40 protein-coding genes, 1 pseudogene and 1 riboswitch (1 of these 42 only partly in view) are annotated in these 57,671 nt (G+C 40.5%); of the genes and pseudogenes, 25 read left to right on the top strand and 16 right to left on the bottom strand.

The genetic code is table 11. The features are described 5' to 3' along the window. The first annotated feature begins 36 nt into the window (after positions 1-36). Entirely contained in the window at positions 37-2,874 is a 2,838-nt protein-coding gene (locus CSC79_RS06985; RefSeq protein WP_099295124.1) for a hypothetical protein, read from the top strand. An 87-nt stretch (positions 2,875-2,961) separates the two neighbouring features. Here the strand turns inward: CSC79_RS06985 and CSC79_RS06990 are convergent, their stop codons facing one another. Continuing rightward, positions 2,962-4,119, bottom strand: coding sequence for a hypothetical protein (locus CSC79_RS06990; RefSeq protein WP_099295125.1), 1,158 nt, complete (start codon positions 4,117-4,119; stop codon positions 2,962-2,964). A gap of 305 nt (positions 4,120-4,424) precedes the next feature. Between CSC79_RS06990 and CSC79_RS06995 the strand changes: the two genes are divergently transcribed. Both CSC79_RS06995 and CSC79_RS07000 read left to right on the top strand, forming a co-directional pair. Further along, on the top strand, positions 4,425-5,039 hold the full coding sequence (locus tag CSC79_RS06995; RefSeq protein WP_099295126.1) for a PQ-loop repeat-containing protein: 615 nt from the start codon (positions 4,425-4,427) through the stop codon (positions 5,037-5,039). An 87-nt stretch (positions 5,040-5,126) separates the two neighbouring features. After that, positions 5,127-5,915 (top strand): annotated as a pseudogene (locus CSC79_RS07000) (PhzF family phenazine biosynthesis protein). On the opposite strand, the gene CSC79_RS07005 reads toward CSC79_RS07000, so the two are convergent. The 6 genes from CSC79_RS07005 to CSC79_RS07030 all read right to left on the bottom strand — a co-directional run bounded on the left by CSC79_RS07005 (position 5,906) and on the right by CSC79_RS07030 (position 15,681). After that, positions 5,906-7,159 carry a HAMP domain-containing sensor histidine kinase gene (locus tag CSC79_RS07005; protein ID WP_099295127.1) on the bottom strand — a complete coding sequence of 418 codons (1,254 nt, stop codon included), beginning with the start codon at positions 7,157-7,159 and terminating at the stop codon, positions 5,906-5,908. The pseudogene CSC79_RS07000 and the gene CSC79_RS07005 overlap by 10 nt on opposite strands. Further along, positions 7,152-8,501, bottom strand: coding sequence for a sigma-54 dependent transcriptional regulator (locus CSC79_RS07010; RefSeq protein ID WP_237113979.1), 1,350 nt, complete (start codon positions 8,499-8,501; stop codon positions 7,152-7,154). Before CSC79_RS07010 ends, CSC79_RS07005 begins: the two co-directional genes overlap by 8 nt. Positions 8,502-8,513: 12 nt before the next feature. Next, positions 8,514-11,009: an ABC transporter permease gene (locus CSC79_RS07015; protein WP_099295128.1), complete on the bottom strand. Its 2,496-nt coding sequence runs from the start codon at positions 11,007-11,009 to the stop codon at positions 8,514-8,516. Next, positions 11,006-11,698 (bottom strand): ABC transporter ATP-binding protein, encoded by a 693-nt coding sequence (locus CSC79_RS07020; protein WP_099295129.1) that lies wholly within the window; start codon positions 11,696-11,698, stop codon positions 11,006-11,008. The genes CSC79_RS07015 and CSC79_RS07020 overlap by 4 nt, the downstream gene beginning before the upstream one ends. Positions 11,699-11,708: 10 nt before the next feature. Then, a complete protein-coding gene (locus CSC79_RS07025) occupies positions 11,709-12,965 on the bottom strand; it encodes an HlyD family efflux transporter periplasmic adaptor subunit (RefSeq protein ID WP_099295130.1) in 1,257 nt (418 codons plus the stop codon). A gap of 199 nt (positions 12,966-13,164) precedes the next feature. Then, positions 13,165-15,681 carry a zinc-dependent metalloprotease gene (locus tag CSC79_RS07030; RefSeq protein WP_099295276.1) on the bottom strand — a complete coding sequence of 839 codons (2,517 nt, stop codon included), beginning with the start codon at positions 15,679-15,681 and terminating at the stop codon, positions 13,165-13,167. 252 nt (positions 15,682-15,933) lie between these two features. Between CSC79_RS07030 and CSC79_RS07035 the strand changes: the two genes are divergently transcribed. The 5 genes from CSC79_RS07035 to CSC79_RS07055 all read left to right on the top strand — a co-directional run bounded on the left by CSC79_RS07035 (position 15,934) and on the right by CSC79_RS07055 (position 23,992). Beyond that, complete coding sequence (locus CSC79_RS07035; RefSeq protein WP_099295131.1) at positions 15,934-17,112, top strand: efflux RND transporter periplasmic adaptor subunit; 1,179 nt, start codon at positions 15,934-15,936, stop codon at positions 17,110-17,112. 15 nt (positions 17,113-17,127) lie between these two features. Further along, on the top strand, positions 17,128-20,298 hold the full coding sequence (locus CSC79_RS07040; RefSeq protein ID WP_099295132.1) for an efflux RND transporter permease subunit: 3,171 nt from the start codon (positions 17,128-17,130) through the stop codon (positions 20,296-20,298). 310 nt (positions 20,299-20,608) lie between these two features. Then, positions 20,609-20,693, top strand: a riboswitch (cyclic di-GMP riboswitch). A 105-nt stretch (positions 20,694-20,798) separates the two neighbouring features. Beyond that, on the top strand, positions 20,799-21,368 hold the full coding sequence (locus tag CSC79_RS07045; RefSeq protein ID WP_099295133.1) for a chitin-binding protein: 570 nt from the start codon (positions 20,799-20,801) through the stop codon (positions 21,366-21,368). 118 nt (positions 21,369-21,486) lie between these two features. After that, positions 21,487-23,565, top strand: a complete 2,079-nt coding sequence (locus CSC79_RS07050) for a S9 family peptidase (RefSeq protein WP_099295277.1) — start codon at positions 21,487-21,489, stop codon at positions 23,563-23,565. 28 nt (positions 23,566-23,593) lie between these two features. Next, complete coding sequence (locus CSC79_RS07055; protein ID WP_099295134.1) at positions 23,594-23,992, top strand: hypothetical protein; 399 nt, start codon at positions 23,594-23,596, stop codon at positions 23,990-23,992. 9 nt (positions 23,993-24,001) lie between these two features. Here the strand turns inward: CSC79_RS07055 and CSC79_RS07060 are convergent, their stop codons facing one another. Beyond that, a complete protein-coding gene (locus CSC79_RS07060) occupies positions 24,002-24,739 on the bottom strand; it encodes a LytTR family DNA-binding domain-containing protein (RefSeq protein ID WP_099295135.1) in 738 nt (245 codons plus the stop codon). A gap of 235 nt (positions 24,740-24,974) precedes the next feature. Between CSC79_RS07060 and CSC79_RS07065 the strand changes: the two genes are divergently transcribed. Continuing rightward, positions 24,975-27,839 carry a TonB-dependent receptor gene (locus CSC79_RS07065; protein ID WP_099295136.1) on the top strand — a complete coding sequence of 955 codons (2,865 nt, stop codon included), beginning with the start codon at positions 24,975-24,977 and terminating at the stop codon, positions 27,837-27,839. A 260-nt stretch (positions 27,840-28,099) separates the two neighbouring features. Here CSC79_RS07065 and CSC79_RS07070 read toward each other — a convergent pair whose 3' ends face one another. After that, a complete protein-coding gene (locus CSC79_RS07070; protein ID WP_099295137.1) occupies positions 28,100-28,573 on the bottom strand; it encodes a Dps family protein in 474 nt (157 codons plus the stop codon). Positions 28,574-28,903: 330 nt separating this feature from the next. Here CSC79_RS07070 and CSC79_RS07075 point away from each other — a divergent pair, with 330 nt between their 5' ends. Next, positions 28,904-29,113, top strand: a complete 210-nt coding sequence (locus CSC79_RS07075; protein ID WP_058561053.1) for a hypothetical protein — start codon at positions 28,904-28,906, stop codon at positions 29,111-29,113. Here CSC79_RS07075 and CSC79_RS07080 read toward each other — a convergent pair. Both CSC79_RS07080 and CSC79_RS07085 read right to left on the bottom strand, forming a co-directional pair. Continuing rightward, positions 29,110-29,706: an alpha/beta hydrolase gene (locus CSC79_RS07080; RefSeq protein WP_099295138.1), complete on the bottom strand. Its 597-nt coding sequence runs from the start codon at positions 29,704-29,706 to the stop codon at positions 29,110-29,112. The genes CSC79_RS07075 and CSC79_RS07080 overlap by 4 nt on opposite strands. A 28-nt stretch (positions 29,707-29,734) precedes the next feature. After that, a complete protein-coding gene (locus CSC79_RS07085) occupies positions 29,735-30,271 on the bottom strand; it encodes a YaeQ family protein (RefSeq protein WP_099295139.1) in 537 nt (178 codons plus the stop codon). Positions 30,272-30,575: 304 nt separating this feature from the next. Between CSC79_RS07085 and CSC79_RS07090 the strand changes: the two genes are divergently transcribed. Beyond that, the gene (locus tag CSC79_RS07090; protein ID WP_099295140.1) at positions 30,576-31,781 is read left to right on the top strand and encodes a tyrosine-type recombinase/integrase; all 1,206 of its coding nucleotides are present in this window, start codon (positions 30,576-30,578) and stop codon (positions 31,779-31,781) included. 6 nt (positions 31,782-31,787) lie between these two features. On the opposite strand, the gene CSC79_RS07095 is transcribed toward CSC79_RS07090, so the two are convergent. Beyond that, positions 31,788-32,636, bottom strand: a complete 849-nt coding sequence (locus CSC79_RS07095) for a hypothetical protein (RefSeq protein WP_099295141.1) — start codon at positions 32,634-32,636, stop codon at positions 31,788-31,790. 513 nt (positions 32,637-33,149) lie between these two features. On the opposite strand from CSC79_RS07095, the gene CSC79_RS07100 reads away from it, so the two are divergent. The 3 genes from CSC79_RS07100 (at position 33,150) to CSC79_RS07105 (ending at position 34,500) form a co-directional block, all read left to right on the top strand. Continuing rightward, positions 33,150-33,806, top strand: coding sequence for an inovirus Gp2 family protein (locus CSC79_RS07100; protein ID WP_099295142.1), 657 nt, complete (start codon positions 33,150-33,152; stop codon positions 33,804-33,806). A 216-nt stretch (positions 33,807-34,022) separates the two neighbouring features. After that, complete coding sequence (locus tag CSC79_RS20070; protein ID WP_180270400.1) at positions 34,023-34,199, top strand: hypothetical protein; 177 nt, start codon at positions 34,023-34,025, stop codon at positions 34,197-34,199. Further along, the gene (locus CSC79_RS07105; protein ID WP_099295143.1) at positions 34,192-34,500 is read left to right on the top strand and encodes a hypothetical protein; all 309 of its coding nucleotides are present in this window, start codon (positions 34,192-34,194) and stop codon (positions 34,498-34,500) included. Before CSC79_RS20070 ends, CSC79_RS07105 begins: the two co-directional genes overlap by 8 nt. Before the next feature lie 54 nt (positions 34,501-34,554). Here the strand turns inward: CSC79_RS07105 and CSC79_RS07110 are convergent, their stop codons facing one another. From CSC79_RS07110 to radC, 4 genes are read right to left on the bottom strand one after another with little or no spacing between them, the layout of a single operon-like run. Further along, positions 34,555-34,794: a hypothetical protein gene (locus tag CSC79_RS07110; RefSeq protein ID WP_099295144.1), complete on the bottom strand. Its 240-nt coding sequence runs from the start codon at positions 34,792-34,794 to the stop codon at positions 34,555-34,557. Positions 34,795-34,848: 54 nt separating this feature from the next. Next, a complete protein-coding gene (locus CSC79_RS07115; protein ID WP_008128345.1) occupies positions 34,849-35,409 on the bottom strand; it encodes a tyrosine-type recombinase/integrase in 561 nt (186 codons plus the stop codon). Positions 35,410-35,419: 10 nt separating this feature from the next. Then, the gene (locus CSC79_RS07120; RefSeq protein ID WP_099295145.1) at positions 35,420-35,839 is read right to left on the bottom strand and encodes a DUF2787 domain-containing protein; all 420 of its coding nucleotides are present in this window, start codon (positions 35,837-35,839) and stop codon (positions 35,420-35,422) included. A 12-nt stretch (positions 35,840-35,851) separates the two neighbouring features. After that, entirely contained in the window at positions 35,852-36,325 is a 474-nt protein-coding gene (radC, locus tag CSC79_RS07125) for a DNA repair protein RadC (RefSeq protein ID WP_099295146.1), read from the bottom strand. A gap of 124 nt (positions 36,326-36,449) precedes the next feature. Between radC and CSC79_RS07130 the strand changes: the two genes are divergently transcribed. The 11 genes from CSC79_RS07130 to CSC79_RS07175 form a co-directional block, all read left to right on the top strand. Continuing rightward, complete coding sequence (locus CSC79_RS07130) at positions 36,450-36,632, top strand: AlpA family transcriptional regulator (protein WP_099295147.1); 183 nt, start codon at positions 36,450-36,452, stop codon at positions 36,630-36,632. Positions 36,633-36,773: 141 nt separating this feature from the next. Further along, entirely contained in the window at positions 36,774-39,899 is a 3,126-nt protein-coding gene (locus tag CSC79_RS07135; RefSeq protein ID WP_099295148.1) for an anti-phage-associated DUF499 domain-containing protein, read from the top strand. Positions 39,900-39,949: 50 nt separating this feature from the next. Beyond that, on the top strand, positions 39,950-41,029 hold the full coding sequence (locus CSC79_RS07140) for an anti-phage-associated DUF3780 domain-containing protein (RefSeq protein WP_099295149.1): 1,080 nt from the start codon (positions 39,950-39,952) through the stop codon (positions 41,027-41,029). Between the two features lie 127 nt (positions 41,030-41,156). Further along, the gene (locus tag CSC79_RS07145; RefSeq protein ID WP_099295150.1) at positions 41,157-44,183 is read left to right on the top strand and encodes an anti-phage-associated DUF1156 domain-containing protein; all 3,027 of its coding nucleotides are present in this window, start codon (positions 41,157-41,159) and stop codon (positions 44,181-44,183) included. 57 nt (positions 44,184-44,240) lie between these two features. Further along, on the top strand, positions 44,241-46,988 hold the full coding sequence (locus tag CSC79_RS07150; RefSeq protein WP_099295151.1) for a phospholipase D-like domain-containing anti-phage protein: 2,748 nt from the start codon (positions 44,241-44,243) through the stop codon (positions 46,986-46,988). Positions 46,989-47,241: 253 nt separating this feature from the next. After that, on the top strand, positions 47,242-47,820 hold the full coding sequence (locus tag CSC79_RS07155) for a hypothetical protein (protein ID WP_099295152.1): 579 nt from the start codon (positions 47,242-47,244) through the stop codon (positions 47,818-47,820). Between the two features lie 302 nt (positions 47,821-48,122). After that, complete coding sequence (locus CSC79_RS20190) at positions 48,123-53,171, top strand: DUF1566 domain-containing protein (protein ID WP_237113980.1); 5,049 nt, start codon at positions 48,123-48,125, stop codon at positions 53,169-53,171. 143 nt (positions 53,172-53,314) lie between these two features. After that, positions 53,315-53,869 carry a DUF1566 domain-containing protein gene (locus CSC79_RS07165; protein ID WP_180270401.1) on the top strand — a complete coding sequence of 185 codons (555 nt, stop codon included), beginning with the start codon at positions 53,315-53,317 and terminating at the stop codon, positions 53,867-53,869. A gap of 445 nt (positions 53,870-54,314) precedes the next feature. Beyond that, positions 54,315-55,268: a ribosome biogenesis GTPase YlqF gene (gene ylqF, locus CSC79_RS07170; protein ID WP_099295154.1), complete on the top strand. Its 954-nt coding sequence runs from the start codon at positions 54,315-54,317 to the stop codon at positions 55,266-55,268. 147 nt (positions 55,269-55,415) lie between these two features. Further along, positions 55,416-55,550, top strand: coding sequence for a hypothetical protein (locus CSC79_RS20325; protein ID WP_272897221.1), 135 nt, complete (start codon positions 55,416-55,418; stop codon positions 55,548-55,550). A 457-nt stretch (positions 55,551-56,007) separates the two neighbouring features. Then, positions 56,008-57,671, top strand: the 5' portion of a protein-coding gene (locus CSC79_RS07175) for a PAS-domain containing protein (protein WP_099295155.1). It continues 1,786 nt past the right edge of the window; the window shows 1,664 of its 3,450 coding nt (coding positions 1-1,664); its start codon is at positions 56,008-56,010; its stop codon lies beyond the right edge, outside the window.

The raw sequence follows: 57,671 nt of genomic DNA on the forward strand, positions 1-57,671 counted from the left end.
CGCATAATATCTGAAAATAAAATATCAGGGATCGTGATGAAAAAAGTACTCGCCACTCTATTTTTACTGCTCGCAACCAACCTCTATGCGCAAGCAAACTGGCAAACTATCCACACAGAACATTTTAATGTTCATTACACGCAAGAGTCTCATGATTGGGCTCTCTCCGCTGCAAATGAATTGGAAATAGTGCGGACTAAGGTGTTAGCGCAGCAAAATCGTGCGCTAGATGAAATAATCGATGTTATCGTTTTTGACCCTCTAAACAGCGCAAATGGGTTTGCGATTCCTCCCTCAACTAATCCTATGATGGCACTTTTTACAACACCTCCTCAATCTGACACTGTCGTGTCAAATACTGCCGGTTGGCAGCAATTACTCATATTGCATGAATATGTTCACTTGGTACATTTAGCACAACCTACACGCAGTGACTGGCGCCAAGCTATCAGAGAGGTGTGGGATATATACGATTTAACATATGAGTCTATGCCGCGTTGGGCCGCTGAAGGGTATGCAACGTTATTAGAGTCTAAAATGACAGGGCGTGGGCGGCTATATGATAATTACAGTGAAGCGATTTTGACCGAGTTTGCTCAGCAAGGTTCATTTCCTAGTTATGACCAGCTGAGTGATGTTGAGGGGGGCTATATGGCAGGTTCTATGGCTTACTTGTTAGGAGCTCGCTTTTTACGTTGGTTAGAGGAGCGTCACTCAGCAGATACATTAGATGCTGTTTGGACGCGTATGCAAGGGGTTAAAAAGCGTGATTTTGATGAGGCATTTAGCGGTGTATTCGGTGATTCTGCTAAGTCACTTTACCGTCGTTTCATTGCTGAATACACCTACAAAGCCATGGCTAAAGAGCAAACAGAAATTAAACCAAAGGGCACACTTTGGCTCGATTTAGCGTATCACGCTAGTAACCCTGCTTTATCGCCAGACAAGCAAAAAGTTGCGGTTGTTGAAAGGGATAAAGATGGTAAAACAAAACTCGTCATTTACAGTACAGAGCAAAATACGCAAGCGGCAGAGGAGTTTGCACAAACTCAGCAAGAGATTTTGAAGAACGATCCACTTGATATTGTAGATTCTGCCCCTGCGGTATTTAAACGAAAACAACAAAAAGTACTGAACCAAATTAATCGTGCGGGCATTCAAAATCCTCAGTGGCTAAATGATGAGGAGATATATTTTGGTGCGTACACACGTAATGATGATATTGAGAATACCCGAGTGGCGGATATTTTTAGCTGGCATGTTAGTACGGGCGAAGTAAAGCAACTCACTGAGCTTGCTGGGCTACGCCGCTTTAGTATTGCTGACAATGGCCAGACCTTATACGCTGAGCGTTCTCGTTCAGGTTACTCTGAACTGGTTAAATACGATATTCAAACGGCCACAGCCACGCCACTATTTAATAAAAGCTTAGAAGATGTATTTGATTACCCAGTACTTAGCCCTAATAAAGCTAAATTAGCTTATTTAAGAACAACCTATAATCACAATTGGCAGTTGTATATACAAGACTTTGACACTGGAAGCAGCCATCGAGTACCTATGCCAACAGGCTACCAATACTTGTCTCAGCCAAGCTGGGGGCATAATGGCCAATCGCTGTATTTTGTGGCGGGGTTGAATGGTGCACTGGATATTTATCGCTTTGATATAGCTGAAAATACATTAGTTCAAATGACCCAAGGCCAAGAAGCGGTCGCTTATCCTCAGGTTATGAGTGATGGCACTATTTTGTATCTAGCCATTACACATGAAGGGTTAGACTTTAAACAACTTGTACCTACCTACAAAGGCGAGGTTATAACCGAGCTTGCAACAAACACTCTCGCGCCGCAATTTATAGTTGAGAAGCACCAATTACCGGCAGCACAGGTATACACTGCAGAAGCTGGTAAATCGCTGGATTATGATCCGTGGCAACAAAATGCAACGGCAGCTTTGGGAGCGCAATATAACTCGGCTTCATCATCATTACTTAATGTAAGCCTAAAAGGCAGTGACTTACTCAAACAACTTGATTGGCAAATAGGCTACAGTGCCAGCCTTGATAATGAGGCGCTTTCAGGGGGATTTGCTGAAGTAAAATATGGATTGAACCAGCTTGAATATAACGCTAAGTTTTTTATGTTTGATATGGATGGCACAAAACAAGCACGTGCAACAAATAGCCCTAAATATGCCAAACAAGGTGGCTATGTTGATGCGAAATACTTAATTAGTGTCGGCCAACTAAAAATAACCCCCTCAATTGCATACAACTACACTGATATAGATACAAATTTAGGCAGTAAACGTAATCAGCAGTGGTTAAGAGCGAGTGTTTCACAGCGCTGGAATCATGACCGTCAATCATTTTCGATTGGTCAAAATATTCTTGCTCAATGGTATGAGGGAGATAATGATGAAGATGATTGGCAAGGTTATGATTTTGCAGCCAATGTTTTTGGTAAAGTGTATGACATTCCTTTATATGTGAACTACCAACAACGGCATCGTGATAATGCCAGTTTGACGCTTGGTGGTTATAGTTCGTCATTAATTGCTAACAATACCCATGCAGATTATGTGTTTGCGAAAGAACTTCCTTTTCATGCAACAACGGCAGAGCGTTACCTGAGCTACGGCGGTGGGGCAAGTTTCACCCAAGGGATGCCGTGGCTTTATTATCAGCAGCATCAAATTGACAGTGAAGTTTTTGCGCAAAGCTATGGCATTAAATTTCAAGACTCAATAGGCTTTGGCCTTGCAAGTGCGGGTATCAACGACCTTCATGTTGATTTTGGCCTGGCAAAAGTAGAAGGCGATAGCTTTGAGGATGAGTTAAGAGGATGGTTAGGCTTTTATTATTCTCTTTAATCTTGCAAATGCCTTGATGTATTTCAAGGCATTTTAACGACGACTTCAAACCGCTTATATTCTTAGTTGAAGTCGTTTGGGTTAGGCTTATTTTGATTTAGCAAATACTGACGCCAGCTTTGCAGCATATACATTGCGCTGCGTCTCATCTCGCTCAAGCTTCATCGCTTGCTCCAACAGCCTTTTAGTAGCACCTAAATGACCTTGTTGATAGCGAATTTTTGCTAATGCAACATAGGGCTCTGATAAATAAGGGGCTTTATCAATGGCTTGATTGATATATTTTCTAGCATGCAGGTATTGTCCGCTTAATGCCTCTGTTTCACCTAACACAATTAGCTGATAAGGATCTTTCTCAGTTAGATCCAATTTTTGGTTAATCTGTTCAACCAGCATCTCGTTGCCAATATCTTCAGCCAATGCTTTGTAATTGCTTAATAAGTTTAGGCTCTCTAGATGATGGTCAAATGCACTTTGGTAAATACGCTGAGTTGTTGCTTGATCATTCACGCGCTTGTGGAGAATAGCAGCTAAATTAAACAACTCAGGATCATTAGGCGTAAACGTATTGGCTTTCGTTAATAAGCTATAAGCTAAGTTGTAGTTTTCTTGCGACAGCGCTTCGGCTGCGAGATTAGCGTAATATTTCGCAATGAGGTCATTAATGTCTGCGCTACCAGAGTAAAAACTCCCTCTTGATGGGAAGTAATCAACGATGACACCTGGGCGGATAAAAACGATTTTGCCTTCTTGCTTTTCAAGCGGTTTATACAGCTTTGTTCTAAAGTGATTTGCAATAAACACCAAATTACCTTCTTTGGCATAAACAGGTTCGCTGGTCATTTCTTGAAAGGCTGTTTCAAGCCCAATAATATTGGCATACGCTTGAGTTACAATAGCTAGACTTATACAGTTGCCTTGGGCTTTCTCGAGTGTTTGCGAAGCCGTTAAGGTATCACCATGATAAGTAAACCCGCCCAAACTACTTTCAATGTAATTATATATAATGAGTTCGTCAGACTCGCCTAGTAAGCGGTTTGCCTTTACGTAAGCAATAAATTTTTGCTGTTCTTGCTGTGGGAGTTGAAAAAGCTGCTGCTCAGAAGGCACGGATTCAAGTGTGAATAGCGAATGATTAATCAGCTGTGTTAATGAAGGAACCTCCTGAATTGAGGACGCTTTGGGTGTGGTTGTTGAGGCGCACCCTGCGAGTAAGCATATAAAAAATATAAAAGAAAACTTCATAATCCCCCCGTTTATTTTTAAGTGACGCTGAAGGACACTTTTTAATTAAGCAAGAAAGTTAAACTGGGTTGCTCATCTCTTTCTTAATCAATTTGATGCTAAATGCGTTTAAAATCTATTCATACTGTAATGTAAACTTGCCAACAAAGCTTGTCTTTTTTTTCATCAATAGTTGCGTGTTAGATTTAGATCTATACAATGCCGCGCCTTACATAAATCAAACAAAAACAGTGGTTTACATTTTTGTTTTGTTTTATTTAAAAGTCCTTAACTTATTAACTGATTTGTAACTAGCGAGGTTTGCTTTGGCGCATTATTTGCCTATATTATCATCATTTATTTTAGTGTTTAGCTTTTTACCACTACTAAATAAAATCCGCAAAAACCGAAGTGTATCGGGATTATCATTATTGATGATGACGTTTGGCGTAGCGCAAAGTACGTACTTTATTACCTATAACGTGTATTTTGAGCGTTTTTACATGGTCTTACCCTTTGTCGTAACGGGTGGTTTAAGTGGCCTTATTTTGTATTACTTTGCGCGCTACAATGCCAAGCGTGAGCAGCGGATCCAGTTAGCAGCGATGCTAGGTTTTTCATTGCTTCCTTTTTTATTGCTGTTAAATCCTCAGTTAGAGGCTGCTCAAGTACTTACGTGGCTGACGTTTGTTGGCTTGATCATGAGCTCAGTGCGAGTAATGCCACAAACCTATAAAACACTTCGCAGTGGTGATATTAGCAATTTAAGTGCTCGCTACTTTAGCTTGCAGTTTATAGCGGGCTTATGTGGCTTATTTGCCGAACTTGCCATGGCGACCCCAAGTACCTCTCACATCTTAACGTTTGTCATGATACTGCTGACGAATGCTGCACAACTTGGCTGTATTCAATATTACAAAATGCGCCCAGTCGCAGCTTAGCTTTCTAAAAGTGAAATAATTTTGATGTTCAATTAGCTCCGTGTATGGCAACTTATCCTATAAAGGTTTCCATACACTGAGCTTTTAATGCAACTAACTATCCATCAAATTGACGCGTTTACTAATGAACTGTTTAAAGGTAACTATGCTGCGGTAATCGATGTTGAAGCGTGGCTCAGTGATGAGTTGATGCTCAAAATAGGCGCTGAGAATAATGTGTCTGAAACCGCGTTTACATGCAAACAAGCCGATGGAAGCTTTGCAATACGTTGGTTTTCACCGTTAATGGAAATAGACTTTTGTGGGCATGCAACACTTGCCGCTGCCTATGTGTTGTGCGAACAGCATGATGTGTCACAGGTACGCTTTCAGGCAGCCGCTGTGGGTGAATTGATAATAAATAAAAATGCCGATGGCAGTTTTGCCATGACATTTCCAAAGTAAGCGCCAGAGGAGATACAAATTATCCCGCCAGCACTTCTCAAAGACTTGTCTATACAACCATCTAAGGTGTTGAAAAATAGGCAGGTTTACTTTTCTATCTATGACAGTGAGCAGGATGTATTAAATCTTAAAACAGACTCAGGGTTACTTAAAACATTGCATCCATTTGATGTTGTTGCCACTGCGCCAAGCACGCAATATGATTTTGTTTCGCGTTATTTTTGGCCTGCCAACGGTGGTGATGAAGACTTTGTGACGGGCTCAATTCATACTGGACTTGCGCCTTATTGGGCGCAGCAATTTGCTAGAAACACGCTAAGCGCTTATCAAGCTTCAAGCCGGGGTGGGCATATGCAATGTGATGTAGGTGATGATGCGGTAACTTTAACAGGGCGAGCTGTACGCTACATGCAAGGCACAATTTATTTATAATTGTTCTTTGTGCCTTGTGGAAGTTTAATGGTGATTTGCGCGCCATGTTCGGTATTTGCTAACTGTAGCTGGCCGCTGTGCTTTTGCACAATATCATTACATAGCGCTAGACCAAGTCCGTGACCGGTTTTTTTAGTTGTATATAAAGGCTGGAGCGCGTTGTCTAGATTTGCAAAGCCAGGGCCGTTGTCGGTGAGCAGCAGTATTTGCATATTAGCTTGCTGAAAACACCTTAAAGTAATACATGGTGCACTATTAACGGCTTCAAATGTATTTTTAAATAGGTTAATTAATAGCTGCTCAATAAGCAGCTTATCAGCAAAGCATTGTGATTCACCGTCAAAGTTAAGGTGAATACTTTGCTCTGCTGCGTTTAGTGTAGCTAAAGTTTTTAAATTAAAGTCGTGTGGTTTTGCTGCGGGTAATCGACTCAGCTCAGAGTAGGCTTTTATAAACTGTAACAGTGATTCACTGCGTGATTTTACTCGCTCTAATACTTGTCTGGTTTGTTTTTCATTTAATGTCTCTGCACTTAGCAGTGTATCTGCCATGGATGCCATAGGGGTGATCGAGTTATTTAGCTCATGCGATAATATGCGAATTAAATCAGCTTGAGATTGGCGTTTAGCATTTTGCAGTTGGTGGCCAATATAGCTGGCTGTGATCACCGTTTGCTTTGCATCACTGAGCGCAATGCGTTGCACTTGCCAATCTTGATTTAATTGGGCATGGCGGCATTGTGCGTTTTTAACGGTAAAACCGCATTCGGCCATGCTCATACCGCGTAGTAATGGCATTTTAAGTTGTTGATACATAGGTTGATTGAAGAAAATAAGCCGCTCTTTTTCATTGAATACGGCGATTGGGTGCGGCCAATGATGAAATAGTCCATCGATCAAATGCGTTGCGTGTGGCATTGGCTTGTTAAACAGTGTGTCAATTTGTTCGCCGAGCATGGCCCATGGGGAGCGCGAGCCGCTAAAGCCCAAGCTGAGATTACTTTGCCCTTGCTGTTTTGCATCAATATAGGCTTGCAGTTGAGCGATAGGTGAAAAGTAAGCGTTAAATAACCGATAGATGCACATAATAAGCAGGTAACTTAAGCAAATAGCCAAGGTGGCAGTCAGCAGTAAGTCTTGGCTTAATTGATAAACCCAGCCAGTACTTGGCACGATAATGGCGCAAAAAATAGTTGCAAATATACTCATCACCTTGGCTTTATGGCTTATTTTAAAGTTACTCATCAAGCCCCTCTAGTTGATACTTTTCCATCCGTCGGTACAGCGCATTGCGTGAGATACCTAAGCTTTTTGCCGCGGCTGTAATTTGGTGGTTATGTTGTTTTAGTGCGTCAGTAATACGTTGTTTTTCAAGTTCTTCAAGTGTGAGTTTGGGAATTGATTGGTTTTGATTCGTTTGGCTATCCAACATTATTTGCGATAACTCGATGATGCTTCCCGTGCACATCAACATGGCGCGTTCTATCACATGGCTCAGTTCACGAATATTACCCGGCCAACCGTGGCTGCATAACAACTCTTCAACGTTTTGGGATAACGTGCAGGGCGGCTTATTATATTTAGCAGCAAAATGATTAATAAAATGTGTGGCGAGTGGCAAAATATCGTCTTTTCGTTCACGTAACGCAGGTAGGCGAATAACAAAGGTGTTTAAGCGATAATATAAATCTTGGCGAAATTGCCCATCAGTAATGGCTTTATAGAGGTCTTGATTGGTTGCGGCGATCAAGCGTACGTTAACTTGTTCACTGGCGTTTGCACCAAGCGGCGTAAATTCACCCGTCTCAAGCACTTGCAATAATTTAGGCTGTAAATGAACAGGTAAAGTGCCTATTTCATCCATAAATAACGTGCCACTTTTGGCGCGACTAAACGCCCCTATTCGGTCTTGTTTAGCGTCGGTGAATGCGCCTTTATGATGACCGAATAATTCACTTTCAAATAAAGACTCTGCAATAGCACCCATATTTAGGCTCACAAAGGGGGCTTGGTTGCGTGTGCTTAATTGGTGTATACGCTTGGCTAGTTGCGATTTCCCTGTGCCATTTTCACCTAAAATTAATAAGTTAGCATCGGTTGGCGCAAGCTGTGTAATCAGTGTATCGAGCGACTGCATTGCAAGTGAGCAAGCTATCCAATCACCTTGTGTAGGCGTTGTCGTAATGGGGTTAATGTGATTGGCTATCTGGTTGAGTAATTTTTCCTTTCGCCATGGTTTTTCAATAAAGTCTTTCGCGCCTTTTTGCAACCCGGTGACTGCCAGTTCAATATTGGCCCAAGCAGTCATTAGCATAATGGGAATACCCAAGGGGGTGATTTGTTCGAGTAGTGCAAGGCCTTCTTTACCCGAGGTGGTATCACGGGTGAAGTTCATGTCTAGTAACACCAGCGCAGGCGTTAACCGACCAAGCAATTGCATGCATTGAGTTGGCCCATCAGCTTCAACCACCCGATAGCCTGCTTGCTCGAGTAGCATCGAGAGTGCAAAGCGAATGTCATCGTCGTCATCAACGATTAAAATAGTATGTGGGATCATCGTGGTTTTAATGGCAGCGTGTGCTGCCATTACCTTAAAAGTTTATTGCTCTCTAAGCGCGCGCATAGGGTCTGCATTAATAATACGCCATACTACCAAAACAATGGCAGAAAAGACGATAGCAATCAATAAACTAGTAAAAATTGTGAGTGCTTGCCAAGAAAATGCGGGTAATAAAGGAATGGCGCTTTGCAGTGTTAAATAAAGACCACAGGCGAGGGTGATAGCAATAGCTAGCGCACTCAGTAGTAAGCCATTAAAGCTTTTTAACGTTCGTTTCATGAGGTTTAAGCGGCTTGCCCCGGTTGCCATACGTATAGCAAGTTCAAAGCGTTTTAACTCTGTAAAGCTCATTGCCATACCATTACTGCCCACGGCTGCAAGTAGCAAAGTTAAGAGAGACAATGCACTGATAAAATAAAATTGCACGCGTTGCGGCATGACTTGTTCATCCCAGCGTTCATCAAGTGTGCGTGCATCTACTTCAATAACTTGTGGGTGAGCATATTTAATTGCATGCATAATGGCATGTTTATCAAAGCGTTGCCCTGGCGGCAGTTGCATAGCAAGCGTGATCCCAAAATTCGGGGCATCATGTGAATAGCTGTAAAGCATGGTCGGATAACCCTGATCTTTAGCCATGATGGTGTAATTATCTGCGACCACTCCGATAATTTGACGAAGAGAAACTTCTTTACCTATTACCGATTCAATGGTGCCATCGGTGGACAATTGCTTAGCAAAGGTTTCGTTGATTAATGCCACGGGCTCTAAATTTTGATATTGCGTTTGGCTCATATTTTGCCCAGCCAGCAAGTTGAGCTTATAGGTCTGTAAATAATCGGGAGCAATGTTAATCGTCATATAGGTAAAGCGCTCTCGGGTTTGCTCATCCTCGGTCATATTAATAACAGTGTTAAAGTTAAAAGGTTCGCCTTGGCTTTGTAGTGAGGTGATACCAGGCTGCACTTGCAAAACGGCCTGTTCAAGTTGGTTTTTTATTTCAAGCGCACCCTGATAGCGTTGTTTTGTTTTTTGCTCTGTCGCGATAGGATCTTGTTTTGCTTGTTCCTCAATCTCTGCAGTATTTAACACAGGGTCATCGTTATTTTGTAGGCGTACATTGGCTATTAGCGTATTGCCTGGCTCAAAACCTAAGTGAATATTTAGCTTATCGTAGGCGGTATTTGCCAGCATAGCGGTGCCCGTTAAAATAACCGCAGCGGAGCTTAACTGTGCAATAAATAACACTTGACTAAGACGGGTCACTTTACCTGCATTGACACCCTTATTACCGTTATTAAGGTTGCTAATTAGTTGTGTTTGATCAAACTGACGGGTTGATAGAAATGCAAAAAATAAATTGATAATCAGCACAATTGCAACCGCAACAGCAATAGTTATTGCATCAATTTGCACCAGTTCAAGCATCGCGATATTACCGCCACTGATGATAGGTAATAATCTGATCAGCCAAGCGGCACCTAGCAAACCTAATACTGCGGCGAGTAAAAAGGTGCTCAGGTTTTCTAAAAAGCTCATTACTAATAATTTGTTGCGTGATGCGCCCATACATAACTGTGTGGCAAATTCTTGTTCGCGTTGTTGGTAATGGGCAATAAATAGGTTTAGTAGGTTGAGGCTTGCCATTACGAGTAAGATGACCACCGTTGCTAATAAAAACAACAGCATGGTTTGCTGATCTTCCATCAGGTTATCGCGATATAAGGTTGCCGTGCTTTCTGGGGCCATGCTCTCAAACATTTGTTTCATAGGGCCAAGCTGTTCACCTTGGTCAAGATAATACTGCTGCCAAAAACTCTCCATGTCATCGGCCGTAAATGCACGTTCGGTTTGGCGAAATAGGGGCAGCAGGCTGCCGTTGATAGACATTTGTGTCGGCATTGCTGCTTTTTCGGCTAAATCATAATAACGCCATACTTGCTGAGCATACTTTTCATCGTTATCGGAATTAAATGATGAAAAGTCACTGACCACTCCGCGAATTTGCAGTGATGTACCCTCTATTTGTAATGTTTGACCTATGGCGTTTACGCTTTTTTGAAATGCGCTTTGCCATAAGCTTTGTGAGATCCATACCGAGTTTTGTGTATTGACGTTGTTTGGCTGCTCACCTAGTAGTAACGTACCTCCAACTACTGGCATAAAGTTATGACTGGCATCGAAGCGTGAGACGGGGTAATTCGTTTCGTTTACAGTTACCGCACTTTCGTCAGCTTGGTATGCAGCAAACTGGCCATATCCTTTGTATTGCTCAGCTAATAATGCCAAGCGTTTAGCAGTAAACATAGAAACACGCATATCTTCTGAAACCGCCATGGTGCGGTTAATAACATACAGGTTTTTTTCGTCTTTTATATCAGGTAAAGGCTTAAATATAAGGTGGCTGCTCATAGCGACAACGGCAAGTACCGCAGCCAATGTTAAGCTTAGTGTAAGCAAGATGGGCAGTGACAAGCGTGGCAATGTAAATAACCGTAAAACACCGTGGCGCAGTGCGCGAAGATAAAAACTCATGCGACAGCCTCCTGATGCTCAACCAATACTTTACCATCGAATAAACGAATTTGACGCTGCGCCATTTGGCTATAACGTTCGTCATGCGTCACCATTACAACGGTGGCGCCTTGCTTGTTTAAATCAAGCAACAGTTGCATGACAGCATCGCCGTTTTGGCTATCTAAGTTACCGGTTGGTTCATCGACTAGCAGTAAATCAGGGTTGCCTACTAAAGCGCGGGCAATGGCAGCACGTTGCTGTTGCCCACCAGATAACTGATTTGGTTTATGGTCTAAGCGTGCACCCATGTTTACCGCAGCCAGTTGCTTCTCGACTGCTGCCTTTATAGTACTGCTCAATGCTCCGCGGTGCTCAAGTGGCAGTGCTACATTTTCAAATACAGTTAAGCTATCAATTAAATTGAATGACTGAAATACATAGCCAATATGCTTGTTACGTACGCTAGATCGTTGATCGATTTTAAGGCTCTGTGTATCAATATTAGCTAATTGGTAATGACCATCCGTTGGGGTGTCTAGTAGGCCTAAAATACTGAGTAAGGTAGATTTACCGCAACCTGATGCGCCAGAAATAGCGATGAACTCACCTTTATTTATCGTTAAAGATACATCTTGCAAGGCATGCGTTTTAACTTGGCCTTTGCTATACACTTTATTGATATTATTAATTGTTACGAGTGCAGTCATGATATTTTCCTTAAAGTTTTGAAGTATCTAAAGCCAAGTGGCTGTAATTATGCCATTGGCTTAAATCATTTGTGATAATTTTTTCGCCAGCAATGGCCCCCAGGGTAATGATCAGGTCAGTACCCGTTAGCTCGCCAAAGGTAATTTGCTGCTGGTGTAGTTGTGGTTGGTTAGGAATGTGTTTATAGAGTTGTTGTGCGCCAAGTGGTTTTAGACCGGGTTGTTGGCTTACATACAAGGCGTTTTCTTTACGCTCAACAAATACGAGTGCATTAACTGGTTGTGCTGGGCGTAAGCTGCTTGGTAAGGGGCCGCTTAGGTGGACTTCTGCAACAATAAAGCCGTTTTCAACCACAGAGGCAAGTTGTTCAACGGTCCCTTTTAGCTTGCCTGTGGGGTGTTTTAACTCAACAGCCGCGCCAAGTTGGATACGCTCAGCAATGCGTTGTGGGATATTCAGCGTTGCCATTAATTGCGTTTTTGAACCAACGCGCGCCATTGCTTGCCCTTGATTTACCCGCTCCCCAAGTTCAATATCTAAACGTTGCAGGGTGCCAGCCATTCCTGTGGTGATGGTCAATGCCGCTACTTTACTGCTGACTAAGTCGACTTGTTTTTGTTGCTGCTTTAATAAAATTTTTTGTTGCTCAAGCTCTAACTTGTGCATTTCTTTTTGTTTTTCAAAGCGGTAATTTGCAAACTCTAAACGCTTTCTTAGCTGGTTATGTTTAAGAATAGCGCGTTCTAAATCAATTTTGGCCGCAATGCCTTGATCTGATAGGCGCTGGTTTACATCAACATCTAATTTAGCGCCTTGTATCTGGCTATCTATATCAGCGAGTTCGGCTTGGAAGGTGAGTTGCTCGTTTTGTTTTTGAAATTTAAAGGCCGCAAATTCAGAGTTCATGCGTTCAAGCTTTGCTTGTGCTTCAAATTGTTGCTGTTCTAGATCTGGGTTTGTGAGCTTAGCAATAATTGTGTCGGCTTCAACATCAGCGCCAGCGCGCAGGTAAATTTCACTGACTTGGCCTGTCGCGGGAGCACTGATCAGGCGCTCATAGCGTGAAGCGTATTGACCATATACGGGTGTCATAATATCGATATCACCTTGCTTAACAGTAACGACATTAAGCATGTCTGCGTTAAGTTGTGGTGTGGTAGGTTTAATTGTGAAATAGCCTACAAATGTGACAACCACAAGCACTGCCATAATCAGCGTGCGTTTAAATCTGTTTGGTTTTGTTTTTTGGTCAATATTGATGTTCATTATCTACTCATCATTTTGGTTGATACAGTCGATAATGAAAATTTGATGCCAAAATTAAATATGCTTTAATTTCAGTGTCTTAAGATTTTGTTTCGCTTTTTTAAAAGAAAGGATGTTCGATATCGAACACGGGACTGTTCGGTTTTGAAAACAAAAAAAGCCGCACTTGAAGTGCGGCTTAATATTATTGCATAGTGTTTTATGCTTCGAGCGCTTTGCTGATTAAGCGGTCGATATATTGCTTATGCGCTTTAGTTGCCGTATCAGCACCCCATGGGGTACTGCTATCTGCAATTTGTGTTAGCTGATAAAGCGCAGCTGTTCTTGCTAAGTTGTCGTGCTTACTCGCTTTACCCAGACCCGCAATTGCAATTAGCTGATTTACATATTGAATTTGTAAGTTATGGCTAATTGAGTTTGCTTCTTTAGTATCAACAAAAATACTTGCTGTTAAATCGCCCATAAACTGATTTAAGCTGTATTCATTGCCGTACAGTGCGGTATCTGAAATACGCTGCATTACAGCTGGATGTAATAGTTGTGCAAGCACAGACTTTTGCATTCCTAAAATCATTTTATGTGGTTTTGGATCTTCGTTTTTACCGTAATGATTAAAACCACGACGCTGCTGCTGCATATAGTTATACAGTGGCTTCATGCTGCTTAGTACATCTGGTGCAAATACGTTCTTAGCTAAAATTTGCATCGCTTGCTGCTGACGCTCAAGTGGCACAGGAGTAAATGGTTTTACATCGTCATTACCACCAACGACTGCACGTTCGACATACACACCACCGATTTGGCGAGAAATGACGTTAGCTTGCGCTCGGTATTGGCCAAATAGGCTGTTTGCAGAAATAAGTAGCTGTTGGTGAGATTCACCTTCAACGCGCGCTGTGTCTTTTAATTCAGAGAACAGCTTGTTGATCAGCGCCATTCTGTCTGCGCCGTAAGCCGCTGGGTTTGATGACATATCACCAATCATTACGCGTGGATCAATGTGACGACCTGGTGCACGCATATCATCGGCATCGTTACCAAAAGCAAGTTCATGCTCTGTTGAGCGGGCAAGAATCTGCTCTAGGCGTTGTTGCTCGGCAGCATCATCTGCAAGTGCTTGGCTGTAACCAAATTCAATAGCCCAATCATCATATGGACCCGGTTTAGTTTGGAAAATATCACCTTGTTGCATGCCAATAGGGGCAATATTAGCTGGGGCATAATCCATTACTGAACCTGTGACAATACCTTGTGTTTTGGCTTTATCGTGGACTTCTTTTTCATCCCACAAGATAGATGATTTCATATTGTGGTTTAGGCCTAGAGTATGACCAACTTCGTGCAGTACTAACTGTGTTAAACCTTGGCGTAAGATTTCTTTGTCTTCAATACTTGCGCCTGTTGAAAGACTATTGGCCAACATCATATTTTGTTGAATTTCGTGTCCTAAAGAACAGTTTAATTCGCCAGTACTTACAGGGTTGTTGCTGTGGCTCATAGTACCTTGAGTAAACAGCGTGTCATAGATCCAACGGTTCTTCATGAATACAAACTCAAGCATGATATCTGAGCCAAGTATTTCACCGGTTAATGGGTTGGCAAGTGCTGGGCCGTAGCCGCCAAATGGAGGTTTAGGCGAAGATGTCCAACGTAGTACGTTGTAGTTAATATCGCCAGCATCCCAGTCTGCATTATCAGGCTGAATTTTCACTTCGATGGCATTTTTAAAGCCCGCTTTTTCAAATGAGCTGTTCCAAGCCAATGTGGCTTCTTTAATAGTGTCGCGCCATTCAATTGGCGTAGTGTTCTCAATCCACCAAGTAATTGGTTTAACAGGCTCTGATAGTGCTGCGCTTGGGTCTTTCTTTTGCAAGTCCCAACGTTTAATTACATCTTGATAAGGGGCCCAATCTGGCGAGGTCATTTGGTCAAACTGATTAGTGAAATAACCAATACGTGCATCGTCAATACGAGGTTGGTAGTCGTTCTCTGGTAAGGCTACAAATGAATGCTGTACTTTTACTGAGACATTACGCGGGTCACTAACTGCGCTTGAGCCGCGAACGCTTGGGTTAGCATTTTCAAATACATAATCAACAACAACATCTAGGTTATTTGCGTATGGGCGCTGTTTAATAATACGTGACTTTTTAGCGCTTAATTTACCGACTTTAAAACGCTTTTTAGCATTTTTATCGTTCGGGTTTGGCCATGGCGATACTTTGTGCAGTGCTTCACTTAAAAATAGTTTATCTACCTTAAAGGCAATTTTTTCTGCTTCGTGTTTTTCAATTTTGATACTGGCAAGTACGGCTTCGCTGATATTGGCATCGGCTGCTTTAGCAATGGCGCTGTTTTCATCAAACTGGTAGCGTGGAGTTTTGCTGATAATATCAATACGGTCAAAGTACTTTCTAAACTCAATTAGCTTCGTTTCACGGTACGCACCACGAAAATGCCCTGCATCGGTTACACCATCAACAGTATGTGCAAAATATACAAAAGGTGTATCAAGTTGAGACTCATTGATAACCATTAAGTGGTCACCGGTTTTTTCGTCCTGATATAAGCTAAAGATACCCGCAAATTCAGTTTTGTCTTTAATTAATTCGGCAATTGTTTTGTCTTTTTTGTCATCTTTTTTGTCTGCAGCTAATGCGTGGCCGCTGGTCGCTAAAGCTAAACTTAATGCTAGCGTAAGGGTGGTTAATTTCATTTTCTGCTCTTTTTGGCTTGTTAAAATCATCTGGATTGTACCGAACTTAGTCATATAAAAAACACATCTAAGATGAAAGGAAAGTTTTTAGAGTTATCTTCTTGAATTTTATAAATTGTTTTTTTGTATCAAAATATAACAAGCGGCTAATATAATTAGATGAGTTTTTGTAACAGTTACTTACAAATGTCACGTTAATGTTTCATCTAGCTCTGTTATTATGGTCTCAGTAAAAAATTAAGGAGATTAATTATGCGAACAACGTTACTTAAAGGGATCCTTCCTTTTGTGATTCTGGGCTTTGGTGTCGCTGGATTCATGGCAATTAATGCCATTGCACAAGAGACAGAGAGCAAAGAGATAGTAGACACACGCCCTACGGTAGAAGTTGAGCCTGTATCTGCTAATAACCACCAAGTGGTTATTAATAGTTATGGTGAGGTTAAGCCGCTGGAAAGTACACGTTTATCTGCGCAAGTGTCTGGTGAAGTGGTAAGTTGGCACCCTAATTTTGTTGCCGGTGGTATTGTGGCACGCGGTGAAACCTTGTTTACCATTGAAAAAGACAATTATGAAGCTGCATTACTACAAGCTGAGGCTGAACTGGCGCAAGCGCAAGCACAATTAATTGAAGAGCAAGCACAGGCTAAAGTAGCAGAAGATGAAGCGAAGCGTTTTCCAAATAAAGAGCGAACAGCGCTTTTTTTACGTGAACCGCAAGTACTTAGTGCACAAGCATCTGTGAAGTCAGCTCAAGCACGTTTAAAGCGCGCGCAACGAGATTTAGATAACTGTGAAGTAACTGCACCTTACGATGCATTAGTAGTTAGCCGAGAAATTGGTGTTGGTCAGTATATCAATATGGGCTCTCAAGTAGCTGAGCTAAATAACATTGAATCAGCAGAAGTTATTATTCCAATTGCAGGCTTTGACAGCGTATTTTTACCAGAGCGTGTAAAAGGCGTTAAAGCAACAGTGATTAAATCTGGTTTACATGGCTTTAGTCGCGAAGCGCAAATCGACCGCGATTTAGGGATTGTTGACACAGCAACACGTATGAGTAGCTTGGTTGTTCGCATTAATGACCCATATGGATTAGCTAACAAACACCCAGCGATTAAATTTGGCACGTATGTGCAAGTTAACTTTGCAGGCGCCATGCTTGAAAATATTTATCGTTTGCCGCAAGAGTTGGTTAACAACCAAACAGTGTGGATTGTGAACGCTGAGCAGCAGCTTGAGGCGCGTAAAGTAAACGTTGTGCGTGAAGAAGGTGAGTATTTTTACATTAGTGATGGCTTAGAAGCTGACGATAGGCTAGTTGTAACGCTACCAGAGTACCCGCAAAAAGGGATGGCGGTAAAAATTGCAGGTATGCCTGACGTTAAACAAAATGAGGCACTTCAAAGTGCTGACACAGAAAAGCTTTAATAGGGTGACTGCGTTATGAATAACACTGAACTACCCAGCTCTGAGCAACCACAAGCTGCTCCAAAACACGAAAAGCAAACTGGTATCATAGCCTATTTTGCTAATAACTCAGTTGCAGCTAACCTGATGATGTTTTTTATTATCATCATGGGTGTTATTAGCTTTTTCACCATGCAACGTCAGATGTTTCCAAACGTTGAAATTAATTACATTTCTATTAATGCTAACTACCCAGGGGCATCGCCTCAGGAGATGGAAGAAAGCATTTTAATTAAGATTGAAGAGTCTCTAAAAGACATTACAGAAATAAAGAAAGGGGTGTACCGCTCATTTCGTAACGGCGGGAGTGCCCAGTTAGAAATTAATACCGACGCTGAATTAAGTGAAGTGCTTGATAAAGTGAAGCTACGCGTTGACGGTATTGCGACTTTTCCAGCAGGTATGGAACCGGTCACCATAAGTCAAATTGAGTTTCGCCAAGATGTTATTGGTATGACACTGGTTGCTGATCTGCCGCTAAGCGAGCTTAAACCGATTGCTAATCGCATTGAAGATGAACTCTTGCAGCTTTCAAACGTATCGCTGGTGGTGAATGATGTGCCACTGGATGAAATTGCAATCGAAATCGAACCTGACACTTTGCGCCAATACAACCTCACGCTCAATGATGTTTCTGCTGCAATTCGTCGTTACTCTGCAAACTTTTCAGCGGGCCAGTTAAAAACTGATGCCGGTGTTATTTCTGTTCGCGTTGAGAACCAGTTTTACTCTGGCGAAGAGTTTCGTCAAATCCCTGTAAAAATAGGCAATAATGGAGCGAAGGTGCTGCTGCAAGATATTGCGGTAATTAAGGACCAGTTTACGGAAGGTGAGCGTTACTTTAAGTTTAACGGTGAGAATGCGGTTTATTTGTCGGTAAAAGCAACAGAAGATCAAAACATGATTCCTGTTGCAGAATCAGTGAAAGCTTTTATTGAGCAAAAGAATAAAGACCTGCCATTAGGCGTGCGTTTAGTACCACTAATGGACATGACTTACTACCTCAATGCCCGTTTAGATATGATGTTGTCGAACCTTTTACAAGGTGCGGTATTAGTGGCAATTATGTTATCCATCTTCTTACGCTTTAAATTGGCGTTATGGGTAATGATTGGCCTTCCAGTGTGCTTTTTAGGTGCGATGATGATGATGCCGTTGTTTGGTGTCACCATTAATATTATTTCATTGTTTGCGTTTATTATGGTGCTAGGGATTGTGGTGGACGACGCCATTGTCATCGGTGAAAGTGCCTATACCGAAATAGAGAAAAAAGGCGGTGGTGTTGTCAATGTCGTCAATGGTGCTAAACGCGTTGCAACGCCTGCGACATTTGGCGTATTAACAACCATTGCAGTATTCGCTCCCTTCACACTATCAAGCGGCCCTGAAAGTGCGTTCTTTTATGGAATTGCTGTTATCGTCATTCTGTGTTTAATTTTTAGTTTGATTGAATCAAAACTTATACTACCTGCACATATCGCGCATACCCACTTTTCGCCTATTAATCCAAATGGATGGCGTGCCCGTTTTAACAATCGCTTTTTTGGCTTTGTTAATGGACCCTATAAGCGTTTTGTAAAACGCTGTGTGGAATGGCGTTGGGCAGTATTGTTTTCGTTCATTGCGTTGCTTATTTTGACCTTTGGACTAATTTCATCAAATCAAGTTCGTACGGTGCCAACACCAAAAGTACCACATGATTTCCCGCAGATTAATTTGGAGATGAATGATAACGCATCTGATATTCAAACCATCAACGCGATCCGTGAAATTGAAGCCATGGTGCTTGATGTGGATAAGCAAACAGAGCGTGAATTTGGTCAAAAAATAGTGCGTGACTTACTGGTCTTTAACCAAGGTCGTACTGAGGCACAATTATTAGCTCCGCTCGTTGAAGAAGACTTACGCCCATACAATGCATTTGAGCTATCACGTCGTTGGCGCGAGGCAATGCCTAATATCGCAGGTGTTAAGTCGTTGACGATCCAAGATGATGTGAATGGCGGGGGCGGCAATGGTGAGTTTGGTTACTTACTCTTCGGCTCCGATATTGATACTTTAAATGACGCAGGTCGTCGCTTTATTCAGCTATTGCAACAGCAAGAAGGGTTGTTTGATATTAGTTCAACGATCGATCCTGCAAGCAAAGAAGTACAAATGAGCTTAAAACCTGTTGCATATGACTTAGGGTTAGACTTAGCTTCCATTGCCAACCAAGTTGGCGCTAGCTTCTACGGTGGTGAAGCGCAGCGTGTTATTCGTGGTGGCGAAGAAGTACGTGTAATGGTGCGTTACCCTAAATTAACACGTGAAGCATTTTCATCACTTAAGCATGCTGTTGTAACGACCCCTCAGGGTAAAGAAGTATTACTCGGTGATGTGGTTGAGTTAACTGAAAAACCGGGGATTAGTTATATTCGTCGTGAAGGTGGCTATCGAACGGTTTATGTCTATGGCAGTATCGATGAAGAAGTCATTGAGCCAGGTGAAGTCGTTAAACAAGTAAAAGACAACTTGCTACCACAACTTAAGGAAGAGTTTCCAAGCGTAAAATCTGAGCTAGGTGGTGCTATCGAGGAGCAGCAAGCGCAAGCCAACGAACAAATCATGTTTTTTATTGGCGGCATGTTCTTGGTGTATATTTTACTCGCTGTACCGTTAAAGAGTTATTCGCAGCCATTAATTGTTATGTCGGTTATTCCGTTTAGCTTAACGGGTGCTATTTGGGGCCATTATTGGTTTGGTTTGGATATCAGTTTAATGTCAGGCTTTGGTTTAATCGCTGCCGCTGGGGTTGTGATCAATGACTCGCTGGTAATGACTGACTTTGTTAACCAAGCACGCCGTGGTGGAATAAGCGTGAAAGAAGCGGTTATTGAAGCAGGCTGTGCCCGCTTTAGGCCAATACTGCTAACTTCAATTACGACATTTGCCGGTGTTTTACCTATAATGTTTGAAACCAGCTTACAAGCGAAGTTTGTGATTCCAATGGCTGTTGCACTTGGTTTTGCCGTAATGTTCGCAACGCTGATCACTTTATTATTAGTACCGTGCTTGTACATTATATTAAGTGATATTCGCGGGTTCTTTCGCGGTATATTTAATAAAATTAAAGGTCTATTTCAGCGTAAAAAACAACTCGCTTAAGTATTCTTGAACAGCAAATAAATAGCCAGTGCATTTTGTACTGGCTTTTTTTTAGTCGGTTTTAAGTGCTAGTTTTTATATACCCAAACCACCTCAAAATGCAGAGTAAAGCGCTTCACAGGGCTTAATATCAAGGCGTTACTTTGTAAAAATGACAGTCCCGTTTAAAAAGGAACAACGATAAGAGTAAGTGCCTATTAAACGCTCAAAGGCTTGGTTTAATTTCAACTTGAACTCGTACCTTGAGATGACTTGTATATAGTTGATTACATTCTTTTGTTTGATATTTGTATAGTGGGGCACTATAATCCAATTGTTTTGGCAAACTAGTCGAAAGATTAGGACGCAAAGTTTCCGATCTAAGGTTTTAAAACTAAGATAGCGGGGCTGCTACACATAGTTATTGTCTTATTGTGTACCTGCGTTATTAAAAAGTATTTCTTTTGCCCTTTAAATGTTAGATAGTACCTATTAAGTGTTATTAAGGTGTCGCTTTGTTTATGCATTCGTCATTGACCTGCGGAGAGTGGTCGACAATAGGTTGCTTAAATCATCATACCCGATTATTTGTGGGTGATATGGTGACGGTAACTTTTTATGACGCGCAAGGAGAGCTAGTCGATTTATCATTTGATTATAAGATTACCAGCAGTGAGCAAGGTGAGCCGCAGAGCTGGCCGCGATATATAGCGGAACATATCAACATGTATATTCCGCTCGTGGAAGCGGGCAAAATGACAGAGCATGGTTTGGTTGTTGCTTATCGCTCTAATCAGATTTATGCCCTTAAAGGATCGGGTATTATAAATGCAGAGCTGACCTTTCACTGTATAGCTCAATGCGACAACGAGAAAAAAGATGAACCTGCGTATGACTATGTTTACCCAAACAAAAGTTGCGATTATAATGCAGGTGTTAAAGTTTTACAGCCCAAAACAGGGTTGATCTACAGATGCAAACCTTGGCCATTTGACCAGTTTTGTAAAGTAAAAGAAGAAAGTAACCCGCTTTATGAACCCGGCGTAGGTCAAAGTTGGGGTTTAGCATGGCAGCAGGTGTCGTGCAATTAAACAGTTCCCTCTGATGCTATTTAGCATTTTTATGCCCACTCATTTTGAGTGGGCTTTTTTATGCGTATTTAAAAAATATGGTAAACTGGGCTCAACAAAAACTTTTACTGGCTCAGCTGTGTCTCAACAAAATTTATCATTATCTGCCCTTTCTAACGCGCCGCGTGCGCGCAAGCAACCACACGCTTTAACAACACATAATAAAACACGTATTGATGATTATTATTGGATGCGTGACGATAATAGAGAAAATAGCGAAATATTGGCGCATTTAAAAGCAGAGAATGATTATTGTGACAAGCAGCTTGCGCCAATGAAACCGCTTCAAACACAGTTATTTGAAGAATTAAAAGGGCGAATAGTAAAAGACGATAACAGTTTTCCGGTTAAAGATGGCCAATTTTGGTATCACGCAGAAGTGCGTGGTGATGATGAGTATGCCCGCCACTATCGCAGCCGCGATATTACCATGCAAGATAAGCAAGTCTTACTTGATGTTAATAGCCTTGCACAAGGGATTGAATTTTATGAACTTGGAGAAGTGGCTGTAAGTCCTAATGAGCAGTTGCTTGCTTATTCAGAAGATACTGAAGGGCGCCGTATTTATGCGATTAAATTTAAATCTATTGATGAAGACGCGTTATTGGATGATGTGTTGGAAAACACAGAAGGCCAAGTTGTATGGGCAAATGATAACAAGACGGTTTTTTACGTAAAAAAAGATCTCAAAACGCTGCTCGGCTTTCAGGTGTTTCGCCATGTGCTAGGTACACCACAAGCAGACGATGTATTAGTATACGAAGAACACGACAGTAGCTTTTTTATGGGGCTGGGTAAAAGTCGCGATGAAAGTTTAATTATTATTGATTTAGCATCCACAGAAACCAACGACACTTGGGTGCTTGATGCAGACCAACCTCTAGGTGAGTTTAAGCAGTTAATGCCGCGCGAAGAGGGTCATGAATTCGATATTGATAAACTCGGCGACACCTTTTATATCGTGAGTAATTGGCAGGCTAAGAACTTTCGCTTGATGACCGCCACTACCGCTACAATATCGGATAAAGCATTATGGCAAGAGCACACGGCTCATCGTGACAATGTATTGTTAGAAGGCGTTGAAATCTTTGATGAGTTTTTAGTTCTCACTGAACGAGAACTGGGGCAAACACGTTTTATTGTTGTAGATAACTTACAACAACGAATGGCGTTAGCGTTTGATGACCCGTGTTATTATGCCGCTATAGCGACTAATCCAGAGAGTAGCGCTAAAACAGCGCGTATTTATTACTCAAGCTTAACGACACCGGGTTCACTGTATGAAGTTGACTTAAGCAGTGGTGAAAAAACACTTTTAAAACAACAGCAAGTTTTGGGTGACTTTAACCCTTCACATTATGGCTCAGAGCGCATAATGGTAGCAGCACGAGACGGTAAAAGTGTGCCTGTTTCGTTAGTGTACCGTAAAGACACCTTTGAGAAAGACGGAACGAACCCATTATTTCAATATGGCTATGGCGCCTACGGTATAACAATTGATCCTAGTTTTTCGAGTGCTTCTTTAAGCTTGTTAGATCGCGGGTTTGTGTACGCAATAGCGCATGTTCGCGGCAGTGAAATGTTGGGTCGTCATTGGTATGAACAAGGCAAAAAGCAGGATAAGCAAAATAGTTTTAATGATTTTATTGACGTAACAAAAGCGTTAGTTGAACAAGGTTACGGCGCAAAAGATAAGGTATTTGCCTCGGGTGGTAGTGCTGGTGGCTTATTGATGGGAGCGGTTGTTAACCAAGCGCCAGAACTCTATTTAGGAGTGGGTTGTCATGTACCATTTTTAGATGTGCTAACGACCATGCTTGATGAGTCAATCCCACTTACCACAAATGAATACGATGAGTGGGGGAATCCGAATGATCCAGCGTATTACGATCTAATTGCTGACTATTCACCGTATGATAATATTAAAGCGCAAGCTTACCCACATATACTAGTCACAACTGGCTTACACGACTCTCAGGTACAATACTGGGAGCCAATGAAGTGGGTGGCGAAAATGCGTGAATATAAAACTAACAAAAACGTGTTAATCTTTAAAACAGATATGGATGCAGGCCATGGTGGTGCATCGGGACGATTTAAAAGCTTAGAAGAAAAAGCATTGGAGATGGCCTTTTTCATAAGCCTTGCTAATTTGTAAACATAAAGCAGTTTACTGAGGTTCTCACATGTTTAAACCACATGGCAGTTGGCAATACACTATTGAGGCCCCTGTTATCTACATTAAGATTTCAGGGTGCTTTAATCGCGAAGGTGTTTTAGGGTTTGTTAAAGACGTGCAGACTGCGATTTCTGCATTGCCAGTCGGTACAATTGAACAAGCCGTTATTCATTTAGCTGAATTTGAGCTGGCAACAGCAGATAGTTTAACAATAGCCAGAGAGTACTTCCGTGGTGTTAAAGAGCGCGGTTATAAGCAGGTAGATTATATTAGCACCAGTGCGATTGCTAAAAGTATTTTAGAAAGCGTGTGGAGTGGTAGTGGAATGAATATTAATTTTTATTCTACTGCGCATAACTACCTAGCAGACTATCCAGATAGGGTATATGTAAAAAACTGGCTGTGATTAAACCGATTACAATATAGCCGATAAACTGTTTTTGTAGCGCCTAGATAAGTTTAATTGCACGCCATTTTTTAGTTTTAGTTTATAGTCCCCACTGTCTGTCACAGCCAGCTCTGATATAACCGTTTGTTTTACCAGTGTTGAGCGGTGAACTCTGATGAACCCCGCGGGTGCAAGTTGCTGTTCAATGTTTTTCATTGTTACACGGTGTAATACGCTTGCTCCTTGTTGCCAAAAATGCAGCTCGACATAATTGCCTGCGCCATTAATCCAAATAATATCATCTATTTCTATTAGCCTTACTTTACCAATATCTTTCACAATTAGATGTGAGTGAGTTAATGATTTTGTCATTGGGTGCGCTTGCTCCATTGCACTGGCTAAAGGGCATAAATGGATAAGTTTATCAAAGCACTTATTCAACCGTGAAATTGGGCTTCGTGTTGTTATAAAATCAATAGCCCCCACTTCAAAAGCTAACGTCGCAAGGTTTGGATCGTCAGCAATAATTACCAATTTAGCATTTTTACTCAGATCAATAAGTTGGAACAGTAAATTTTGTTGTGGAGCTTCGCTCAGTTGCAACAATATGACATTAAATTGGCTTGTATCGAGCTTGGTTAATTGATCTAAAGTTGCGGAGGTATGGGAATCAAAGTGTCGGTTACTAGCAAGCTGTATACTGAGCAATGTATTGAATTGTTCATCGTTAACGAGTGTTAAGGCATTAAAAAAAGCAGTAAACATTTGGAAACCTCATCATGTGTATATATTAGAAGACCCTGTCTGTCCCAATTTATTTCACAATGAGTTTAAATTGTTAATTTTTCACTCGTATATTTATTTAGTCACATAGAACCCGCCTGTTATACCGCCATGAATGCAAGTAAAAGAACAGCGATAGAGTCTAAGAATATATTTCCCTAACGTGGCCACTTAGTAACATTTTCGTTACTTACAGTCATTCTTCAGGGGAATACATATGAAAATAACAACAGGCAATCAAGTGGTAAGGTTTAAACGATCCTCAATAGCATTAGCCATGGGGGGGGCATTATTGAGTGGTTTTTCATTGCAAGCGAGCGCAGCTGATGCCACAAGCGCTGAAAAAGTAGAGCGGATTGAAGTCACTGGCTCGCGTATTAAACGGGCTGATATAGAAGGTGCATCACCAGTAACCTCAATTGGACGCTTAGCGATTGAGTCGTCAGGTGTGCAAAACATTGGTGAATTATTACAAACTGTTGCTCAGGCTGATTTGTCCGGGTTAACGCAATTGACAAATAACACCAACGGTAACGATGGATCGCAAACAATATCACTGCGAAACTTAGGCGATAACCGAACGCTAGTTTTGGTTGATGGTCGCCGGTTTTTAGCATTAGGAGGTGGTCAGGTTGATATTTCTCAAATCCCAATCGCCATTGTTGAACGCGTTGATATTTTAGCGGATGGCGCGTCTGCCGTTTACGGTACCGATGCAATTGCCGGGGTGGTAAATATTATTACTAAAGATGGCTTTGAAGGGGTAAGCTTAGACGCAAGTATTGGTGCTAACTTTGAAGGTGACGGTGAATATAAACAAGCAGGGCTTTCTATTGGCACAATTAAAGGGGATACCTCACTTTTTTTAAATATTTCTAAATCTGAAGAAAAAGAAATCGGCGCCGGAGACAGGGAAATATCAAAATACCCGGTTGCTTATGTTCCGCAACGGTTTGGTAGTGCATTTGGTCTTTACGGCATTTTTGGCACATCAGATGGGCTTGTTTCTTTGGATCCTACGAAAGAAGGCAGCGGTGATCGCACAGCCGATGACTTTGAACCCTTTGGTACAAAACATCGCTATAACTTTGCTCCAACTAATTACTTAAAAACGCCTTCGGATAGGTTTAATGTTTTTGCAAAAGTAAATCATGAATTCGATGATTCACTCAGTGCCTTTATTGACTTCACTTATAATCAACGAAAATCAGTCACACAAATTGCAGCAGTACCATTAACCGCTGGTTTTTCTGGTCCACAGTGGGAAATCCCTTACAGCAAAGACAATATTTATAACCCCTTTGGTGAAGACCTTACTTCATTTGGCTTTAGAACATTGCCCATAGGTCCTCGCACCAGCATTCAAGATTATGATACATACTTCATAACAGGTGGATTAGAAGGCGATTTTGAAATTGCAGATAGAATATTGTTGTGGGATATCTCCATGTCGAGAGGTGACTCTAGCCGCAGCGTTAAAGGTGAAAACTATGTCAATCTTCAAAACTTAAGAAATGCAGTGGGTCCCTCGTTTATGGCTGACGGCGTGGCGCAGTGTGGCACCGCTGAAAATACCATTGCAGGCTGTGTACCACTTAACTTGTTTAATGGCGAAACGGGTTTTACTGATGAAATGGCGAACTACATTGGCTATGAATTAAATGATCAAGTGAACACGGGCGCAACTAACTTTGCCGCTAATATCAGTGGTGAAATATTTGAATTACCCGCAGGATGGGTCGGGTTTGCGGCCGGCATTGAAAAACGCACCAACACCTTTTCTGACAGCCCTGACGCCTTAATCGCGGCAGGTTTAAGCTCAAGTAACTTTAGAGAGCCTACTAACGGAAAACAAACAGCGGAAGAAGCTTATTTTGAATTTGCAGTGCCAGTACTTTCTGACTTACCGGGTATTCAACAGCTCGATATTAGTTTGGCTGGGCGTGTTTCTGATTTTGAAAACAGTGGTTTTGTCGGGGTTGATCCTGTTACTTCAAAATTTGATAACGAAAGCTTTAAACTCGGCTTTACATGGCGAATCTATGACGATTTAATGCTTCGCGGTAATTATTCAGATACCTTCAGAGCGCCTTCAGTTAATAATTTATTTGCCGGCGGCGGTGAAGGATTTCCATCGACTCAAGATCCATGTAACACAACACAATTTAGTTTACAGTCAGCAGATACACAGTCACGTTGTTTAGCCGATAATGTACCCAATGGTGGGTCGATACAACCGACAGGGCAGTTACGCTCGTTAAATGGCGGTAACCCAACTCTTGAGCCAGAAGAGGGCAACACTAAAACATTTGGTTTTGTGTATAACCCAAGTTGGTTAGACGGGTTTGATATGACGGTTGATTACTACAGAATTGAGCTACAAGAAGCGCTGTCTTCGATCTCTGCTGCGGGCATGCTTAATCGTTGTTACGTTCAAGGAGAAGATGAGTTTTGTGGATTTATTGAGCGTCGTGAAGACGGTCGCATCGCCACAGTTAGAACCTCGCAATTTAACTTAGCGCAACTACAAGTTGAAGGGTATGATTTTAACGCAAACTACCGTTTCGATACGCATGAAATGGGTAGTTTTGCATTTCGTTTGAATGGCTCATACACCGACAAATATCGCTCAGCAGGGAGTGAGGAAAGTATTAATGATGCCGACAACCAAGTCGCGGCAATTGACAGTGATATTTTACGCTGGCGTGGCACGTTTAATACAACATGGACTTACGATGATTTATCGGTAACCTGGGGTATGCGTTATACGAGTGATATTACCGAGTCTTGCTCTATTCCAGATAGCTTTGTTGACGATGGCTTAGCAACACGAGAGCTGTGTAATCAACGAGATCACACCAGTGAAGATAACCCAAATGGCTTAAATCGCATAGGGAGTGTGATCTATCATGATTTATCTGCAAGTTATACGTTACCTTGGCAAGCCAGTGTTCGTTTAGGAATGCGCAATGTATTTCAAAAAGAGCCGCCTATTGCATTAAATCCATTTGCGAACTCATTTTACTCTGTGCATGATATTCCTGGTGGAACATGGTTCCTTAATTACAAGCAAGACTTTTAATTGAAAAGATCAAAAGAGCGTTAATAGCGTATAAAAAATGCCAGTTAATCAGTTTGCTGGCATTTTTATTTGGATAGTAAATAAAGTGGCAAATAAGTAACCGTAAATCTAGATGAGCCGCTTAAACCTAAAACAACGCCGCTGGTAACAGTGGCGTTGTTGTTTGTTAGGCAAGCGGTAGTATGTAAAACGAATCGATTATTTAACGATTTATCCCTACTAAAGCCCTCTAAGGAGGGCTTTCTCAAGCCTAACTATTTCTAATCTAAATACGCTTTTAACATCCAAACAAGCTTTTCTTGTTCAGTGATATAGTCGCCCATTAATGAGGCCGTACCTTCATCTTGTGCATCACCTGCTTTTGCTAAAATATCGCGTTGCATTTTTATCAGGGTGCTGTAACCGCCCAGCAAATTCTCTACTGCTGTTACACCGTCACTGATACCTTTAGCTTCCTTAATCTCGCTGATCTTTAAATAATCAGAGAACGCATGCAGTGGTGCACCGTCAAGCGTTAAAATACGCTCTGCAATTTCATCCACTTTTAAAAGTAGTAAGTTGTAGATCTCTTCAAATTTAAGGTGTAACTCAAAGAAGTTACGGCCTTTAATGTTCCAGTGAAACCCACGAGCGTTCATATATTGAATTTGGTAGCTGCTCAGCAGTACGTTGAGTGATTTCACGATATCTTCACTTTCTGCACTGTTAAGACCAATTGCATTTACCTGTGACATGATCTCTCCTTAAATGGATAATTAACGTATTCGCTGTTGTTAAGACAGAGTATTAGTCATTTTTAGCAATCTGTAAAATGGCTAAAACCAATCATATTGATAGTTTAAACCTATCAAAAGAAAACTTTAAGCGTTCTAACTAGACATGGGAGCGATTTAGATAAAAACGACCCCAAAATAGCTAAAACATAAAATTAGATTAAAATAATATGATCTAAAACAAACTTACTAAGGGCCAATGAGCATGTGGAACTTGAATTTGATTTAGGTCAAAAACTGAGTTTTTAGTGGGCGCATAATCAACCTAGTTAAACAATTAGGAGATGATTCATGCAGGCTAAAACACAAAAAGAAAGCAAAATGGAATTAGTGGTGATAGGTATTGCGTTGATTGCATTTGTTGTAGGGTTGGTAGGGCACTTAGCAGGTGCAAGCTTCGCAAACTTTGATACTTTTGGTTATATTGCAGCACCGACGCCCTTAATTTTGGCAATCATTGCATTTATTGCTTACAAAGTGGCTGCTAGTGCAGAAGATTAAACAAGCAACCCAACAATGTAGTTCATTACCTGGCGTGAGTAGATCATAGCGGTATGACTTAAGTGAAACACTTTATGCTCTGCCATGCCATTTAATTTGGTTTCATCTAACAAGACGGTACCATCAGACTGACTGCCTTTTGCTATTAATGGCATTAAGCCCAAGGGTAAATCACCTGCTATACTGTAAAGTTTAGCTTTAAAAGGCCACTCCCCATTTTTAGACAGCAGAAACTCTACGCTGTTTTTCAAAAATACTTCAAATCCCTTTTGCTGCATTTGATGCGCGATATGGCTGCCTTTATGTGGCGTGCCTAATGTAATCACTTTCGTAACATTTTCACTTTGTGAAGAGTGCGCTTCAAGGTAAGCCCTTGCGACTAACCCCCCCATAGAGTGGCACACCAGCGCAGTTTCTTTATCACTAATAAAAGCATCTATTTGATTAAAAATAGTTTCACGATCTGGAGTAAGCGTATTATAGGATAAGTTCAGTATACTCAACCCTTCTTTCTCAAGGCGAGAACACAGTGGGCGCATAACAAAGCCAGACATATATAAGCCATGTAACACTACTACTTGTTGAATTGCCATACGCCCTCTTAATTTATGTAATCTATCACTACATTAATTGTACTGGTTTTACTTCAATGTTAACTGAATCAGAGCTCACCCACACATCACCATCTTGAATCGTGATTGTTAGCGATATATTGCGATCCACTAATGCTGCAAGAGCTTGTGTTGCTTCAAAGTCTAAACTATAAATGCTCAAGTTTTTAAAATCATACAACTTAGGTTGATGCTTTTGCCACCAAATAGCTTGATTATTTTCACCGTAAGTATACAGCACCACCTTTTTCGCTTTATTACAGGCTTTTTTCAGGCGCTTTTCATCTGGAAGGCCAAGCTCAATCCACAGCTCAATCTCATCGCTGTAGTTTTTGTGCCACACTTCTGGCTCATCGTCAGCCGACAACCCCTTGGTAAACTCAAGGCCATCACATGCATTAAGGGCATAAGCAAGTAAACGAACCATCAAGCGTTGGTCATTTTCAGATGGGTGCTGCGCCAAAGTTAAATTGAAATCTTGGTAAAGATGGCGATCCATATCGCTTAGCGATAATTGCGCCTTAATAATGGTAGATTTAAGAGCCATAACAGTTTATTTGAAAAAATTTTCGCCAGTATAGCGCAATTAACCGCTGAGCCAGTTAAAATAGCGCTAATTTATACGTAGGAGTTTAAAAATGGCTATCCAGTGGTTCCCTGGGCGCTTGGATTAACTTCCGCGCCGCTCCGTAGAGATAATAAAATCCCATTTAAAACATAGTTTTGACCTGTTTTTATTCCGTATTTGTCCAGTCTAATCTTGTTGCTTCTACTATTTTTAGTACCCACGTTAGTACCCATGAGATTGTATTTTATATATACTAGTCTTAATCATCATTGTGGAGCTTATTATGGCTAGGCCTGTAGTACGTCTAACGGATAAAAAGATAAAGTCAATTACTAGTACAGGCAAAGAGCAAACGCTTTCTGACGGTGGCGGCCTTCAACTGCGTGTTTTACCTAGCGGTACTAAATCTTGGCAATTTAAGTTTAAAGACCCAATAAGTGATAAATTTAATAAATTACCTTTAGGGCTTTATCCTGCACTATCGCTTGCTAACGCACGTACTAAAGCTATTGAGTACCAAGAAATATTGGCGCAAGGTATTAATCCAAAGGCACATGAACTCGCTAAAAAACAGGCAGAGAGCCGTAAAGCTGCAAATACTTTTTTAGCTGCCGCAGAACTTTGGTTTGAACGAAAAAAGCCAACTGTTACGCCTCATCACGCAGCTAGGGAGTGGCGAACACTTGAGATGTATATTTTCCCAAAGTTGCAAGACACACCTTTAGAAAGCATTACAGCGATTGATACTATTGAAATTCTCAGGCCACTTGAGACTGACGGTAAACACTCCACAATCAAACGTATTTGCCAAAGCTTAAACCAGATCATGGATTACTCAGTAAATCATGGCTTTATCAATGCCAATCCACTAGCAAAAATCATAAAAGTATTTACTAAAAATACAGTAGAGCATATGGCAACGATTAGACCTGAAGAGCTACCTGATTTTTTAACCGCTCTGAATGGCTCGCAAACCATCCAGAACAAAACAAAGCTTTTAATTTTGTGGCAACTGCACACTATTACTCGCTCAAAAGAAGCCGCAGGTACTAAGTGGGCCGATATTAATGTTGAAGATGCTGTATGGATGATTCCAGCTGAAGAAATGAAACGCAGAAGAGCGCACCGAGTACCTTTAACGTCTGCTACTTTGGCAATACTTGAGCAAATGAAACCACTCAGCGGTCACCATGAATATGTATTCCCGAGTGAGCGTAATGAAAAGAGCCATGCAAGTACCTATACGGTGAATGCAGCGATTAAACGTAGCTTGGGTTACAAAGATAAACTGGTAGCACATGGCTTGCGCTCAGTTGCTTCTACAGCGCTTCATGAAAAAGGTTACGATAGCCTTTTAGTTGAAGCCTGCTTAGCTCATGCAGATGAAAATGAAACAAGAGCGGCATATAACCGCTCAGACTATTTAGAGCAACGTAGGTCTATTATGCGCTGGTGGAGTGAGTTTATTGAGCAAGCCAATTTAAAGTAATAAAACCTAATCAAGCATTGCTTCGACTATTTCATTGAGGGCTTTTTTTTCAGAGACGCTATGTTCTTTCATGTATTTTAACAAAAGCTTGTGGTTATTCTTTGTTAGTATGCTTAGCGATTGCGATTTTGTTCTAATTTCTCTTTGTTTATAAGCATTCGTTAATTTGGAAATAAGCTCTTTTTTTGTTGGAGTTTTCTCTTGAGGTTTAGTTACAATTGGGTCAAGGTCACCTATAAAATCTTTATTTAGTGTATTTGCATTATGGTGGAGCAAATCCCAATTAGCTATAATTGCGATTATACTATGAAATAAATCTTCATTAGATAAAGGTTTTAAAAAATTTAAGCTCGTGAGTTTATCTGTCAAATAACCCCAAACCCATATGCAATCATCATCAGCTTTATCTGTGAGCCATTCTAAACTTGGCTTGCTTGTAAGGAATTGGTGATAGGAGTGTTTCATGTTTTTTATATAATTGCGCTTGCATTGCTTTGTTGTTTTAAATGAGTCGAATTTTTCAACTAACAAAGGATATATCTCTTCAAAAGTATAAACAGCCTCTTTAGCTAGCGGGTTTTCTGGCTTGTAATGAACTTCTTTTATTGGATTTTGGTGAATGTAAACCCAAGCCCAAAAAAGCTGTTGCTTATTCTTCTCTGAAATCCAAGATAAATCAGATTCTTCAATTGTTATATCTTCATAACAAGAGAGTATGCGGGTCATCTCATCTACTGCGCTTGGAAAAACAGACATCAACTCCATTGAATCCAAATAAGCGCAGTGTTCTTTTATAATTGTAAAGGCTTCAAACTTATTTTTTGGCTGTTTGTGCCGACTTGGAGTATCTTCCATAATCTTCTTTACTGACCACATTAAAGCTCTCTGATCAGAACTCAATAAGTTTAGAATCAGTGTCCAGTGTTCCCTTAAATTATCCATTGAATTTCAATATGTATTATTCATTTATTAATTTGACTATCAGTCTATCATACATATTTTACCTGTCATATAGCTCCTGTTTTTTGTCATTCACTCATTTTAAAAGCGTCATTTTTATTTGTTTTTAGTGTCAACTCTATATATTTAATATGTCATAAATGCATATAATAAATTTTTTATTTGTATTAAAAAATCAAGGCTTTACTTGTTATAACTTCAGAGTAACTTTAAATTTGTAAAGCAATTGCTTAGTAATGCGTTAATGAAGTTAATCTCCATAAACTGAGCTGGTTTATTATCGCCAATTCTCGGTTTGGTAATATTTATTAGAGTTACTAGTAACGAAGCTATTGTCACAACAAATACCAATTAAAAAACTACGACTCATGCACCTGATATGAACCAATACATAACAGGAGAAAGTTAATGAATAATCCAGCACAATACCCAGTAACTACCAACCCTACCTACAAGCAATATCAAACACTCGCCAGAGACAATCAGCCCTTAGTTATTCCCTACTTAGATGCAATTGAAAAGGTAATAAATGCTGCATGCGCTGAGCATAAAAGAACGTTTGCAGTGAGAATTGATTTAAGACTACCTGCTTATTCAAATACGATTAATTTAGATGGCAACAAAGTGTGTACTCGGTTTGTTGCCTCCCTTGATGCGCAGATTAAAGCTGATACAAAACGTAAAGCTCGTGTGGGTAAAACTCCACATTCATGCAATATTAGGCATATTTGGGCTAGGGAGCAGAACACTGCTCACCACCAGCATTATCATTGTGTGCTGTTTTTCAATAAGGATAGGTATCACTGTACTGGAAAGATTAGTTTTGAGAGTGATAATCTGTTTACTCGAATAGTTAAGGCCTGGGCGAGTGCGTTGAGCTTACCGTTGGATGAAACGATGCAATTAGTACATTTACCAAATAATGCACACTACTATCTTGATGGCAACAAGCCGAAATTTGTTGAAGACTATCATGCTCTGTATTATCGACTGAGTTACCTCGCAAAGCTTAATACGAAACAATATGGTTCAGGGCAGCGTTGTTTTGGTTATAGTCAGAGGTAATATTTTAATTAAGACCTGTACTTCTCAATATTTGTTCTAACGTCCTTTTGAGACCTTCAACTAGCTAAATAAGCTTAAACCCTTAGTATATAAGGGATGGCAAGTTCCCAAAATACCATTATGGGAACTTGCTTTTAGCTTAGAAATATATTTACATGATTTTAAATGCTTAGTTTAGTGTATATTTTTAATAATTATAATTTAAAAGGGGTGTTCATGTTTGACTGGATAAGGGTGATGTTTGGGCATCTTAAGTTGCTATGGGGGAAAGTGCCTAGCGATGATAAAGATAAAATCATTGATAGCGTTGTAGATGCTGCAGCTGAAATTTTTAAGCAATTTTACCGTGCGTCTAAGGCTGAAAGTCCAGATGCGGAGAAGAGTAATGGCTAAATTAATTTCGTTAACAGATTTAAAAACATTTATGCTTTCTGCTCGAGAAAATCATTTAGTTCCAATTAAAAAAACATCAAGTACTGTAGAGGCTAAAATAATTACTGGTAGAACACTTACTGGCAACAAGGCAAAAATACTTTCAGAGCAGTTGGTTTCTCTTACTAATAGCCCTGAAGTACTTAAAGAGGTCAGTGTTATTTTGGGGACGCCGAGAGTTGGTGAAACAGAAGAGCAATTTGTTGCTCGTGGAAAAGAAGTCTTACGAGCGGTATTAAAGTCGAAAACTATTTCTGTCTAGTTTTCCATTCTTTAACAATAAATAGGGCGCACTTTAAAGTGCGCCCTTTATACTTTAATCAAACAAACTAGCAATGCCAGCAACTATCCCACCAGCTACCGCCAAAGGGATTGTAACAGGCGCAGATGCGACACCTGCACCAATTACTATTGCACCGGATGTAAGCGCTCCAGCGGCTGCACCGGAGCCTATAGCCACGGCTGTTCTGCTTACACTAGAATCACTACTGCCAGTTATCTGTTTAGATAGTTCATTACCAACTAAGCCGCACGAAACGGCTTTATCTAAAGACATAATGCCTTCCTTTTAGTTAAAGTAAAACAAGCGCCAGAATGACGCTACTAAGGGTTATAGCTCTAGTTCTTCAAAGTCTTTATCTATTTCCTCCTGTGTTATGCCTATATAACGAAGTGTTGTTGCTTCGGAGCTATGGCGAAGCATTTTCATTACTCGGGCGATGTCGTGGGTTTTCTGATACAAGTGATAGCCACGTGTTTTACGCATTGAGTGAGTACCTAAATGAATATTTAGTTCTTCACCAACGAGCGCAAATGCTTTTGTAACCGCTCTACGTGATAGCGGTTTAGGTTTTGAATTGATCGCTTGTTGATTTCGGTATGATTGAAATAAGTAGATGTGCTGTGGATGAGTAAGCTTAATTTCGTTGATTAAGGTAAGCGCCTTATCATTTAGCTTTATTTCAGCTAGTTTCGAGGTCTTTGACTCATAAATAATTAACCTATCGTTATTTATGTCAGTGAACTTCACTGCAAGTAAGTCAGATATTCTAAGCGCGAGGTTTAAGCCAATGTTCCATATTTGGCTCATTTGCCTTGAGCAACGCTTTTCTAGCAAATAACTAACAAGTCTTACTGTATCAAGATCTTTAACCGCTTGTACTTCAGCCATTACTAACTCCTTACTCAGTCGTAATTGTTACCTGATAACAACCAGTGTTGTAGTATTCAACAAAGTTTGAAATGAACAAGGCTAACAACTCTTTACCTTCCCTAGCATTTAACCAACCAGCTAAGAAGTGATAAACCTGTTTAATGCTAAAGCACACATCAATTTCTTTTATCAGTTCAGGGGTATAACGTCCCTGATACGAAAAGTCAGTAATATAAACAAGCTGCCAGCAGGTGGCCTGCTTTTCTAACCTAACCTCTACAGGGTGAAAGCCTCCAGCTTCAGGGCTGTAATCTGGATCTCTAAAGTTAAGCGTAATCGCCTTAGCTCCGCCTACAGAATTACCTCTATTCGCAATAGCACTTACAATCACACCAATAAAAGAGTCAGGCACTTTAAAGCCTGATATTTGTTCTATTTTTAACGCCATATTTATCTCCTTTTAAATTAAGCCATGCTCAGCGAATGAATACGTGTTCTCGCCAATGATGATGTGATCAAGCACAGATACATCAATTAGGTTAAGTGCCTGCTGTAATTTGGTAGTAATAAGCTTGTCTGCTTGAGAAGGCGTAGTAACGCCTGAAGGGTGGTTATGCGCCAATATAACGGATGCAGCATTAAGCTCCAGCACCTCTTTAACAACTTCTCTAGGGTAAACGCTGGCAGCGTTAATAGTGCCTCTAAATAGCTCTTTAAACTCCAGTATGCGGTTCTGACTATCTAAAAACAGTACGGCAAATACTTCATGCTCATGTATCGCGAGTTTGTGTTTTAAGTATTCTTCGCAATCATTAGGGCTATTTAAAACGCCATCACGAAACTGTTTTTTAGCGATGATATACGCGGCGGCTTCTAGTATCTGCTCATCATTTACGGGGTGTTTAAATTCATAAAACGACTGTTTACCTTGCATTGTAAATTCCTCTTAAGTGGTTCATGCAAGTTAGTGATGTATATGTTTAAGTTTTTTGTTTGAGGGCATAAAAAAATACTGATTCAGGAAAGGTTATGAACTAATAACCAACCGGAGAAATTCCATGCGTTTAATCAAATTAAAAGAAGTAATCGAAAAAACATCACTTGGTCGTTCAACAATTTATGAGTTTATGACTAAAGGCACATTTCCAAAGCAAGTATCGCTAGGTGCTAAGTCAGTAGCTTGGTTAGAGTCAGAAGTTGATGATTGGATAATGGACAGAATAGGGGAAAGGGACGTTTAGTGGCTAATAGAGACTATATGGTTAATTTATTATTTGCTCGTAGGTAGAATTGATATTAAAGCTAATATTTAATCTTTCTTTTTGGTATATTGAAGGGATAAGGTGTAACAACAATTTAGAGTAAAAATAAGGGAGTATCAAATGCTCAAAACGGTTAAACAAGCATGTCGTTTTAATCCTGTCATTCAGGATTACAGAATGAGCCAAGGAATAGAGAACTTGGCTGACCTCATCACCGACGCAGGTGACGGAGGAGATTTCTTTTCAAGAAACTTTGTCACACACGGTATGGAGCAGCTATTCCGTGAAGGCATGCTAAGGTTATCTGGTAAGTCTGATCAAGCTGTTTTCGAACTAACCCAAGCAATGGGTGGTGGTAAAACACATATGATGATCGCCTTAGGATTGCTCGCAAAGCATGCTCACTTGCGACCTAGTGTTTTACCAGCAGACCTCAATAACCGTTTAGATTTTGGTAACGCTCGGATTGCTGCATTTAATGGGCGTAATAACCCTGATAATTATATCTGGGGTGAAATAGCCACTCAGCTAGGTGCTGAAGACGAAATCAAAGATTATTGGGTTAACGGCCCCAAGGCAGTTGATCAACAAAAGTGGAAAGATATTATCGGTGATACACCAACGCTGATAATGATCGATGAGTTACCGCCATACTTAGATAATGCCAGCACCCAGGTTTATGGCTCTGGTACGCTTGCAAATATGGTTGTATATAGCTTAAGTACGTTAATGAGTGCAGCTTTAGAGTTACCAAACTGCTGTATCGTCATGGCTAACCTCTCAGGTAGTTATAAAGCCCAAACTAAGGCATTAGGCGACTCAATTTCAAACCTCCAGCAAGAAACTCGACGCCAATCGATGACCATTACTCCAGTTCAGATGGCTGGTAATGAGATTTATGAAATTCTTAAAAAGCGTCTTGTTGATGAAATGCCAGATGATCAAGTTATTAATGAAATAGCTGAAGAGTATGCTCAACAAATTAAAAAAGCTGAAGCTGGTGGTTACATTATTGCTTCAAGTATTGAACAAATTGCAGAGCAGGTGCGTGAAACTTACCCGTTCCATCCTTCTTTTAAACACCTTGTTGCACTTTTTAAAGAGAATGAAGGCTTTCGTCAAACTCGTGGGTTAATGCAGTTTACTGCCCGTTTACTTAAAAGTGTCGATCAGCGTAAAACCGATGATGTGTTTTTAATCGGTACCCAGCACCTAGATTTAAACGATGAGCAAGTTAAGGATGAAATCGAAAGAATTGCACCAAAACTCGTACCTGCGATAACTCGAGACATCGCTGATAAAGGTGACGCAATTGCTGAAACTGTAGATGCAGAACAAAGTAATGATGCTGCTACTCAGTTGATGACGCTATTACTGGTATCATCTTTGTCTCGTGCAGTAGGTGGTCGTATTGGTTTATCTGAAAGTGAAATTATTGAGTTCTTGGCTGCCCCTAATAGAAAAGCCGATGAGTTTCTAGATGCGATAAAAAACCTGCGTGAACATGCATGGTACCTGCACCGTGAAGACCAACGTTTTTTCATTAAAGAAACAGAGAATTTATCCCGTCAGATTGAGCGCAATGCCAAAGAAATTCCTCAGCCGAAAATAGATACTGCTTTAATTAATCGCTTAAAAGGGATATTGCAGCCAAACAAGCGTAATGCTTATCAGGAAGTGCAAATATTACCACGCATGGATGAGTTAAAATTAACTGGTCCACGTGTATTGATCGTCATAAAGCCAGATGGAAAAGTACCGCCTAGCAAGTTGATAAATTTTTTCGAGTTTCAACAAGAAAAAAATAACTTATTGGTACTAACAGGCCAAGATAGTTTAATGGCTGAAGCGGTTGAAGAGCGCCTGCGCGAGCTTTATGCCATAGAACAAATTAATCAACGCCTAAAGGCTGGCGATACCTTGTACGAAGAAGCGCGAGACCGACTTGAAGAGGCTGAAGGTCGTTTTACTAAGGCACTATCAGCTGCATACAACACCATTTTATTCCCAGGTATAGACGAAATAGACGGTTCAGAGCGTTTACTAAAAGTCACTATCGACAATGGCTTGAAAGTAGGTGAAGGTGATCAATCAGCTGAAGCGCAGATTGAAAAATTAATGGCAGATCCTCGCGCAAATTATAAGTTAGCCGCAGAGCTAAAGGACAAATTTAGTGAATTCTTTGCCTTGGCAGAATATGAATTATGGCCATCGGGCGCAAACAACCGACGTACTCCATGGAAAGATGTTGTAAGTAAAGCCAAGTGTAATCCTGGTTGGCCGTGGATGCCTGGTAGTAGTGGCATGGATACGCTTAAAACTGAAGCATTAAAACAAGGTCGCTGGCGCTTGGGTGAAGATGGCTATATTGAAAAAGGTCCATTCCCTAAAGAAAAAACCAGCGTTAATGTTTCTTTGCTTAGTACTAATCCAGACACTGGAGAATCACATCTCAGTCTAACACCGCGCAATGCTGGTGAAAGCCCTGTGATTTATTATTCAACTAAACCTGAAGTAACAGAAGCTGACGCACAAGTCGAAGATTTAGAAAGTTTCAGCTCAACGCAAGGCACATTGTATTTTTCAGTAAAAGATCCAAGTGGCAAATATGAAGTAGGTCCTATAACGCGTTGGTTGGCTGATTTAAAAATTCGCCATCAAGTAGAGCCGCTAGCAGACAAACGTAAGATCACCTTGCAATGCACCCCAAGTGCGCAAATGTTTTACACCTTAGATGGCTCCAATCCAAAAGACGGTAAAGCTTATGATGCGCCGTTTGAAATTGGCACTGACGCTGCCCGCTTGCTCGTTTATGCAAAATCAGGTGAAGCCAACAAAACAGCAGATTTTTCAATACCGCATAGTGGTGACAAAACTGTACAAGTAGATGATACCAAGCCTGCACGGTTAAACAGTACTAAACGAGTGCCGCTTGATAGCACAGACAAAGTATTTGGAGTTATCAATCGTTTTCGAGATCAAACGTCAACCAAATTTAAAGGCGTTAGAATAGAGATTGGAGAAGGCGAAAATACCGTAGGTATTCGATTTGGTGAGCGTCAGGTTACTGCCGCCATGATAGAAAACACTATTAACAGTTTACGCGATGTACTAAAGGAAGCGGATGCTCAGGTTACTATCTCAGTTAAAGACGGTATTGAGTTTGAAAACGGCTTTGAAGCTAAAGAATTCGCAAAATTAGTGGGTATTGAATTGAAACCTGGCGACGTCTCTCAAGATGAATAAAAAATTGAGGGTATACAACCGATAATGATGACACTAGAGAGGATAAAATAATGGCAAAGGCGAAAACATCCACAGAACAAGCGGCGGCTAAACATCCAACGCTGGGCTTTGGTGTGCCTGCATCGAGTGATCCCCATCACTTTAAGGTCATTATTCCTAAAGCCAATAGCGGCAAAATTGAAATTCGTGAACATCTTGGACTACAAGCACAAAGCGAAGAATTGTCCGTAATTGATCGCGTTATTCTCGATCGCCCTTGTTGGTCGGCAATTCGTGCTGAAGTTCAGCGTGCTTTCAATGCGCGCTTGAAAAGCTACGGCTTAAAAACCAGCTCTTGGCAAGTAGGTGAAAACTTTGTTGACCGCTTACTAGGCAAAGAACTTTGTGTACTAGCTTGGGCTGTCGAGGGCATGGATATTGATAATATCCCTGTAGCAATACGAAACTGGCTGGCACTTCAGCCTGAAGAGCGCTGGTGGCTATTTGGCATGACGGCCATGAGTACCGGCGGTATTGAAGATCGTGATGTCGGCTGGCGCATTGCTTTGCGTCATGCTCTTGGTGATATTGTACAAACAGAACAAGCGGAACGCAGCCAAACATCCAATACTACTGCTAGCGTTTTATTGAAGTCGGCAGGTACAAAACCGCAGCCATCCAATGATGAAAGCACAGAGTTACCGACAACTAATGACGTAAAAGAATCGTCACCTGGTTATGAAGTTTCAGTGACTGAGGATGACACCAATTCATTGCCATTCGATGAATCAACTCATCAAATTCTATCCACTGAAAATGACTTGTTTTTGTTTGAAGCAAAGCAGGCTAAAGCCGCTGGGCATCCTATAGGTGAAATGAGTAAACCGGAATTTTTGGTGACAAAAGGCTCTACTGCCAATATTGCACAAGCTAAATCACTACGCCCAGCTATTCGAGAGCTTCGTCAAAAGCTTGTAGATGATGGCGTGTTTGTAAAAGACGGCGATATTTATTCATTTACCTGCGAATACCAATTTAAAAGTCCAAGTGCAGCAGCTTGTGTGATAGCAGGCAACCCACGCAGTGGTATGGATGCATGGCGAGACTTAAAAGGCCGCAGCCTTAAAGAACTTGGTTTTGGCAAGAAGTAATAACGAATATTTTGCTTTAAAGTAGAACGCTACTTCGAGGCCTAAAAACGATACCTAATACAATACAGAGCGATGCATTTCATCAGTTAATTTACTCATGTTCGCGCTGTTTGGAGATGAAAATTACATGACACAATTAACACCCTTTGCACTAAAAGATGCTCCAGCACTTATCGAGGCTGTGTTTCCTGCACAAAAAGTATCAACGGAAGCACAAAGAGAAAGAAAAGCAGGACCTGCTCAAACATTACCTTCTATTGGTTCATATTGGAAAGGTCGTAAGCCCTTGATTTTGGTTAGAGCTATTGTGCTTGGCAGTTTACTTCCTCAAACAAACGACAAAGAAAAAGATTTAGAAGTCTTTGAAATGCTAATGGCATTTGACTCTTTGAGTTTAGCGAAACGTGTTTATATTCAAAATTCATTAAAACCAATAGATTTTACAAACTCAATAAACTTAGATAATCCTTGGGATTACTTTCTGCATAGTATTAAGCCTGAAGATGATAAGTTTACAGAGGTTTCCGAATTAACTTTTCCATGTGATATCACCTCTAAAGGATTGAAGATTCGCTGGCGCAGAGATATCACTGAGTGTGAAAAGTTAAATTTAATTATGCAATATCTTAACAATATTGGTGATTATGAGACAAAATCCTTATTGTCAAAACGACCAGAGGAAGTTGATCAAAACTGGTTGTATGAACATATTTGGAAACATGTAAATTTGCATTACGCACATCTAGGTATTAATGCAAATTCAATTGATCAACTAACTGAACAGTTAGGGATTTTAAGATATGGTTCTCGACCTAAAGTCGGTGATGCATTCAGTGGCGGAGGCTCAATTCCTTTTGAGGCAGCTAGATTAGGGTGCGATGTTAATGCTTCAGACTTAAACCCAATAGCTTGTATGTTAACTTGGGGGGCAATTAATATCGTTGGGGAGAGTACTGAAAAACGAAAGCAAATTGCCAGTGAACAGAGAGAATTACTCGATAAACTTGACCAACACATCACAGAACTAAAAATTGAGCATGATGAAAAAGGTAACCGAGCAAAAGCTTACCTATATTGTCTAGAAACAAAATGCCCTGAAACTGGGTGGTTAGTTCCTATGGCTTCAAGTTGGGCAATATCTAAAATGAGAAACATTATAGGTAGATTGACCCCAAATCATGATCTTAAGCGCTTCGATATTGAGGTAGTAACAGGTGTTTCAAGAGAAGAAATGAAGCAGGCCGAATCAGGAACTGTTCAAGATGGGCATCTTGTATACGAACTTAATGGTAAAACGTATCGTACACCAATAAAAACAATTCGTGGTGATTACACAGACGAAAATGGAAATAATACTAATAGATTGCGTAAGTGGAATAAAGCTGATTTCAAACCAGCTCAAGATGATATTTTCCAAGAAAGATTGTACGCGGTTCAATGGATAACCAACGATACTTTAGGAAAGTCGAGAGAAGAAACATTTTTCTCTACGGTATCACCTAGAGACTTGGAGAGAGAGAAACTAGTCGAACAGTTGGTTGAAAGAAATATTATAAATTGGCAAGAACAAGGTTTCATACCCGACATGGCAATTGAGGCCGGAGATAAAACCGATGAACCAATTAGAACCAGAGGTTGGTCATACTGGCATCATCTCTATAATTCTAGACAAATACTATACTTTGCTTTACTAGGCGAAATGAGTAGTAAACCTGAGACTGCTATCGGTTTAGCTAATTGTTTGGATTTTAATTCAAAATTATGTGGATGGGGAACGAGTACTAAATGGGATGGTGGTCCGGTCCATGTCTTTACTAATCAAGCACTAAATACACAGTACAATTTCGGGCAATATTCTAACTATGTTTTGACTGAAAATATTTTTTTCAAGACGTTCCCAGAAAAAGAGCGCAGCTTTTCAAAAAAACCAATAATTAATATTGAAACTTGTAGTGCTGAAAATATTGTTCAGAAAAGTGATATCTGGGTAACCGATCCACCTTATGCTGATGCGGTAAATTATCATGAAATTACAGAATACTTTATAGCTTGGTTACGAAAAAATCCTCCAAAAGAATTTGCAAACTGGGTTTGGGACTCAAGACGAGCTTTAGCGGTAAAAGGTTCTGGTGATGATTTCCGAAAAGGCATGGTCAATGCCTATAAAGCAATGGCTGACCACATGCCAGATAACGGTATGCAGTGCGTAATGTTTACCCACCAAGATACTGGTGTTTGGTCTGACATGATCGGCATATTCTGGGCTGCGGGTTTACAAGTGGTTGGAGCTTGGTATATCGCTACAGAAACCACATCGGAATTAAAAAAAGGTGGCTACGTTCAAGGCACTGTTATTTTGATGCTACGTAAACGACCAGCGGGCGAAAATGCGGGCTTTAAACAGCGGTTATTGCCTGCTGTGCGTGCAGAGGTAAAGCGTCAAATCGAAAATATGATGCACTTGAATGACGAGATAAAAGACAAAATGGGTGAGCCAGTATTTAACGATTCCGACTTACAAATGGCCGGTTATGCTGCTGCTTTAAAAGTATTAACCGCATATACCCATATTGGTGGCGAGGATGTCACAGCATTTGCATTAAAACCTCGCACTAAAGGCGAAGTAACCGTTGTAGATGAAATTGTGCAACAGGCTGCTGAAGCTGCCAATAGCTTATTAGTGCCAGAAGGATTGACTACAGATACCTGGCAAAAACTCAGTGGTATTCAGCGCTTTTACTTGCGCATGATGGATATTGAAACAACTGGCGCCGCTAAGTTAGATAATTATCAAAACTTTGCCAAAGCGTTTCGGGTGGAAGACTATTCAAGAGTAATGGGGAGTATGGCGGCCAACAAAGCACAGCTAAAACGTATTCCTGAATTTGCTTCTCGTGACCTTACTGAAAGTAACGAAATAGGTTCAACTTGGCTTGGGCATTTGATTATAGGTTTACAGCAATTATTAGCAGAAGTTGATCCGCAAGTGGTGATTAGTCAATTTCAAGCAGACCTTCCAGATTTTATGGAGATACGCGTGTTATTGCTTGATGTACTGACCTTCATTGAAAATAAAGCGCCTGAAAAAGCGACCCGTGATGCTGCGGAGGTATTAGGTGCACGTTTACGTAATATGCGTGCAATAGGGAACTAGGAGTTTATTTTTAAATTCAAGTAATTAAAAATCCATGGAATAAGGTTAAGTAAAACAATGACAATCAGAAGGTTTTCTTCACGTACTCATAAGCTAGACAGTAGTTTTTTACTGGAGCATTTAAAAGGTGCCCGCAGCTATAAACGTATAGCGGGCTACTTTACTAGCTCGTTATTTGAAGTTGCTCATGAGTTAATTGAGGCTATTCCTGAAGTCAAAATTGTCTGTAATGTCGATATTCACCCCGATGACCTCAAAGTTGCTCAATTACGTGAATCAAAAATGATTGGTCGCTGGAACGAGCAAGATATAGAAACTGAAGCATTGTTAAACCGTGATCGCTACAGAAGACTTGACAGCTTTCTGGCTAAACATGGTCAGGTCATTCGCGTTGCGCCAGATAGTATTTGTGGTTTTTTACACGGTAAAGCCGGTGTTATTGAATGCGCAGATGGGCGTAAGCTCGGCTTTATGGGCTCTATGAATGAAACCAGTAGTGGCTGGCAACGGCATTATGAAATTCTGTGGGAAGATGATTCGCCGGAAGGTGTCGCTTGGATAGAAGAGGAATTCGAGTTTTTATGGAATGCCGCTCGTCAACTGCCTGATGCGGTTATTCGAGAAGTCAAGCGCAGAGGATATCGTCGAGAAATTGATTTTGAAGATATTGACGATGATGATGTAGCGCCAGCGGCACTCATTGAGTCGCCACTGTACCGACAAGGGTTTTCATTACAACCTTGGCAGCAGGGCTTTGTCAGTGAATGTATTCGCCATTATCATAATCATGGCATTGTTCGCCTATTAATAGCCGATGAAGTCGGCTTAGGTAAAACGTTGTCTATGGGGACTGCTGCACTCAGCTTATGCTTACTTAGCGACAAAGAACATAAAAAAAGAAAACCCGTTATTATTTTTTGCCCAGCTACCTTATGTGAGCAATGGCAGACAGAAATGATTGATAAATTGGGTATTCCTTGTGCTCGCTGGCATACACAAAAGAAAGCCTGGCTAGACCCTGAAGGCCGGATAATTTCACCATCCGGCCAACAGTTCATTGCCAAATGCCCATTGCGAATTGGTATCGTTTCAACAGGCTTAATGATGCAAAGTTCTCCAGAAAAGGAATATTTGCTTGGTATGCGTTTTGGTCTATCTATTTTAGATGAAGCACATAAAGCCAGAAGTAAGCAAGGATTTGGCAAAGACGCAGGTGAACATAATAACTTGCTTGCCTTCATGCGAGACATTGCGGCTCGTTCTGATCATGTTCTTCTTGGTACGGCTACACCAATACAAACCCGCCCAGAAGACCTATGGGACCTTATGGGTATATTGCACCAAGGTAGTGGTAACTTTGTTCTAGGTAATGATTTTGCTAACTGGCATTGGCCCGAAAAAGTGTTACCGATACTTTCAGGTGAGCAGCGAGTAACTGAGCCTAGTTTTGCTTGGGAGTTATTACGCTCACCATTACCTGACGTTGATTCTTCAAACGAACAGCATTCTAGAAAATTATTTCGATCGATCAGAGAAGACCTAGATCTTTTGAATAACAAAAAGTGGGATATTAGAAATCCACTAACTGATTTATCAGATGACTCAAGGGACTACCTTGAAGATGAGTTAGAGCGAGATATAGCTGGCGCAAGTTTTTTTCAAAGAGAGAACCCCTTTATTCGTCATATCGTTTTACGTAAACGAGTCACACTGGAAGATGCAAAATTATTACCCCGCATTGGTGTAGACGTTCATCCTCAGAGGAGCTTGTCGAAAGACGAGCATACCTTCACAAGTTTATTCGAAGGGAAAGCACTTAGAACAAGCGAAGATTTTCAACAAGCTTATGCGGAAGCGCGTAATTTTGGTAAAGCACTAGCTCAAAGCGGAAAAGGCAGTGGCTTTATGAAAAACCTTATGGAGCAACGAATTTGTTCCAGTATTGTAGCGGGCCTTAATACCGCCAAAATGCTTTTAGAAGGAAGAACAGTCCAAGAAGAAAGCGATGAACAGCTAATTGAAATAAAAGTTGATAAAAACTCAGATGAGATTGCCGTTCTTGAGCGTATGATCGCTCGTTTAGAAAAAATAAAAGTAGACCCTAAACTTGAAGCCATCATCCATTATCTTGAAAAAGAGCAGTGGCTTAAGCATGGAGTAATTATCTTTAGCCAATATTACGACACTGCTAGATGGGTGGCAGACTCATTAGCTGCTCGTTACCCTGATCAACCTGTGGGTTTATACGCAGGCGCTGGCCGCAGTAGGCTTTACCAAAAAGGGGATAGCGTTAATATTGAACGTGAAACCTTAAAACGCATGGTTGCAGAACATCAATTAGAAATTATGGTAGCCACTGACGCTGCCTGTGAAGGTTTGAACCTACAAACACTAGGCACGTTAATGAATATCGACCTGCCTTGGAACCCAACAAAACTTGAACAAAGAATTGGTCGCATCAAGCGTTTTGGTCAGGTACGCGATAAAGTCGATATGCTTAATTTAGTCAATGAGAAAACCGTTGATGAGAAAGTTTACGATAAGTTATCTGAGCGTATGCAAGATCGCTACAACTTGTTTGGTTCACTTCCCGACACTATCAAAGATGAATGGATTGCAGATATAGAAACCATGGGCGAAAAAATGGATGAGTACATCAACGCCCAGAAACAGGCCAATGGATTTGACCTGCGCTACACCTCAACGATGGAACCTTCAGAAAAAGATTGGCGAGATTGTTCAGATGTTTTATCTCGTCGAGATTTTAGTGAGTTGATGACATCAGGGTGGAGTGATACGAAATGACTAGTAATTCGTGTTTGCGCTTTTAAACACTAATTATTGATTTAGAGTATTGTAAGTCAATTAACGTAATTATAAGTGCTGTTCTTAAGTTAAAATTAAAAAGAGTGGTTAGCGAGGCGTTTGAAAATCGGTCTGCAGTTGTCAATCAACGCTATATTTTGGGGATATATGAGGTGTAGTAAAAGTATATGTATGAAGATTGGGCCTCATTCATACAACATTTTCCCGATTGAATATTTAACAAGGAAGTAGTATGAACTATAAAAAAAGAATTGAAGATGCTGTAATTAAAACCAGAGAGTTAAAGTTGGTAATGACCTCTAACCCAATTCCCTTTAGCGAAAAAATTAGTGAAGATAAAAAACAAGAAATCTTAACTCACTGTTTCGAAGTCCTACAATTCCATGGATTTAACTCGTCAGAGGACTTGGCAAGCAAATGTACCGATGTACATCTAATGCTTCAGTATTTTTTAAAGACAAACTTGAATATAACTACCTATATCACAATCGGAGATCGATATTGGCATGATTATATTTATTGTGAAATGTCGTATGAAAGCATAGAAAAAGAACTAAAAAATCCACAGGTGAATGAGCCAATAAAAGCACATGTCTGGCTAACGTTAACAGATGGAACAATACTTGATTGTACTGGAGAAGCGCATGCTGATTTAATATTTAATCGAGGTGACTTTCCACTGCATGAGTGTTTACACTTATCTGCTCCAAATGAAAAAGAAGATCCAATTGAGGGCTATTATAGGCCTTACTTGATAGGGACTGACTTCCTGGAAAAGACTGGTGTGTGCCAGATAATAATACCGTCTTAGGATAGCGCTATAAGCTAAGTTTTATAATGATGAAGTTTTACTAGCCATTGTTTATACAATGGTTTTTATGGTGAGCTTTTAATTTGTATCTAAGCTTTAGCGCTGATAAATCCTAGCTAAAACTCTTTTTAATGTCTTCCCTATAATATCAACAAAGCCTGGTCTTCCCAGCCTTTATTTGACAATTTAAATTCTAACTAAATTGCAACTTTGATGTATTTAATGTTCTTTCAATGTATATTTAATGTGTTTTTTATTTTTGGACTTTGTCTGCCACTTAATTAAATTTATTAGGATCTTCTATGAATGGACCTCGATTTAACTTTAGGGTATTAGTTAGTAGTTGTTATATTTTAGGTTTAACAGCATGTGGTGGTGGGTCTGAAAAAAATGATACACCCGTTCCAGTCCCTGTTCCAACTCCTGTCTTGGCTGAATCTATTTATTCTGATGATGTTATTGAGCGTTTAGGCTTAGATCCTTACGTATCAGACACAGATGGAGACGGTCTTAAAGACGACTATGAGATAACATATGCTAATGAATATATGTCTCCTAGTATCGCAGATGCAGATGAAAACGGTATATCCGATGCAAGTGAAGATAATGACAACGATGGCTTAACAAATCTCCAGGAACAAGCGCTAGCAACTTCGCCTTTTTTACATGATTCAGACTTTGATGGTTTATCAGACGACAAAGAAGTTACGGTAGGGACCGATCCACTCAATAGCGACAGCGACAAAGATGGTCTACTAGATGGAGATGAAGTTCTACTTGGTTTAGATCCATCTAAAGCCGATTCTGATGGTGATGGAATAGGTGATTTGGATGATTCTCAAGAGTTAACATTCGTTAGCAGTGATTCAGTAACGTTAAAAACAGATGCAACTCCAAGCTTTAAAAAACACTTTAGTGTAACTGTAAATCAGACCTTTAATGATAACGAACTAAAAAATACTCCGGTTTCTTATCAGCTAGATATTATAGACTTACCGGTTGATTTCATCGAACCGATATCTTTAACATTAAATACACAAAATGAATCAGGAAGTGGAGAGGTATTTTATTATAATAACTCGCTAGGCTTACAGCCTGTTCCAAAATCTATGATCGATAGCTTAGTGGATGGTTCGGTAACTGTAAAAGCCACCGCTCAAGAATTGGTAGCACTGCAATCTAAAGATGCAACGGCTGCAACTCAGAAACTCTCATCAGATAACAATTCAAGCCAGTTAGATGTAGCGACTACCTCTAATAGCATTATAAGCTCAATTATGTTTTTTGTTGTAAGTGCTGATAAGAGTAAAGCTATATATGACCGCTTTTTTACAAACCAAAATGTACCACCAAGTATTGAATTTAATTTCTCTGGGTCATCTGGTCATCGTGCTATTAATTTAGGTCTTAGCCCAATATTTACTAATGGATCTCATATAGAAAGCTCAGGCTTATTGATTAATGAGGGGGGAAGTGTTGCTTTCTCACCTCTTACGTCGACTAATACATATAGCCTTACTTTATATTTTGATCGGATAGATAAAGAAGGCGTTTTGCTATCACAAGAAAATACAGAAAACTTAGGTTATTACAATTATATATTTATTGATCAACCCTCAAATAAACCCACAGCGGTAACGCTTGTAAAAAAAGAAAATGAATTTTCGGTATACCTTAACGGTAAGCTTTATCAAGAAAGGGAAGCGTCAGGGGATATAGCTCAATATTCAACGTTGATGCCAATAACAATTGGTAAACCACTGGTAAATTGCGACCCTGATAACGACACTTCATCATGTGCAAATAACAAACAATTAGAAGGTGTGTTACTTGGGTTAGAGTTTTATGAGCAAGCGCTTTCGCTCGCAGAAGTACGTAAAACAGTCCGCAGAAAATACGAATCTTATATGTCTGATACAGATTCAGATTCAGATACATTATCGAATGTTGATGAACTATTGGGTTTTGTTATTTATGGTTCATCAAAAATAATCCAAACGAACTATCTAGAAGCAGATACTGATTTTGACTCTCTAAATGACAATGAAGAATTGCAAAGGTATCTGAACATAGGCTCTAATGCTTTACCCTCATTAAAAGCTCATGGGTCCCAAAGTGCGAGCATACAAAATAGCTCTTCTTATACTATTAATTACTGTGAAGGGGCCTTTATATCAAATTCCTATCAACAATGCAGAATCTATTTAAAAACATATGCAAATATTTCAGATCCTTTAATCGTAGATACAGACCGTGATGGTATATCGGATGCAGATGAATACTTTTTAGGTACTAACTCTTACTACTATGATTCAGATCTTGATGGGTTACCAGATCGTTTTGAGCTTTATTTAGAGACAGACCCTTCCGATCCAGATACAGATGGGGACGGGTTATTAGATGGAATGGAATATTACTTATCTGGTGAGGCAACTCTTCCTTTATTAGATAAAAATGTAGACTTTGGATTAGATCCTACTTCAGCTAATAATATCAATACTTACGAAGGTATTGAAGAGATTAAACTGGTAATTAGTTATTTGATCAACAAAGAAGATGAAGGCTTTTTTGATTCACTGCATAAAGATATAGCATTGGGTTTATATCAAGCCCAGTTAGAAAAGATTGAACAACTTGGCATGAATAACTCTACTATACATAATCATTTTCTTGATGGGGATAGAGTTCATGAATTTAGATACGTAGAAATCAACAATTATAACGAGCAGTCAGCCCTCTACAGGAAGGCTAAAAGTTTGAAAGAGCTTTATAACGATTACAAGCTAACACAAATAGAGTATGGAATACGAAAAGGCACAGGCTTTGAGGCTAAAAACTCTTACCAAGCTATAGGGCAAGTTACAGGTATGTTTGTTGCATTTGTTCCTTTTGCAGATATACCCGCAACGGCAAGGGATATAACAGCTAATGTCCTTTATGGTCGCTTTAATGACGCTTTAATCGATATCGTTTCTTTAGTCCCTGCGGGCGATGCGGTTAAAATTTATGACAAGGTCGTTCCTCTTGCTAGAAGGTTCGGAAATAATAAACAATTCTCAAATGTAGTTGTAAATTTACTTTTTAAATACGCATCAAGGTTTTCTAATAAACAAAAAATTACAATCATGGCTGCTTTATTAGGCGCTGATGTATTAAATTCTTTGATGTATGAAGGAGCTGGGAGCTCTGAAAGCAAGAACAATTCATCAGTCAGTGATTTAAATTTATTGCTCAATAGAGCAGATGTTACAGCCATACCACTAAGGCTAACTATTGATGAAGTTATAGCTATTGCAAAAGGAGTTGATGTAGCAAAGCTAAAGAACATGCTTGATGATAACAGTATTGAAGTGGAAAAAGCTCCATCGTCTACGTCTGAATTCGGGGCTTTCAATGGTGTGTTTCATAAATCACTCGATACTGAACATTGGAAAAATGCACAGAATTTTGTTGAGCACTACTTAAGAGAAACTTATGGTGTGGTTGCCAAACAAGAAGTGACAATGACTCCACCTAAAGACAGGAAGTATCTCGGTAGCTCTGAAGCTAGTGAGGATATGAATAAAAGAAGGGATGATATTCTAGTAGAGAAAAGCCCTGTCTATCTAAATCGCGATGGCTCTAAGTCAATAGATGTTGAAACTCATGAAGTCAAAGCCGGACCAATGAGCTATTCAAAAGAAATCAGAAAGGAAATTGAGAAGGACTGTTTACGCCTAAACGCCAAGGGCCGCTCTGACCAATTCACTATGAAAGACAAGACAGACAAACCTATTTATGCAAACGTCCAAAGTGTTACTTGGCACTTTACAGCAAGTGGTAAAACATCAAAAAAAGTTGTTTTAGGTGCGAGCAAGCGATTGTTAGAAGCATTACAGTGTAAAAAGTATGGTGGCAACGCCATAAAAATAAAAGCTTATTTGCCTAACCCTGGAGCTGCAGTTAATAGTATTTCTGGTGAAAATATAAAGTTAGCGACATTTGTTGCCAATGTAGATGATTTAGAAGCTGCAAAGGTGTCTGGTGCTTACGGTGAAGCTACAAGCACTTTCGTTAATACGCCTATCAAACTTGATATCAGTTTTGGCTATCGTGAGTTAACAGACAGCGATGGCGATGGATATGATGATATCGTTGATGCATTTCCTAACGACAGTCGTTATCATTTAGATAGTGATAATGATGGTATGGCTGATACGTGGGAAGTGCTCTACGGCCTAGACCCCAATGATGCCACTGATAAAGATTTAGACCCCGATAATGATGAGCTATCTAATTTAACTGAGTTTGAGTTAACACTTGAACTAGGTATTGCTTATTCAGGCTACGACCCTACAAGATCTTCACCTCAGGTTCCTGAATCATTATCGATAAATATAAAAGTGGGCGATACATATCAACTGCCTTTAGCTCCACTTACGCAATGGTCAGGAAAGGGTGACTCCTTAGAAATTAAGCTACTAATAGACACTATAGATGATGGACTGCGTGCGACCGGCGCAGATATAGTCAATCACTTTGGTATGAAAGTAGAGGAGGATGTAGCTGAAGGAGCAGTGCTGGAGCTTACTTACTTCGTTCAGGTGCAAACTGGTGAGGTATCTAAGGTTGGAGTTATATCTGTAAGCACAGAACAAGAATCTAGCCTCACAATTAAACTCAATGACACGGGCATAACGTGGTGCGCAGATGGCAGTAACAACAACCTTGACTGCCCAGTCACCGGTTACGAAGGACAAGACGCCGAGCACGGCCGTGATGCAGAGGCTAAAGCTGGGACCTTGGAAAAAGTCGGTGGCGGTAATGCTGGGTTTGACTTTACCAAGCTGGATGCTAACGGCAATGACTTACCAGAATCGGCAAGTGCCTGGTCGTGCGTGCGCGATAACCACACAGGGTTAATATGGGAAGTAAAAACCGATGATGGCGGCCTGCACGATAAAAACGACCTTTATAACTGGTATAACCCTGATAGCAACACCAATGGTGGAAATCCAGGCTATCAAAATGACGATGGCAATATTTGCTATGGCTATGATGCCAATAACGAAGCTAGTTACTGCAATACCCACGCGTATGTTGAGCGGGTGAATACACAACGCTTATGTGGTGCCAACGATTGGCGTATGCCTACAAGATTAGAGTTAATGGGTATTGTGAACAATGGCACTAAAGGTCCAGCGATTGACGCGCAGTACTTTTCGCAAACTCGGTCAGATTGGTTTTGGTCGTCGTCGCCCAATGCCTTCAATGGCATTTACGCATGGCGCGTCTCTTTCTTCGTTGGCTATGTTGGTATCACCGATAATGACTACAGCCACCATGTGCGGTTGGTGAGAACCAGAGAGTGATCTGATAAATTCTCCATATATCCGTTTATCAAGCTTATATGGCTCGCAGGCGTTGTAAATGGGGTAAAGCACAGTCATTTTTTTATACTAGTATGATAGTAAAAGCGGCATATTTACAGTTAATACACCACAGGAGCTCAACTATGCAGATTCAATTTAAAACTTTACTAATCCTTTTTGTGTTACTGAGCTTTAGCCCGCACATTTTAGCCAATGGAAGTTGCAATAACGAAAATACGGCCATTCCCTTTAGTACGTCCAGTAGTGATTTTACCATCCATGATAACGGCACGGTCACACATAGTGTTACGGGCTTGATGTGGATGCGGTGTATTATTGGGCAAACATGGCAAAATGAAAGCTGTATAGGTGTTCCAAGTGTGTTTACTTGGCAGCAAGCATTGACTCAAAGCGGCACTAATTATGCGGAGTACAGTGATTGGCGACTACCGAATAAAAATGAGCTGGCCTCTATTGTAGAGCAGCGTTGTTATAACCCGAGTATAAATGAGGCTATTTTCCCAGATACACCAGGTAGCAGGTTCTGGTCGACGACGCCCAATACCACTCGGTCGTCTTCGCCCTATACCAACTATGGTAGTCTCGCTTGGGGTGTCAATTTCGGTTATGGCTATGTAGGCAACGATACTGAGGCTAATGGTTATGGTTTTGTACGGTTGGTTCGAGCCAGGCAGTAATTTTGATTTTTGGTAGCAGATTTTACATCGCGTTCGATAATAAACATCGAGGTGGTTGTAGATCTTTTAACTTTCTGTGGTTTTATGTTTAGTGATTCACCTTTAAAGGAAGGTTTAATCCATTATATTTACTCTTATAAATGCACATCTAAAGGTGAGGTTAAGTATCATTCTACGGCCCGTAAATCTTTAAGTGAGGAATTCTTAGTTAAAATGTAAAATGCGTTACATGAAGGCTTTGGGCTTGGCCCTAAAAGTTGCCTGCAAGTAAAAGCGTATTAAGAGATTTTCTGTTAGTTATTCACTACTACAAGCACCTGCAATAATTGTTAGTTATGTAGTAAACTCCCTCCATAAACGAAAAGTACAAAAGCATAGTTTTACTTTTAGTACCCATATTAGTACCCATAGGCTGCGGCCTTTAATTAAAGGTCTTGTAAATCAAATGAGTAGAGCAGGAATACAGTGGTTCCCTGGGCATATGAATAAAGCCCGAAATGAAATTAAAGAAATCATGCCACAGATGGATGTGATCATTGAAGTGCTTGATGCGCGCATTCCTTACAGTAGTGAAAACCCGATGGTGACGAGCCTGCGTGAAGGCAAGCCGGTCATTAAAATTTTAAATAAAGCGGATTTAGCTGACCCTAAAATGACGCAAGCGTGGAAAGATTACTTTGAGCAAGAAAGTGGTGTAAAAGCCATTGCGTTTGGTAATGATAAAGCGGGGCAAGTGCATACGATTAATGAGCTATGTAAAAAGCTCGTGCCGCATAAGGTGGGCGCTGATAAGCAGATTAAAGCCATGATCATGGGTATTCCCAATGTAGGCAAGTCTACACTTATTAATACCTTAGCAGGTCGTATAGTGGCAAAAACAGGTAATGAGCCTGCCGTCACTAAAGCGCAGCAACGTATTAAGCTTGAAGATGGCATTATGCTTTATGACACACCGGGTATGTTATGGCCAAAAGTTGAAAATGAAAACTCAGGTTACCGATTGGGTGCAACAGGCGCTATTCGTGATACCGCAATTGACTACGAAGAAGTGGCCAGCTACACCGCTGAATATTTATTGCTTGCCTACCCTGAGCTTTTAAAAGCGCGTTATAAAATTGATGAATTACCACAAAGTGATTGGGAATTTGTTGAAATGGCGGGCAAAAAGCGTGGCTGTATTCGCGGTGGAAACCAAATCGATACGTATAAAATGTCAGAAATTCTAATTAATGAATTACGAGACGGTATCATTGGCCGTATTACCATGGAAACACCTGCCATGCGTGAAGAAGAAGAAAAAATGGTTGCTGAGTTACGCGCTGCCGCTGAAGCAAAAAAAGCAGCAAAAGAAGAAGAGAAAAAGCAACGTCGTGCACGAGCGCGTAAAAATCGTCGCTAGTTGTTTTTACACGGGTTAGCTCACTAAATAACAGCCATAAAAAAAGCCCGAAAGGGCTTTTTTAGTGTCATATCAACCGTCACCGATATGAGCAATGTAGCAAGTAAATATAGTAGGGCGATTATCTGTTATTAACATCAAGGGGCGTTGCAATTAATAACAGGTAATCATCACTTTAGCGTGGGCTACACGTTGTTTCAGGGTCGAGAAACAAATTCAGTTTATTCCTTACAAGCCGTCGTACTTTACCGTCTTGTTGATATTGATTATCAATTAGATTAATTCGTGTGTCAATAGTTTATTGAAAATAATTCTCATTTACTTTGCCTGGATTTCAGGCATAAAAAAAGCCCGTTAGGGCTTTTTTAGTATCATATCTACCGTCACCGATATGAGCAATGTAGCAAGTAAAATAGTAGGGCGGTTACCCGATATTAATATCAAGGGGCGTTGCATTAATAACAGGTAACCATCGCTTTAACGTGGGCTACACGTTGTTTCAGGGTCGAGAAACAAAAGTCAGTTTATTCAGTACAAGTCGTCGTGCTTTATCGTCTTGTTGATATTGATTATCAGTTAGATTTAACCAGCTGTCAACACTCATTTGAAAATAATTCTCATTTAGTTTTTGTTTTATTTAAAGGTACATATAAAACAGTTGTTTAGCACTAAAGTTAGTGCTGATTTTTTTGTCTAAAACACCTATGCTGGTTAAATAATAATTAGAATAGTCGGTTTTATGTTTACTATTTGGTCGATAAGTTTGCTTGCCGTGGTGTATTTAGCCATTTTATTTGCGGTTGCTGGGTGGGCTGACAAGCGTAAAGTTTTACCGTTTAAAGGTTTAACATACGGGCTTTCGCTAGGTGTTTACTGCACGTCTTGGGCATTTTTTGGTACGACAGCACAAGCTGCAAATAATGGCTGGTGGTTGGCGCCTACTTATGCGGGAACCATTTTGTTATTTATATTTGGTTGGCAAATTTACTGCCGCATTGCCCACATTTGTCGTCAGCAAAAGCTAACATCAATGGCTGATTTTATTGCCACGCGTTATGGCCAATCTTCTAGTTTATCGGGGTTGATTTCACTTATTTCAGTGATTGCGATTGTACCGTATATCTCTTTACAATTAAGCGCTACGGCGCAAAGTATTAACCTGTTAACAGCACAGACTGCCTCACAAAATCCTCAAGTGTGGGCGGACAGCACGTTTTATATTACGTTACTATTAGCGCTATTTGCTATTTTATTTGGTGCCCGGCGCTTAAAGCCCAGTGAACATAACCCCGGGTTAATTGCCAGTATCGCATTTGAATCTGTGGTTAAGTTGTTGGCATTTATTGTGGTGGGTTTGTATGTGTGTTTTGCACTATTTGACAGCCCTATGGACTTATTTAATAAAGCCACCGAACTGAATATAGATAAACAAGTGGTAGCGACTCAAAGCCCAACTTATGTCTACGTTGCACATACCGTATTAGGGGTATTGGCGACGCTGTGTTTACCACGGCAATTTCATATGAGTTTTATTGAAAATAATAACAATAAGGAGCTTGCCACCGCCCGTTGGTTGTTCCCCATTTATTTACTTTTGATCAACCTGTTTATACTGCCTATTGCTTATGCGGGGCTTATTTATTTTCAAGGCAGTGATGTCGGTTACGATACATTTGTTCTGGCATTACCCATGTCGGCAGACAATCCGTTTATCGCACTATTAGCATTTTTGGGAGGCTTCTCCGCGGCAACCAGTATGGTAATTGTGTCGGCTATTGTGTTGTCGGTGATGATCACCAATGACTTTATAAACCAGTTTATTTTGCGCCGATCCCAATTGAATTCAGGTAGCAGAGGCTTAAATAAGAACAACTTATTGCATGCACGAAAAATTGTTATCGTGCTGATATTACTGCTTAGTTACTTTACGCATCGAATATTAGGTGAAACAAATACGCTTGCGAATGTTGGTTTGATGTCGTTTACCCTTGTTGCGCAGTTTGCCCCTGCAATGGTGATTGGCCTATGGTGGCGACAAGCCTCTTGCAAAGGGGCGCAATTAGGAATTTTAAGTGGTTTTATTATTTGGGGTTATACCCTGCTATTACCGAGCCTAGCAGGTGGTTTAGGGAGTGATAATGGCTGGTTAATTAATGGTCCATGGCAGATTGCATGGCTCGCACCGACTGATTTATTTTCCCTTGAGCTGGAAAGTATAAGCCAGGCATTATTACTTTCATTAGGCGCTAATTGTCTCGTCTATTTTCTGGTGCCGCTATTTAGCCAAGCCACATTAGCTGAGCGTTTACAGAGCAATAAATTTATTACTCAAGCAACGGACTCTCGTGTTAACGCAGCGCTTCAGCCGCTAAGTTACAATGATTTAAGCGCTCTGCTGCAACG

Origin of the sequence: Pseudoalteromonas sp. 3D05, assembly GCF_002723455.1 — a bacterium.
GTDB lineage: Bacteria > Pseudomonadota > Gammaproteobacteria > Enterobacterales > Alteromonadaceae > Pseudoalteromonas.

Bases quoted from the DNA above. Each gene is read 5' to 3' on its own strand.
- CSC79_RS06985 (WP_099295124.1), top strand. From the start codon at position 37: ATGAAAAAAGTACTCGCCACTCTATTTTTACTGCTCGCAACCAACCTC.
- CSC79_RS06990 (WP_099295125.1), bottom strand. From the start codon at position 4,119: ATGAAGTTTTCTTTTATATTTTTTATATGCTTACTCGCAGGGTGCGCC.
- CSC79_RS07005 (WP_099295127.1), bottom strand. From the start codon at position 7,159: ATGAGTAACTTTAAAATAAGCCATAAAGCCAAGGTGATGAGTATATTT.
- CSC79_RS07010 (WP_237113979.1), bottom strand. From the start codon at position 8,501: ATGGCAGCACACGCTGCCATTAAAACCACGATGATCCCACATACTATT.
- CSC79_RS07015 (WP_099295128.1), bottom strand. From the start codon at position 11,009: ATGAGTTTTTATCTTCGCGCACTGCGCCACGGTGTTTTACGGTTATTT.
- CSC79_RS07020 (WP_099295129.1), bottom strand. From the start codon at position 11,698: ATGACTGCACTCGTAACAATTAATAATATCAATAAAGTGTATAGCAAA.
- CSC79_RS07025 (WP_099295130.1), bottom strand. From the start codon at position 12,965: ATGAACATCAATATTGACCAAAAAACAAAACCAAACAGATTTAAACGC.
- CSC79_RS07030 (WP_099295276.1), bottom strand. From the start codon at position 15,681: ATGAAATTAACCACCCTTACGCTAGCATTAAGTTTAGCTTTAGCGACC.
- CSC79_RS07035 (WP_099295131.1), top strand. From the start codon at position 15,934: ATGCGAACAACGTTACTTAAAGGGATCCTTCCTTTTGTGATTCTGGGC.
- CSC79_RS07040 (WP_099295132.1), top strand. From the start codon at position 17,128: ATGAATAACACTGAACTACCCAGCTCTGAGCAACCACAAGCTGCTCCA.
- CSC79_RS07045 (WP_099295133.1), top strand. From the start codon at position 20,799: ATGCATTCGTCATTGACCTGCGGAGAGTGGTCGACAATAGGTTGCTTA.
- CSC79_RS07055 (WP_099295134.1), top strand. From the start codon at position 23,594: ATGTTTAAACCACATGGCAGTTGGCAATACACTATTGAGGCCCCTGTT.
- CSC79_RS07060 (WP_099295135.1), bottom strand. From the start codon at position 24,739: ATGTTTACTGCTTTTTTTAATGCCTTAACACTCGTTAACGATGAACAA.
- CSC79_RS07065 (WP_099295136.1), top strand. From the start codon at position 24,975: ATGAAAATAACAACAGGCAATCAAGTGGTAAGGTTTAAACGATCCTCA.
- CSC79_RS07070 (WP_099295137.1), bottom strand. From the start codon at position 28,573: ATGTCACAGGTAAATGCAATTGGTCTTAACAGTGCAGAAAGTGAAGAT.
- CSC79_RS07075 (WP_058561053.1), top strand. From the start codon at position 28,904: ATGCAGGCTAAAACACAAAAAGAAAGCAAAATGGAATTAGTGGTGATA.
- CSC79_RS07080 (WP_099295138.1), bottom strand. From the start codon at position 29,706: ATGGCAATTCAACAAGTAGTAGTGTTACATGGCTTATATATGTCTGGC.
- CSC79_RS07085 (WP_099295139.1), bottom strand. From the start codon at position 30,271: ATGGCTCTTAAATCTACCATTATTAAGGCGCAATTATCGCTAAGCGAT.
- CSC79_RS07090 (WP_099295140.1), top strand. From the start codon at position 30,576: ATGGCTAGGCCTGTAGTACGTCTAACGGATAAAAAGATAAAGTCAATT.
- CSC79_RS07095 (WP_099295141.1), bottom strand. From the start codon at position 32,636: ATGGAAGATACTCCAAGTCGGCACAAACAGCCAAAAAATAAGTTTGAA.
- CSC79_RS07100 (WP_099295142.1), top strand. From the start codon at position 33,150: ATGAATAATCCAGCACAATACCCAGTAACTACCAACCCTACCTACAAG.
- CSC79_RS20070 (WP_180270400.1), top strand. From the start codon at position 34,023: ATGTTTGACTGGATAAGGGTGATGTTTGGGCATCTTAAGTTGCTATGG.
- CSC79_RS07105 (WP_099295143.1), top strand. From the start codon at position 34,192: ATGGCTAAATTAATTTCGTTAACAGATTTAAAAACATTTATGCTTTCT.
- CSC79_RS07110 (WP_099295144.1), bottom strand. From the start codon at position 34,794: ATGTCTTTAGATAAAGCCGTTTCGTGCGGCTTAGTTGGTAATGAACTA.
- CSC79_RS07115 (WP_008128345.1), bottom strand. From the start codon at position 35,409: ATGGCTGAAGTACAAGCGGTTAAAGATCTTGATACAGTAAGACTTGTT.
- CSC79_RS07120 (WP_099295145.1), bottom strand. From the start codon at position 35,839: ATGGCGTTAAAAATAGAACAAATATCAGGCTTTAAAGTGCCTGACTCT.
- radC (WP_099295146.1), bottom strand. From the start codon at position 36,325: ATGCAAGGTAAACAGTCGTTTTATGAATTTAAACACCCCGTAAATGAT.
- CSC79_RS07130 (WP_099295147.1), top strand. From the start codon at position 36,450: ATGCGTTTAATCAAATTAAAAGAAGTAATCGAAAAAACATCACTTGGT.
- CSC79_RS07135 (WP_099295148.1), top strand. From the start codon at position 36,774: ATGCTCAAAACGGTTAAACAAGCATGTCGTTTTAATCCTGTCATTCAG.
- CSC79_RS07140 (WP_099295149.1), top strand. From the start codon at position 39,950: ATGGCAAAGGCGAAAACATCCACAGAACAAGCGGCGGCTAAACATCCA.
- CSC79_RS07145 (WP_099295150.1), top strand. From the start codon at position 41,157: ATGACACAATTAACACCCTTTGCACTAAAAGATGCTCCAGCACTTATC.
- CSC79_RS07150 (WP_099295151.1), top strand. From the start codon at position 44,241: ATGACAATCAGAAGGTTTTCTTCACGTACTCATAAGCTAGACAGTAGT.
- CSC79_RS07155 (WP_099295152.1), top strand. From the start codon at position 47,242: ATGAACTATAAAAAAAGAATTGAAGATGCTGTAATTAAAACCAGAGAG.
- CSC79_RS20190 (WP_237113980.1), top strand. From the start codon at position 48,123: ATGAATGGACCTCGATTTAACTTTAGGGTATTAGTTAGTAGTTGTTAT.
- CSC79_RS07165 (WP_180270401.1), top strand. From the start codon at position 53,315: ATGCAGATTCAATTTAAAACTTTACTAATCCTTTTTGTGTTACTGAGC.
- ylqF (WP_099295154.1), top strand. From the start codon at position 54,315: ATGAGTAGAGCAGGAATACAGTGGTTCCCTGGGCATATGAATAAAGCC.